The following is a 57,671-nucleotide window of genomic DNA, read 5'->3' as shown; positions in this document are numbered from 1 at the left end:
CCGCATTCATCTTGACCAGATCATCCGTGGTCAATGCAGCGGAGACGGCATCCAATGTCTTGGTCACGACGAGACTCACCTTTGCGGCCGCGATGATCGGCACGACATTCTGTGCCGGAAACAGCGATTTCGGATCGCTTAGCGCGACAAGATGATCCGCTGACATCGACGGATCGGTCGAATAAACGTCTGCCGCTTGAATCTGGCCGTTGACCAGTGCTGAAAGTGTCAATGGGCCCGCCTCGTCCAAATCTTTGAAGGATTTAAAAGTCACTCCGTAGATTTTGGTAAGACCGACAGCACCCTCCTCACGCGTCTGCCATTCCGGCGCTCCGCCCGATACCATTTCATCGGCGACTGGATTCAAATCGGCGATCGACTTCAGATGGTACTTCGCAGCTGTCGCCGCCGTCACCGTTACCGTATCGGCGTCCTGGGCAGCAGATGGCGTCAGCATTGAAACACCCTTGGGCAGCGCGGCTTTCAGCGCGGATACGACATCGGATGGTGAGCTCGCTGTCGCATTTTTATCGAGATATGTCAGCATGCTGCCGGAATATTCGGGCAGCAAGTCGATGGAACCATCCTCCAACGCGGGGATATAAACCTCTCGGCTGCCGATATTCATATGCGTCTGTACCGAAAGACCAGCGTCCTTCAGGGCCTTGGCATAGATCGTGGCGATCAACTGGCTTTCCGGAAAGTTGGCAGAGCCCACGATGATGGTACTCTTCGAATGGCGCTTCGGCACGGGCGAGCCGAAGGGATCGGCCGCAAGCGCAGGCAATGTCGTCACTGACAGGGCGGCGCAGGCGTAGATTGCCCGGCGCAGGATGGTCATGGTCATCTCAGCGATCCTGATGAGGTTTTAGGAAAAGACAGAAACTTCGCATCAGCGGACCAGCCCCCGGGACAGGGCCAAGCGGGATGCAAGAGCAATGGCAAGGTCGACGGCAAGCGTGAGAAGACCGACCAAAATCGCGCCAGCGACCATTTCGTAATAGTCGCGCTGCGCTAGGCCATCGATAATAAGTCGGCCAAGGCCACCCAGCGACACATAGGCCGCGATTGTTGCCGTCGAGATGACCTGGAGGGCTGCGCTTCTGATGCCTGAGAAAATAAGCGGCAGCGCGCACGGCAATTCCACATGTAGCAGAACACCCAACGGCGAATATCCCATACCGCGCGCAGCATCGACGGATGCCGGGTCTACGGCCGCAATACCAGCATAAGTATTTGTCATAATCGGAGGGACAGCCAACAACACCAGCACGATGAGACAAGGAACCAAGTAGGCGAGATCCGACTTGAAAACCGGCCCAAACAAGATGACCAACATGACAATCAGGCCGAGGCTAGGCAGCGACCGCAACGCGTTTGCGGTGCCTGCAACTATCACCACGCCACGCCGCGTATGCCCCACGTAAAGTCCAATGGGAAAGCCGATCAGCAGGGCAATAGCCAATGCCGCCGCGCTATAGATCAGGTGTTGTCCGATCAGCAGCCCGATCGCATCCGATCCGTTCCAATGCTGGGGATCGGTGAACCAAGGGATCACGATCTCATGTCCGCGGCTGCCAGCCCGTCAACTGACGCGTGATGATGAGAACAAGACTGTCGAGCAGAACCGCCAAGGCGACGCACAGAATAATTCCCGTAAAAATCGGTGTCAGGAAGTGCAGTTCCAGCCCTTCGGTGAAAAGCGATCCGAGCTGCGGCGTGCCGATCAGCGCTGCAATCGAGACGATGCTGACGTTCGAGACGACTGCCACACGCAGCCCGGCGCCGATGACCGGAACAGCCAGCGGCAGCTCAACACGGAAAAAGCGGGCAATGCGCCGGTACCCCATGGCGTTTGCGGCTTGCAAGACATCAGAAGACACCGCTTCCAGCCCGTCACAGACGGTCCGCACCAGCAAAGCCAGCGTGTAGACGGTCAGCGCTACTACAACATTAAGCGGATCCAGGATCTGCGTGCCGAGCACAAGCGGCAAAAGCACAAAGAGCGCCAGCGATGGGATCGTATAAAGAAGCCCGACTGTGCCCAGAAGCGCGGGCCGCAAAAAACCCGATTGCTTGACAAGCCAGCCGATTGGCACTGCGAGCACGAGTGCCACTAAAACGGGAATGACGGACAGGGCGACATGCCATGCAAAAAAATTGCCGATATCGTCGACTTCACCGGCGAGCCAATCGAAATTCACGGCCGCCCTCCCCATCCAGCGGCTTTCGCGCTCTGGATAGCCGCCACGACGTCCGAGAGACGCACCGAGCCGGCTAGCACGCGGCCCGCATCCACGATCACGCCGCGGCCGGACGGCGCGCTGAGCGCTGCATCGAGCACCTGCCGCAGGCTATGGTCCTGAGATGCCAGCGTACCGCTAAGATTGAGATCGCTTTCCCGTAGGGGACCGCTCTGACGGTCAAGATCAACCCAGCCAAGCGGTTGGGCCGCAGCATTGACAACCAGTATCCACTGGTCCTTCGCGACAATGCGGGCCGCCGCCGCCTCAGTTCCAAGCGCGACTACGGGCTCAATCATCACGGCCAGGGACGAAGCGGCATCGACAAAGCTCAGATAGCGATATCCGCGATCACGCCCCACGAAATCAGCTACGAAAGAGTCGGCAGGATTGGACAGCAGTTCCTTGGGGGACGCGACTTGGGCTAGGACGCCGCCGGTGCGCAACACAGCGACCTGGTCGCCCAACTTCAGCGCCTCATCGATGTCATGCGTCACCATGATGATCGTTTTGCCGATATCGCGCTGCAGCCGCAGAAACTCTTCCTGTAGCTGGTGGCGCACGACTGGATCGACTGCGCTGAACGGCTCGTCCATGAGCATGAACTCAGGATCGGACGCCAGCGCGCGCGCCACACCCACGCGCTGCTGCTGCCCACCAGAGAGCTGCCAGGGATAGCGGTTGCCGAAAGAAAGATCCAGTCCCACACGCTCCAGCAATTCCGAGGCGATGAGCAAAGCCTGCTTTTTGGCGATGCCTTTCAGCCGGGCGGTCGTCGCGATATTTTGCACCACATTAAGATGCGGAAAGAGCCCGGCGTGCTGGATAACATAGCCGATCTTTCGCCGCAGCTGCGCGAGGTTCATCGCCTCCGTCGGCTGGCCGTCCAGCAGGATTGAACCCGAGGTTGGGGCGATAAGCCGATTGATCATGCGCAGAGACGTGGTCTTGCCGCAGCCGGACGGGCCAACGAAAATCGTAATCCGCCCTTTCGGTGCCTCCAGCGACAGATCATCGACTGCAATCGTGCCGTTGTCATACCGCTTCGTGACGTTCTTGAAGACGATCATATAACTGAAACCAGAAGAGAGGCCGAGATCGAAAGCATGACTATCCCGGCGCTAAAGCAACGGCTGCAATACGCCGAAGCGACGACCAAGACTCGCCTAGAGGTTTGGACTGACGCAAGGTTGGGCGAGCGCATAAGACGCGATCCAGCGGGGCACGATTTCAGCAAAGCAGTCCTCGCGGCGGGCGCCAGCTCGAATGAAGATGGGATTCTACATCGTTAACAAACGCCCACCCGTCAATACCTTTTTTCGGCAGTGCATTTAATTTAAGTTTTGCACAATTTTTGAGCGCGCCTTCTTTTTGGGCAGATCTTTCGGGCTGAGCCGTATGTCACGCTGTATCGAACATTGCGACGCGGAATTGGAAGATTAGCGTTAAATTCTGAAGCCAAGATGCAATGACGCAAAGCGTTTAGATTGAGAATGAGCAAAATGAGCTGCTGCCAATTTGAGACTGCGTGACATGCAACGTCACAGGCACACTCGGCGTCCGCAAACAGAGCTTTTAGCAAGCTGCCCATGGAACAGTGTGGCTGACCTGCACGGATTCCTTAGCCTATTGGGCAACGGTCACGCCGGCGCTTAGTCTGATATTTGCTGTTAGATTAAGACTGAAACACTATGTATTCTCATATAATGCGTAGCTCATTTTGAGAACGTCGATGATTCCCAGAAAATCATGCAGTACAACACCAGGGTCAAGACATGAATGCACTGACCGCCCCGTGCCGCAGTTTGAGGAACAGGATTGGTCACCGTCCCGACAAAACAAGGCAAGGCGTCGCTTTCTGCCCTTAGAGCCCACGTCGATCCCTTATGGCAAGCCGACGCCCTTGGTTCCCGCCCGACGTTGCTGGATAACGACAGCGACGACGAGAAGTGCACCCTGTGCAATATCCTGCCAAAAACTGTTGACATTCAGGATGATCAAACCGTTCTCCAGCACACCGAGCAAGATGACCGCGAGAATCGTGCCGACGATCGTGCCACGCCCGCCCTGCAAGGCGACACCACCGAGCGCCGCCGCGGTAATGGATTGCAGCTCCAGACCTTGGCTGCCAGATGTTGGCTGCCCTGACCCGGTGCGGGCCGTCAGCAGAATGCCCGCCAGCGCGGCGACGAGCCCCACCAGCATGTAGCATCCAACGATATACCGGTTCAGCGGAATGCCGGCCAGACGAGCCGCTATGGCATTGCCACCAACGGCGTAGATATTGCGACCAATATCCGTAAAATGCAGCATCAATTGCACCAATAATGCCACGACAAGCAGAATCCAGATCAGCACGGGGACGCCCACAATATCGCCGCGCGCCAGAAAGACAAAAAGATGGTTCATTCCTGTATAGCCCTGCGCGCGGCCATCCGAGATGAGATTTGCAGCCCCGCGAAACGCCGCAAATGTCGCTAGCGTTGCGATGACGGCATTCACGCGTCCGTAGATGATCACAATACCGTTAAGCAGTCCGAGGCAAAGACCGAGGACGAGGGCTGCTGCAATTCCTGCCAACGCGCTGCCAGTCGACATGAAAACCATTGCCGAAACGACGGAGGTCAGCCCCGCCTGGCTGCCAACTGATATATCGAGTCCGCCTAACAGCATTACGACGGTTTGCACCACCGCCAACACACCGACGATGGCGATGGTCGTGCCAATCGTCGCGATATTGCTCGCATAAAAAAAATTGCTGTTTTGCACGCCGATAAAAATTACCAGCAGGACCAGCGCCAGTATGAGGCTCATATTCTGCACGCCGACAACCGCAAGGATACGTCGTGCCAATATAAAGTTGGCTCCACGTGCTGCCTTGACGGGGGTTTGTGCGGAAGTTGTCACGCTGCATTCTCCAATATAGCGAGGCTGAGTATCTTTTCTTCTGTCGCCTCAGCTCGACTTATCTCCCCGCGGATACGGCCACCTTGCATGACAAGGATGCGGTCGGCCAAACCCAGCACCTCCGGCAATTCAGAAGATATCACCAAGATGGCGCTTCCCTGGGCCGCGAGCTTGTCGATGATGGCATAAATATCGGCCTTGGCGCCGACATCCACGCCGCGTGTTGGCTCGTCCAGGATGAGCAATTTCGCTTCCCGCGCAAGCCATCGTGCGAGGACCGTTTTCTGCTGGTTGCCACCGGACAACGTGGCAACTTCTTGATCGATCGTCGGTGTGCGTACGCGGAGTTCCTGAACATAGCGGCGCGCAATACGCCCTTCTTCTGTTCGGCTGACGACCCGCCAGCGCTGGAGACGGCCAAGAATGGCGAGGCAGATATTGTCCCGCACCGAGCGCTTCATCAGCAGGGCTTGCTGCTTGCGCTCTTCCGGCGCCAGCGCCAGGCCCGCCTTCACCGCGTCCCGCGGGGAGCGAAGCGTCAGCTGCCTGCCTTCAACCTCAATATGACCAGACGCAATGGGTGTATCGCCGATAATGGCATGCGCGAGTTCAGTGCGGCCTGCCCCAACCAGCCCGGCGAGCGCCACGATTTCTCCTGCGCGCACATTAAAACTCACACTCGTCACATCCTCAGTGGTGATATTGTGGAGGCTCAACACGGGAGCCCCCACGCTGCGGGGACTGCGTGGAAAAAGTGCAGAGAGATCACGCCCTACCATCATCCGCACCAGTTCAGGCTCATCCGTCTCTGCTGCCTGCCGTTCTCCCACCGAGGCGCCGTCACGAAGAACAAGGATGCGGTCGGCTATACGGAAAATCTCCTTCATGCGATGCGAGACATAGATGACGGCAATGTCCTCGGCCTTCAGTTGCGCAATGAGGCGGAATAGGCTTTCGACCTCATGATCTGAGAGTGAGGACGTCGGCTCGTCGAAAGCGATAACGCGCGCGCCACCGGTGAGTGCACGGAGAATTTCGATGACTTGCCTTTGCGCTGGCGATAGGCTTCGTCCGAGCTGTGCGGGGTCCAGCACGCCGGTAAAACCGTAACGGGCCAAATCCTGCTCCAATTGCGCGCGCAGCCCGGCACGGTCGAAAATGCACCCGCGCCGCGGAAGCGCCCCGGCATAGACATTCTCGGCGACCGAAACATCGGGGATAATCTCCGGCTCCTGCGCCACTACACGCACCCCGGCCGCACGCGCCGCCTGAGGCGTCGCGAAGACTACGCGCTGTCCGTCCACGGTAATATTGCCGCCGTCTGGCTGATGCACGCCGCTCATCAAGCGAAGCAAAGTAGACTTGCCCGCGCCGTTCTCTCCCATCAGGGCCAGAACCTCTCCAGCGCGGGCATTGAGTGACACGCCGCGAAGCGCCTGAACTGGGCCGAAGCGCTTGGCAACGTCATCCATGTGCAGGAGCACAGCACCTGTCATTGCTGAGGTTCTTTCATTATCGGAGATAAGGAAAACGGGAAGTCGCGCGTAGAGCACGCCTCTCCGATTCAGACCTAGCTGCAGCCGCCCATGACGCCCTTCCAATTAGCGGGTGTCACGATCGTCGTATTGGCAATCGTTTTTGCTGGGAGCGGCGTGTGATTACGGATACTTTCTACCAGAACTTTGATGGCAGCACTTCCGACATCGTGACCACTGATAAAAAGCGCAGCCTTGTTGCCTGACGTCTGGCCCGCCTGCCAATCCTTGCAAGTGAGATAAGCACCAAGCCCGACGCCGATGATGTTGTCCGCAGGCAGGCCCGCATTGGCGAGCGCCGTTACAGCACCTGTCTCGTTCTCATCGTTACAGCCCCAGACCACCCAGTGCTTGATTTGCGGATTAGCCGTGACAACGGCACCGGTTCGGTTCTGGGCATCAACCACGGAATTATCCGTGCCGATCTTGACGATCGTTGGCACATCCCCGCCGGCGGCCTTGAATCCATCTTCTTCGCCGTGCTCGCGGTCCTGGCAGACTGAAAGCTGTTCTTCGAAGGCGGCCGCCACACGGGTTGTCGATGCCGTCCAGCCAGCTTTCTTATATAACGCGCCCGCTGCTTGCCCAACCTTATAGCCCATCTGATAACCATCGAAGCCGACAAAAGGAGCAAGCGACCCGGTGCCGCTTTTAATCGGGTCATCAGAGGAGACAAGCGGAATCTTGGCCTGAGTCGCCATGTCGATTACCTGCGGGCCTATCTGCTGATCCGGCACCACGATGGCGATCCCGCTCACCTTCTGCCCGACCATGACATTCATCGCGCTGATGGCGGCATTTGCGTCCATCTGAACGTTGACAACATTCACTTTGACATGGCCGAGCGCTTTGGCCTCATCCTTTGCCCCCTGCGCCTCATCGACAAAATACTGCTGGTCGCCTTGCTTTTGGATATAGGCGATCGTCAATGACGGATCCTGGGCGAAGGCGGCATGCGCCCCTGCCCCGCCAAGCCCCGCTGCCACGGCAAGCGACGCTGCAAGTCGCCAAATGCGATCAGACATAAGCCACTCCTTCTGGACGTTTCTTATCATTGTTGTTTTGCCGGCAGTGACTTTCGCCGGCGCTCATATCAGGAAGCTGCCGCAGACAAACATCCGACCATTAAATGTGTCAAGTGTGGTTATTTGTCTTGCGTTGTAACAATCGTTCGCTCCACTTAAGACGCCTTTTGAACCGCACCCTCCGCTACGTGCAGGTCTTTTGCAGCAACTGTCAGGAGACGCCGCATCGCACGGTCGGCTCTGGGCGCGTTCCTGAGGCGGATCGCATCCAGAACTTCCGCATGAACGTCGAAAGCCTCGTCATCCGATGGCGCGGTCTCGGTCGAAATGCGGAATGCGGCGAGCAAAATTGACGAAATAGTGCCTCCCCATTGCTCCAAAAATATATTGCCGCTCGCAGATAAGACCGAGACGTGAAAATCCAAATCTGCTTGCAGGCGCTCAGCAAGTGAGGTCGCCGCCTTCATTCTTAAGAAAGCGTTTTCTATCATCGCGAGCTGACCGGCATTCGCATTGGCTGCTGCCATCGCTGCTGCCCCTGGCTCAATCAACTGCCGGCATTTGAGCAGGCTTTCCAGAAGGTGATGATCGAAGTCGAGCCCGCACCAGGACAGAAGCTCCGGGTCCATCAGGTTCCAGCCAGATCTGGGCCGGACACGCGTGCCAATCCGCGGCCGTACCTCAACCATGCCTTTCGCACTCAGAACTTTGATTGCCTCCCGCAGAGCAGAACGGCTGACGCTCAACTCATCAGCCAGGTCCTGCATGCTGGCCAGAATGCCTCCAGATGGGATCTCTCCCGACAATATCCTGCGCGCTAGCTCCGCGACGACATTCTGATGAACCCGAGGACGTGTTTGATTTCCGACTTGCATTCTTCATTCATCCGACTAGTCTTTAAATTAAATCATACCGCATCCTGGATCAAGGGAAACAAAAAATGCGGATCAGGGAGGGGGATAATATGCGTTTTCTTGGCTTTTTCGCCGCAGCGATCGGCAGCTTTGTAATCGTTATCGGCAGCATTGCGGCACACGCGGCGCCCCAGGTTGGCATCGGCGCAATCTATCTCGACTCGCAGGGCTATTATGCCGGCGTGCGAAAAGGCGTGCAGGACGGTGCCGCTGGCATGCATCGCTCCATCCGGCTTGTCGAGACGACAGCTCAGGATGATCCGTCAAAAGAGAGCGCTTTCATCGATACGCTGATTTCAGCGAATGTGAAGGCCATTCTGTTGTCGGCTGTGTCCGCGGATGGCTCTGTCCATGCTATCCGCCGCGCGCATCAAGCCGGTATTCCTGTCGTCTGCTATAATACCTGCGTCAACGACGTGGCCATGAAGAAATATGTCTATGCCTATGTTGTAGGCGATCCTGTGGCTTTCGGGGCCAAGCTGGGCGACGCCGCTGCTGACTATTTCATCAAGGCCGGCGTCAAGTCTCCGAAAATCGGCGTCGTTAACTGTGAATTCGTCGAGGTCTGCATCAACCGCCGCAAGGGGTTCCAAGCCGCGCTCCTCAAGCGCGTGCCGGATGCAACCCTTGTCGACAACCAGCAGGGCACGACAGTCGATGCTTCTCTTGCGGTATCGGAGAAGATCCTGACCGCGCACCCCGATCTTAACGCTTTCTTCGGTGAGTCTGGGGGCGCCACACTGGGAGCGACGCGCGCCGTTCAGCAAAGCGGCAAAAGCGTCGTGGTTTTTGGTAGCGATATGACAACCGACATCGCCCATTCCCTGGCTGAGCACAAGGTGCTGAAGGCTGTCGTCGATATATCCGGCAAGGCGGTCGGCCATCTTGCAATTCAGGAAGCGATAGATGCCGTCGATGGCAAAACCCCGGCGAATCCGATCGTGCCGGCGGCGATCGGTCTTTACACCACACCTGACGCAGCAAACGCTTGGCTCTCGGCCCATAGCGACGGTCTGCCCTGAGGCAGTGGACCTAAACGCGATGAGCCAGACGATTCCCCCCATTGCTGAACTGCGCCGCGCCACTCGTCGCTATCCCGGTGTGCTTGCGCTCGATGGCGTGGCCTTCTCAGTTCAGCCCGGCGAGGTGCGTGCCATTCTAGGCAAAAACGGCGCCGGCAAGTCAACGCTTATCCGGCTGCTGACCGGTGCGGAAACTCCAGATGAGGGTGTGGTGCTGCTGAATGGCAAGCCGCTCGCGATACAAGGGGCAGGCCGTACGCGGGAAGCTGCGGGGCGCGGCCTGCGCGCTGTCTATCAAGAACTGAGCCTGGTACCCAGCATGAGCATCGCCGAGAATATGTTCCTCGGTGCCTGGCCCCGTGCCCATGGTATTCTTGACCATCGCAGCATGGCAGAGGCGACTCGCCATGCGCTGTTAAGGCTCGGTCTTAAACTCGATCCTTTCCTGCTCATTTCGGCACTCAGCCCCGCCGCGCAGCAAATGGTGGAAATCGCACGCGCGTTTCAGGGCTCGCCACGCCTTGTTATTCTCGATGAGCCGACAAGCTCGCTTGCCGCGGCAGAAGTTGATCAGGTCTGCGCCGCCGTGCGCGAGGTCGCGGCCCAGGGCGTCGCAGTTCTTTATGTCAGCCATCGCATGAACGAAATCCGGCGTCTTGCCGATACTGCGACAGTCCTGCGCGACGGCCGCATCATCTCTACCTTGCCGGTCGCGGAAGCGCGCACTGAAGATATTGTGCAGATGATGCTCGGGCGCAGCGAGCAAACCCGGACCATCATACCCCAATCGGGTGGTGAGACCGTGCTGGAAGTTCGGAATCTTGCCGTGCCGCCGAAGCTCAATGGCGTTACTTTCGCCCTGCGGCGTGGCGAAGTCCTGGGGATTGCCGGTCTGCTCGGCTCCGGCCGCACCGAACTGTTTGAAAGCATTATGGGGCTAAGCAAGCCGCTCTCCGGTCAAGTTCTGGTGGCCGGTGCGCCGGCTCCACGTCGTTACACTGACATGATTCAGTTGGGCTTCGGCTATACGCCGGAAAGTCGAAAGGAAGACGGCATCATCCCGATGCTGGGCGTGGACGAGAATACGGTTGCCACCGACTTTCGGCAGGTCGACCGCGCCGGCATTCTTTCCAACAAGGTCATCGCCGAAGCAACGCGCGCCATCATCAGCAGGCTGCACGTCAAAACCGCTGCAACAACAACGCCAATTGCCACCTTGTCCGGTGGCAACCAGCAGAAGGTGGTCATCGGCCGCTGGATTCATGCCGGCTCCCGCATCCTACTGCTGGATGAACCAACGCGTGGCGTCGATGTCGAAGCCAAGAACCAGATCTATGACATCATCCGCAGCCTGGCGCGCGAAGGGAAATCCATTCTTTTCGTTTCCAGCGAGATAGAAGAACTCGATCACGTTTGCGATCGCGTCCTTGTTCTGCGTAACGGCCAGATTGCCGAGGAACACGCCGCCCCAAAAATCGATGCTGAGCGGCTGCTGGCCGCCTGCATCGGCTGAGGATCAGACCCATGACTGCATCAGCGATCGCACCCCCGACGGCACGCCAAAAAACCAATAGGTTATCTGGCCATGTCAATGAATTCGGTCTCATAGCCATCATCGTCGTTCTTTATGTAATTTTCGGCATTATCTCACCCGGATTTCTCAGCGCAAATAACCAGGTAAATATCTTACGCGATGGCTCGACCATTGGCATTGCGGCCTGGGCTCAAACGCTTGTGATTGTGGCTGGCGAGATCGACATTAGCGTCGGCCCGATGGTCGCATTCATTTCAGTGGTCATGGCCTTTCTCCTCAAATGGCATGAGCCGTTGGCCATTTCGCTTGGTGCAGGGCTCGTCCTCGGCGCCGCGCTCGGCAGTGTCGCCGGCGCCCTTCGGGGCGTCTTCAATGTGCCCTCCTTCGTAGCGACTCTCGGTCTCTGGAGCGCATTGCGTGGTCTCGCCTTGTTTATGACCAATGCACTGCCGGTGAGTTTCGATGACAATGACACGCTGGATTGGATGGGAGACAATGTCTTCGGCCTTCCAGTCTCAGCCGTTGTCATGATTATTCTGTTTGGGCTCTTCGTTTTTGTTTCCCGCAAGACTGCCTTCGGGCGTTCAGTCTACGCAGTCGGTGGCAACGCCAGTGCAGCTCGGCTTTGCGGTATCAATGTCACACGGATTCGTATTCTGGTCTTCACTTTGTCTGGCCTCATGGCGGCCATCACTGCCGTCATGCTGCTCGCGCGCCTCGGCACAGGTAACGCGGGTGCGGCGGAAGGCCTAGAGTTCGACGTTATCGCGGGCGTTGTCGTGGGGGGAACGGCTTTGTCCGGCGGCCGCGGCTCCATGCTCGGCACGCTACTCGGCGTACTCGCCATTACCGTCATCGGCGACGGTCTTGTACTCTACGGCATCAATTCATTCGTGCAGGACATGGTGCGTGGCGTCATCATTGTCGCCGCCGTTCTGCTCAATGTCGCCGCTCTGCGCCGGTCTGGCCGCGGCAGACACTAAAACTCAGGAACCGCACCATGACGAAAATGATAGCTGCTTTTCTTCCTGGCGACGATCGCGTCGATCTCCGAGAGATTAACATTCCAGAACCCGGAATCGGTCAAGTTCGGCTGCGCATGAAGGCTTCCGGCCTCTGCGGTAGCGATATTCACTACATCTACCACAAGCACATCGGAGAAGGCGGGGCTAAATATCTGGGCGTGATTGCCGGACATGAGCCAAGTGGCCAGGTCGAAACACTCGGCCCGGGATGCCGCCATTTCAAGCCGGGTGACCGCGTTGCAGTCTATCACATCTCAGGCTGTGGCTTCTGCCGGAGCTGCCGCAAGGGCTATCAGATCAGCTGCACCGATCCCCTACGTGCAGCTTACGGCTGGCAGCGCGACGGCGGCCACGCCGAATATCTCATCGCCGATGAGAAGGATCTCGTAAAACTGCCGGACAGCCTCACCTACGAGGATGGCTGCTTCATTTCCTGCGGCGTCGGCACTGCCTATGAGGGCATCCTGCGCGGCGAAGTCTCCGGCAGCGATAGCGTTATGGTCGTAGGTCTCGGCCCTGTCGGCCTCGCCGCCCTCATGCTGGCGCAGGGGCGCGGCGCCAAAATGACCATCGGCGTGGACACTCAGCAGGAGCGTGTCGATGTAGCCAGGCGCCTCGGACTGGTCACCCACGGCTTTCTCGCCAATACGGAAACCCTCTCGGCCGTGCGGGAAGTGACGCGCGGCGGAGCCAATGTCACGCTTGATTGCTCGGGTAATCCTCGGGGACGCCTGCTGGCGTTACAGGGTACCCATAGCTGGGGCCGATGCGTCTATATCGGTGAAACCGGTGAGGTTACTTTCAAGGTCAGTGATGACCTTATGCACCAGCAGCGACGGATCATCGGTTCCTGGGTCACCAGCTTGCACAATATGGACCAGTGCGCAGAGGATTTGGCCGATTGGAAACGCTATCCACGTGACATCATCACTGACCGCTTTTCCTTGGTCGAAGCCCCTGCTGCTTATGCTCTCGCAGCCAGCGGTCGCGCAGGCAAAGTCATTATTCGGCTTGAAGATTGATGGCACCCTTCGCCATCAGGCTGCAGCGCGGCCCGCTCACGCTCGACGTCGACCGGCGCGGCGCCGTTGTCACCGGCTTCACTTGGAACCAACCTGGTGGATTGTCGTTCCCGCTGATGCGTTCAGCTGAGAACTATGCAGGCAATCCGCTGACGGCAAGTTGCTTCCCACTTGTGCCATTCGGCAACCGAGTCGCTGGCAACCACTTCAGCATCGCGGACCGAACTTACGATTTCACACCCAATCAACCATGGGATCGGCATTACCTGCATGGCGACGGCTGGTTAAGCGAATGGTCGGTCACGCTAGCGACTGACACACAGATAAATCTCGCGCTCAGCCATAAGGCGGCAACCGGCCGGCCTTATGGTTATGACGCTCGGATCATCTATGAATTAACCCGGGACGGCGCACTGGCTGTCGGAATAGAAGTTCGTAATTGCGGAACCGCCCCCCTTCCCTTCGGCCTCGGCTTGCATCCCTATTTTCCCTTGACGCCGCAAACAGAACTGAGAGCACCAGCCGAGGCGTTCTTTGCTGAGGAAGCAGATTTTTTGCCTGGCTTGCGCAGCGCCGTGCCATTGGATCTTGATTTCGTGCAATCGCGTGCTTTGCCCCGCCGGTGGATTAATAATGGCTTTACTGGCTGGACTGGCGACGCGCGTATCGCTTGGCCCGATCGAGGTTTGGCCCTCAGCATCGCGGCAGACACGGCTTTTCGTGACTATTTTGTCTTCATGTCCGACAAGACATTTGAGCCCGATTTTGCAGGCGATTACTTCTGTTTTGAACCTATGACCCATCAGGCCAATGGCCACCACTTGGCTAATTTGGGTGGTCTCATGCTGTTGGCTCCTGGCGATGCACTGCAAAGCCGCGTCCTGTTCACACCCGAGGAAACACTGACATGAAGATCACGGGTATTCGTACCGTTGTCGTCAACGCCGAGATGCGTAACTGGATCTTCGTGCGAGTCGACACTGACCAACCCGGCCTCTATGGCTGGGGCGAAGCGACGCTGGAGTGGAAAACGCGCGCAGTAACAGGCGCTGTCGACGACATTGCTCCACTCATCATTGGAAAGGATCCTCGCGATATCGAAAATCTGGTGCGGACCATGCACAAGCATGGGTTCTGGCGCATCGGTGTCATCGGTAGCAGCGCCATTGCCGGAATCGAAGTGGCACTTTGGGACATCTTTGGCAAAAGCGTGGGCCTCCCCGTCTGGCGTCTTCTCGGCGGAAAGATGCGTGATCGTGTGCCCGTCTACACCCATCTGGGCCTGGGACAGATCGACGCCGTCTATAACAGCATGTCTGCAGGCCCTTTGATCGAGCGAGCCCATGAAGTGCTGGAGCGTGGCTACCGCGCCATGAAGGTCGTCTTTATCCCCTACACCCATTATACGGCACCAAACCGCGCCATCGACGATGTCGCCCGTATGATGCAGGATTTGCGCGCCGCCGTCGGGAATGACGTAGAGCTTATGGTCGATTTTCATGGCCGCTGCGCCTCGGCCGGTGCAGCACTCCACTATATCGATGCGCTGGCGCCTGGCCGCCCACTTTTCGTGGAAGAGCCGCTCCCGCCGCATGATATCGCTGGACTAAAATCGATCGCTCAGCGCACGCATGTGCCAATTGCCGCCGGTGAGCGTCTGGTCGACCGGTGGGAATTTGAGCCCTTCTTCCAGGCGCGCATTCTCGACATCGCGCAACCTGATCTCTGCCATGTGGGCGGCTTTACCGAGGCGCGGAAGATCGCTGCCATGGCTGAACTCGCAGGCGCAGGCATCGCGCCGCATAATCCGCTTGGGCCCTTGGCCGGCGTCGCCGCCTTACATTTCGATATTGCGACGCCAAACTTCGTGATTCAAGAAGAAATGGTTGGGGCCGTGCCTTGGTATGGAGACGTTCTGCAAGGTCCCATCCGCATGGTAGACGGCCATTGGCAAATCCCCGAAGCTCCGGGCCTGGGAATTGAGATAGACGAAGCTGTTGCGGCAAAGCACCCTTTCAAGCAGGAAATTATGACGGCAACCGAGGCGGTTATGCCTGACGGAACAGTGGTGGATTGGTGAGTGCAATGAGCGGTCGTTTACAAGACAAGATCGCGATTGTCACCGGTTCAGGACGCGGCATCGGGGCCGCCATCGCCCAAGCCTTTGCACGCGAAGGTGCCGCTGTGGTCATCGCTGAGCGGGACGCGGAAACTGGCGCCTCTATGGCATCGGCCTTGGCGGCCCAGGGTGGCAGAAGCCTCTTTGTGCGAACCGATGTAGCGGACCCAATCGCTGCGGCTGATAGCGTGCGACAGACGCTTGCTGCTTTCGGGAAGCTGGATATCCTCGTCAATAACGCAGGGATCAATGTCTTTCATGAGCCGCTGGCAACGACCGACGAAGAATGGCGACGCTGCTTCGCGGTTGACCTCGATGGCGTCTGGCATATGTGCAAAGCCGCACTGCCCGCGATGCTCGCGGGGGGCGCCGGCAGCATCGTCAATATTGCATCCAGTCATTCCACGACCATCATCCCGGATACATTCCCGTATCCAGTCGCAAAACACGGGCTTCTTGGCCTTACCCGTTCTCTCGGCATTCAATATGCAGCGAAAGGCGTGCGTGTTAATGCAATCGCTCCGGGCTATATCGAGACTGATATTGCGCGCGACTATTGGGCAACCTTCCCTGACCCGGAAGCTGAGCGCCGTAAAGCTTATGATCTCCACCCGCCCAAGCGCATCGGCCGGCCAGACGAAGTCGCCATGACGGCGCTTTTCCTTGCCTCCGACGAAGCGCCCTTTATCAACGCCGCCAGCATTGCAATCGATGGCGGCCGTTCCGTGCTCTATCACGAATGACGGGCCGCCCGTGCCTGCACGCCCTCTTCAAGGAAGCTCTGCGATGAACCTGCGCATTATGGCGGCGCGCAATAGTTGGGTTATACTGGCTCTGACCTGGCTTCTTTGGGCAATGAATGCGCTCTGCAGAGAGATCATGTTCCGCTTGCGATCAAACTCATCGGGCTCATTGTTGCGATATCCGCGACTCATCCTCTCCGGACATTCGCGAGCATATCAAATTACTCTAAGCAAGACGTTGCTTGGCACTTAGCCATCCATCTCGGATCTGTTGTGTCCGGTGTGCTTTTCCCTGCGATGGATCGGCTGGAGGCCGCTAGCAATCCGAAGCACTGAATCGACCTGCCGCCTACGTTCCCGATCAACCTTTCTCACGGCTGGTTGGGAGCTTTCACAAGACAATCATGAAACCGCATAGGCTGCTAACACCACGTCGGGTCGTAAAAAAACGCACCTTTTGAAAGATGCCTAGCTGGAGATTTTTGTCATGCGCAGGCTCGTGATGCGATCTCATGGCATCACGCGACAGGGAAGGCGATGGGCGGTTATATCGCCACCCTCCGTCCAGAACGAGAATGCTTTTGGTTCGAGAGTGCTCGGATCGCAGCGATGGCCCTAGACAGCTTACCATTGAGGGGAATCTGGGTTTCTGCAACGAGACACACGTGACAGCTAGGCAGGCAGACGGTATTCAAATCGTCAACGCTAGATAAAAAGGAAGAAATACATGAGCATAGATGAAATCGCAGGGAGTTTCGCGGCCGCTTTGCGCGACAAACACGTTGTGGTCTCCGGAGGCACCAGCGGCATCGGCCTAGCCATGGCGGAAGGTTTTGCCGCCGCAGGGGCGATCGTGCTCGCTACCGGCAGCTCTGAGACAAAGATTGCCGCGCTAACCGCAGCCCCTGCCCGTCCTGGCGTTACCTTCGCTCGGCTAGACGTGCAGGACAGTGCCGCTATCGACACCTTTTTCCGCGGTCTTTCACAGTTGGACGTTCTAGTGAATTGCCAGGGCGTCGCCAAACCGGGTGCTGAGTGGGAGGAAGCCGATTTCCTCACAGTGATCGACATCAACCTTAACAGCGCCATGCGCCTCTCCCGCAGCGCCCTGCCGCTGCTTCTAAAAAGTCAAGGCAATATCATTAACGTCGCGTCGATGCTGAGCTATCTGGCCGATGAGGCGGTGCCCGCCTACACCGCAAGCAAGACTGGCATCGTTGGGCTGACCCGCGCTATGGCCCATCGCTATGGCCCAAGCGGCGTTCGGGTAAACGCCATCGCGCCCGGCTATCACAAGACCGATATGACGCGCGCGCTCTGGGAAAATTCGCCGTCCAAAGAAAAGATCGCCGAGCGCGCCGCGCTGAAACGCTGGGGTCTCGCCGAAGACCTGATCGGTCCGACCCTGTTCCTGGCCTCACCCGCCGCGGCGTTCGTGACCGGCATTATTCTGCCGGTCGACGGTGGCTATCACAGCGGCTGAAATTCAACAATTTGCGCAGGCGTTGCAACAGCGGCTCCCGCGCAAATTGCTCCATAGAGAGGTTACGGCGCTTTTTCAGGGCCGCCTCACTATCGGGAATGGCGAACTAATTCGCTCTTGGCTCAAGAGGCGCTAAAAAAGGCCGCGTAATGTGATACATCAAAGCCGAATTCAGATAATTTTTAGCTAGTTTAGTACATTTAGCTCAGATTTTCGGACCAAAGCCAAAACGCGACTACGGTCCATTTCCCCTGTTTTACTACAATCGAGAATACTTGACGGCCCCGTCCAGTAATTTCCATCATATCTGATCGACACGCTTCAATCAAATGAAAGACTTACCCTAGCCTTCGACTATAACGAACTCTTCATGCCCTCGGTGGCAATGGTTGTGCCAATACGGCTAGCAGCACCGGCCAAGTGATCCTTCATCGCATTTCGTGCCGCGGCCTCATCCTGCATCTCGATTGCGGCGAGAATGGAGCGATGCTCCCGCTCCGTCGCCTGAGCCATATTTTCCGAATGGCTCTGCCCTCCCGCTGAAAGGATACTTTCTCGGACCTTTTCTGCGACGAACGCAAGGACCTGAACGAAATATGTGTTGTGGGTCGCCGATGCAATCGCGTGATGAAAAGCAAGATCTCCGTTGAGCCATAGAATGCTGCCATATGGTGCGGCCGCCATGGCCTCTACAGCCTCACGTATCCGGTCTAGATCATCCGGCGTTCTCAACTGGGCCGCCAAAGCCGCGCCCTGCACTTCCAAAATACCGCGAAATTGAAATAGCGCAGCAAAGACATCTTCGGGCTGCGCATCGTCATGTTCAATGGTGAGAAGATTTGTCTGCGGGGTGGCAGAAACAAACGCCCCGCGCCCCTGGCGAGACCACACCCGCCCCTCCACTCTCAGTCGCGCGATAGCTTCTCGCACGACGTTACGGCTGACACCGAATGTCTCCGCCAAGGATTGCTCCGTCGGCAACTGGTCCCCCGGTTTCAGTCGTCCCTGTGCGATTTCCCGCGTGATCGAACTGGCGACCAGCGTCGGCAAATGTGGACCCCGATCTAAACGCCCGAGTGTCAGCGCCATAACTTGCCTATGCCTATTCGTCTGCCCTAACAACGCGCTGCATCATCATCTTATTTGATGATCGCTATTTTGCTGCGATCAATAGTGACGAAGACGGCAAAAACGAGTGCAGTGCCGAAGACAATTTGCTGGGCGAAAATATCCACGCCAAGGAATGTCATGCCGATCCGCACGATCGATACAATCAGTGTGCCAACAACCGTCAAGCCGATATTCCCGATTCCACCGGTAATGGCGGTTCCGCCGACCACCACCGCGGCGATCGTCGGCAGCAGCAACTGGTTCGCGAGATCGGGAGAGCCACTGCCCAGCTTTGCGGCCAGCAGCACACCGCCAAAGGCTGCACATGCCCCTGAAAGGCCAAAGGCCATAATCTTGTAACGGGCGACCGAAATGCCCGCCGCCCGTGCCGCCGGCTCCCCAGCACCAATGGCCGCGCTGAAGCGACCGAAGCGGGTATAGCGCTGCAAAAAAAGGCCGCCGAGCGCAACCACACAAGCGATCGGGATGACGTTGGGAATGCCCAGGATCAGATTGCCGGTAATCCAAACGCATTGATATCGTCCCGCCTGCTGCAAGGATACGGACTGCCCCGCCTCCATCAGGAGAGACAGCCCCGTCATGATACCGCCAGTCGCAAGGGTCGCGATGAAGGACGGAATCCGTAACCGAACATGCACGAAACCGCTGCTTAATCCGGCGACGAGCCCGATAAGGATCGTGATCGGAAAGGCCAGATAACCGACACTCGGCAGAAGTTCCGCCACAACCATACTGGCGAAGGACGCCCCGGCCTGCACCGAAAGGTCGATGCCGCCGAGCATGATGACGAATGTCATTCCGGCAGCTAATTCGAACAGTACAGCCGCGTCCGACAGAATGACCGACAGATCCTTGGGACGCAGGAAATCCGGCTGCGCAATACCTATGCCCAGGAGCAGCAAGATGAGCAGTAGCACCGGCGTGTAGGGACGCACGCGGTCGAAAAGGAGGCCTGGCGACATCCGGTCTATTCCTGCATTGGCCATAAATGGCTCCTCAAACCATTTGTTCCAGCAGCGCCACCTGACTCGGCTTGGCGCCCGCTGGCGCGTCGAATCTGCCGGTGATCGAACCATCCCGCATGACCAGGATGGTGTGACAGAGCCCGATGGTTTCTTCGAGCGTGTCGGACGTCAGAATGATGCTGGCGCCATCCTCCGATAGCGCACGGATCAAGTCGTAGACCTCGCCTTTGGCGCCGACATCCAAGCCCCGCGTCGGGTGATCGAGTATCAGGATGCGTGATTTCGCCGTCATCCATCGGGCAAGCACGATTTTTTGCTGATTGCCGCCACTGAGGTTGCGGCAGACCTGATTGGCATTGGGCGTCCGGATATGCAGCCGCTCTATCCAATCCTTCGCGATCGCCCGCTCCCGCGTCCGATCAATGATATTGCGGCTCATGGCGACATCCAGATTGGCAAGCGTCATGTTGACAGCGACCGATAGGTCCATCACGAGCCCCTCCAGTCGGCGCTCCCGCGGGATATAGCCGATACCGGCCGCCACGGCCTCGGTTGGCGAACGCAGCACAAGATCGCGGCCATTGACCGTCAAAGTTCCCGCAGTCTGGGGCAGAAAACCGAACAGTGTTCGCATGAGTTCTTCGCGACCGGACCCGATAACGCCAGCAACGCCCAGCACCTCACCACGCCGCAGCGCAAAATCCACGCCCTGGAAGACGCCGCGCACCGTCAAACCGCGCGCTTCCAGCGCCGGTTCTCCCTCCTGTGGCAAGCCCTGCCGATCCTCTCTGTAGTACCCGGCATGCAGTTCCTGCCCCACCATCATCTCGTGCAATTCGGACACGGTGACCGCATCTGCTGGCCGTTCGGCCACCACCGCGCCGTCTTTCATCACATAGACGCGATCGCTGATCTGCAGCACCTCGTCCAATCGGTGCGAGACGAAGATGAAACTCGCCCGAGACTTCAGAGACCGCATGCGGTCGAACAGAATCCCGATGTCACGCGTTTCCAAGACGGATGTCGGTTCATCGAGAAATATGGTCAGCGGCGCCGTCGTCCGCTCTTCAAGCGCCAGAGCCTTGGCAAGTTCCACCATCTGCCGTGCAGCGAATGTGAGTTCGCCCACTTGCGTGCGGGGATCGACATCAAGCCCCACACGACTGAGGTGAGCCCGTGCGGCAGCGTTCATACGCCGCTTCTGAAGCAAGCCCATCCGCGTGAACTCACCCTCCTGTGTGAGATGGAGGTTTTCGGCGACGGTCATGTTGAGAAGCAGCGACTGCTCCTGAAAGACCATCGCTATTCCGCAGGCTTTGGCGTGGCGGCTGTCCCGCAATGTGACGGCTGTGCCGTTGACCCGAATGACACCCTGGTCCGGCTGCACCGTCCCCGCCAGAATACGCATGAGGGTGGACTTGCCGGCCCCGTTTTCACCGATCAACCCTACGACCTCATGCGGCCTCACGTCGATCGAGACATCCCGCAACGCTTGCACGGGACCATAACGTTTGCTGATGTGTTCGACCGTTAACATCGCTGGCCTTACTTGATCACGAGTTGAGCGCCGCGACGGACAGACAGCGCGACGGCCGCGATAATCATCAGCCCTTGCACCGTCTCATGCACATAGGGCGAGATACCCAGCAGCACCATGCCATTAGCCAGTACCACAACCGTCAGCGTGCCGACCAGGGAATTGACCACACTGCCGTAACCGCCGGTCAACGCGGTGCCCCCAACGACGACCGCTGTGATGGTCATGAACAGCCGCCCGTCGGCGATGGTTGTATTGGCCTGACCAAGTTGCGCGCTCGCAAGCAGGGAGGCGATGCCGGTGAAAAAACCCGCCAGCGTGAAGGCCAGAATGCGCGTCCGGGCGACGGGAACGCCAGAGAGTTTCGCGATGTCCTCTCCGCCGCCGATGGCAAAAACGTATCGACCAAAGCGTGTACATCGTTCAATCAACAGCGCCAGCAGAAAAGCCGCGATCGCGATCCAGACGGCCATTGGCACGTCCAGGATGCGTGTAAATGCAATGCCGCGTATATGGGGGTCGAGCACCCGAACCGCGGTCCCGCCTAGAATGACGGTGCCGATGCCAAGTCCGACGAACCACAGGCCGAGAGTTGCCATGAAGGACGGAATGCGCAGTCCGACATGCACAAGGCCATTAAGCAGTCCCAACGCCGTGCAAGCCAACAAAGCCAATAGCGGACCCCACCAGCCGAAATGATGGCTGTTCGCGTCATTCGTGCAAAGCAGCGCCACGATCATGGCGCCCACGCAGAGCACGCCTTCGATCGAGAGATCAATGCTGCCCATAATGATGATAAACGTAGCGCCCATCGATAGAATGAGGGGAATCGCGGCCTGATTGGCGACACCCCAGATAAGATTGCGAAGACTGAAGAACGATGGATTGAGCAGGCCCAGCAGCAGGCAAAGCGCCCCGAGCACGAGAAGCGGCGCAAAGCGCCCCAGACGTTTCTTTAAGAAGGAGGAACGAGCGGATGCGCGCGCCTCTGTCCCTGCAATCTCCTTGGTTGTTTCAACCACAGACACCCTGGCGTCCATCACGCTCTCGCCGGCCTATCTCAGCTATAGGTAATCGGACTTGCCACGCGATCCCACAAATTGGTCCAATCGATCTGCGGATGGGTGTCGACCTGCGTCTTGATGTAAGCATCGACATTAGCGCTCGTGATCTTGACGGTCGAAGCATTGAATTCACGATGTAGTTTCGGCTCCTTCGACGGATCAAACTTGCCCTGCGCCGCTTCGAGCCCCATCGATAGGCCGATGCCACCCTGCCAATAGGGATCGGAGGACACCGTGCAGGCAAATTCACCGGCTTTCACCGCCTCGACCGCTGCTTTGATCCCATCGATACCGACAACCGGAATCTGCCCGGCCAGGCCCTGAGACCGCAGGGCTTCCAGCGCGCCGGTGCCCATGTCGTCATTCGCGGCCCAGATGCCTTTGATCTTCGGGCCGAAGCGTGTCAGCCAGGAACTCGTGATATCGAAAGCCTTTTGAGACTGCCATTCACCCGTCTGCCAGTCCAGCAGCGTGATTTTTGGATTTTTTTTCAGCGCCGCCAACATGCCGCGACGCCTGTCTATGGATGCGGAGTCAGAGATGATGCCGCCGATCGCGACAAAACCGCCTGTGCCCCCCATCGCCTTGAAAAGTTCCTCGGCGATATAGGCACCGCTGCTCGTGCCATCGAATTCGATGTGGGAAATATAGTGCGGATTGAAGTCCCAGGGATGCAGGTCCGCGGGCTTGTTCCACCATGTCACCACAAAGACCCCCGCCTTGGCACAGGCTTCCACAATCGGCCGGGCGTCAGGCGTATTATTGGGGTCGACGTTCAGCACCATATGGCCATTCGTCTTGGCGATCATGGCATTGATGTCGGAAATGCCTTTCTCGGAATTGCCTTCGGTCACAAGCGTCACGTGCTCAAGACCCATCTGCTTCGCGAAAGCATCCGCACCCACCTTCCATACGGCATGATAGGGATTGGATAGCGAACGGATTGAGGTTACCAGCAGCGGCGGAGAATCCGCGCGCGCAAGCCGCGGTATGCCCATCGTCAGTACGCCGGCGCCCAAAGCAGCACTTCCAGCCAAAAACCGCCGACGATCGACCGCGGCCCGAAACAGTGTGTGATCATACGCCATTCTGCGCATCCCCCGAAGACGACCTTTTGGTCGTTCTTATATTTGGTCGGATCTTATTGCCTTACATCGCTGCCCGACGGCAGCGAACTTGTAGGGCAACCCTTCGACTGAACAAGTCTAGCCATTGCTTGGAACTTGGGCAAGCCTGACCAATCGGTCGGTGTCTTAAAACGTCAAATGTCAGACGGAACCTCTGTAGATCGGCGCTCTCCGCGTGAACAAAATAAGGATTGCACAAAGTCACACAGCCATTCGTTAACCGAGCGGTTCGACCGCCACGGGCGCGTCCGGCGGTAGGCAGGACTGAGATTTGAGTTCCGCCCAAAGCTCAGCTGGAATGTCCATCTTGCTCCAGCGCGAGTTTTCCATGGCCTGATCAGGCTGATCCATTCCAACAAGGATCGCGGAAATACTCGGATGTGCCGTCGGAAATTGCAATGCGACAGCTTGAACCGGCACGTGGTGCTTTGCGCAAATGGCTCTGATCGTCCCAACCCGGTCGGCAATCTCGCTCGATGCCGGCTTATAGTCATAGGTTGCCTTTTGGCTGCCCTCGGCCGCCAGGATGCCGGAGTTAAAGACCCCACCGGCGACCACTTCGACGCCACGACGTTCGGCTTCTGGCAGGAAATCGATCATCGCCGCCTGATCCAGAAGGGTATAGCGGCCTGCAATCAAGGCCACATCAAACTCACCCGCGCGCAGAAACCGGGCGGCGACATCGCTTTCATTAATCCCGACCCCGATGGCACGAACATGGCCCGCAGCCCTGAGTTCGCTCAAAGCCCGATAGCATCCGTCCATCGCCTCTGCGAAGCGCCGCTCATACTGCTCACCATGCGTGAAGCGATCAACGTCATGGATATAAAGAATATCGACATCGGAGAAGCCAAGCCGGCTGGCGGACTGCTCAAAAGCGCGCATGGTGCCGTCATAGCTATAGTCGAAGACCGGACGCAGATGCAGCGGACGTGCCCAGCTTCCATAATCCAGCGGCTTGCCGAGCGGAGGCGTCAGATAACGACCGACCTTGGTCGAGAGGGTAAAACTGTCTCTCGGCACAGTGCGCAGAAAGCGGCCGAGGCGTAGTTCGCTCAAGCCGTAGCCGTAAAACGGTGCCGTATCGAAATAGCGCAACCCGCTATCATAGGCGGCGATCAAAATGTCTTCCGCCTGCCTTTCTGACACGTCCCGATACAGCGTGCCGAGACCGCTGCCGCCCAGGCCCAGGCGGGATTTGAAGCCGATGCGGGATCCGGCCGTCATGCACCGAACTCCGGCAACCGATAGACTTCGACGGCGGAACGGCCGAATATCTGTGCGCACTCATCCTCGGTCCGGGCCTCCAGACAGATCAGAAGCGCCTCCCGCATCCGCTCGTAACTTCCCGCGACCAGGCAGACCGGCCAATCACTCCCGAACAGGCACCGATCCGCGCCGAAAATGGACAGCACTTCATCGACATAGGGTTTGAGGTGCGATGCCTGCCAGCTTGGCCAATCGGCCTCCGTAATCATGCCGGAAAGCTTGCACCAGACATGGCCGCGATGCGGTGTGAATTGGCGCATCCTCTCCCGCCAGGGTTCCATCACGGCCCCCGCGATCTCGGGTTTGGCGATATGGTCCAGCACGAAGCGCAGCTGCGGAAAGTCCGCGACGGTCTTCAGCATTGCCGGCAGGTGATGCGTTTTGCCGACGAGGTCATAGACCAGTCCGGCCTCCGCGACCTTGCCCAGGCCCCGGCGAACATCATCCCGCAGCAGCCAATCGGGGTCGGGCTCCTCATGCAGCAGATGGCGGATACCGACCAGCCAGCGCCCGTGCGGACTGGCCGTGAGCGTCGACAGAACCTTATCAACGGCGGGATCTGTGAGATCTACCCACGCGACAACACCGGCGACAAAAGGCGTTGCCGCAGCGATCGCCAGATATTCCCAGCTTTCCGCAAGACTATGCCAGGTCTGCACCAGTACTGTGCCATCAATACCGGAGGCTTCGAGCGACGGCGCCAGATCGGCCGGCACGAACGACCGGCGGATCGGCTGGAACGGACCGCTCAACCAGCCGTAGTCACCGCGATCAGGGTCCCAGAAATGCTGATGCGCGTCGATGACCGGAGCTTTCATGCGCATCACCAGCGGGCATGAACGTATGGACGAATATCCTCGTCATAGATCGCCTTCAGCGTGTCCATATCCTGATCCGACAGCGCGGGCAGTGCTGAGGCGGCGGCGTTCGATTGCGCCTGTTCGGGATTGCGCGCGCCGGGAATAACCACCGACACAGCGTCGAACATCAAAATCCAGCGCAAGGCCAGGCGCGCCATCGTCGTGTCTCCGGCGACGAGAGGGCGGATTTTCGCGACGGCCGCAAGCCCGACCTCATAGGGCACGCCCGAGAAGGTTTCGCCCACGTCGAAGGCTTCCCCCTTCCGGTTGAATTTCCGATGGTCAGTGTCTTCGAATTGCGAGTCGGCCGTAAACTTGCCGGACAAAAGTCCACTTGCCAGCGGCACCCGCGCCACGATGGCAACATCGTGCTTCTTTACCTGATCAAACAGCAAGTCGATCGGGCGGCGGCGGAAAATGTTGAAGATGATCTGGATGCTGACGACGCCCGGATAATCCAGCGTTTTCAGCGCTTCCTCCACCCGCTCAACGCTTACGCCATAGTCGCGGATCTTGCCCGCGGCCTTAATCTCTTCCAACGTGTCGAAGACCTCTGGCTGATAATAAAGATCGGTCGGCGGACAATGCAGCTGCACGAGGTCGAGCGTATCGACGTCGAGGTTCTTTCGGCTGCGGTCGATCCAAGCCAAAATATTAGCCCGGCTGTACCCCTCGACCGTCTGCTGCGCCAGCCTGCGGCCCGCCTTTGTGGCAATATAGGGACGATCCCCACCCCTCTCCTTCAACACGCCGGCAATCAACCGTTCTGAGTGGCCGTCACCATAGACATCAGCGGTGTCGATGAAGGTGACACCTGAATCGAGCGCCGCATGAAGGGCTTTGCGCGACGCCCCATCATCGACATCGCCCCAGCTCGCACCAATGGCCCAAGCGCCAAAGCCGACCTCGCTAATGGTTCTGCCGGTCTTGCCGAAGGTTCTGGTTTTCATGTCATCTCTCACATTTCAAAAAACGTATAATCGACGCGCCTGTTGCTCATGCGACTTTTTGTGCAGCACCAAGATAAAGATCACGCATCATCTGATCGTCGCGTAAGTTCTCTATAGGGCCGGACGCGACAAATCGGCCATGATGCAGCAAATAGCCTCGTGCGGCGACACTCATGGCCAGCCCAGCATTTTGCTCCACCAGCAGTACGGCCGCGTTGAACGTTGCCTTCACATCCAAAATGACGCCCCGCAGATCCTTGACCAGTTTCGGCGACAGACCGAGCGATGGTTCATCCAACAAAAGAATGCGGGGCCGCGCCATAAGGCCACGCGCGATGGCCAGCATCTGTTGCTGCCCGCCGCTCAACTCTCCGCCTTTTTGCTGGCGCTTCTGCGCAAGAATTTCGAAATACGCCTCCATACGGCGAAGGTCCGCCTCCACCTTGTCGCGGTCGCGGCGGCCATAGGCGCCGAGGCGCAGATTTTCCTGGACCGTCATATCCACGAAAATACGCCGCCCTTCCGGCACCATCACGATGCCACGGCTTACCGCCCGGTCGGCAGGCAGATTGGTGACATCTTCACCATCGAAGCTAATACGTCCGGCGCGCGGCTTTAAAAGGCCGGAAATGGCGCGCAGCAAGGTCGATTTGCCGGCGCCGTTCGGACCAAGCACGGTCACAATCTCAGCCGCGTCCACCGTGATTGAAACATCCCGGTTGACGGTGACAGGGCCATAGCCGGTGCGCAGGTTTTCGACGGTCAGGAGGTTCATGCGTCCTCTCCCAAATAGACTTCAAGGACCTTGCGATCCTGCAACACGTCCGCCGGCGTGCCATCTGCGATCTTGGTGCCGAAATTGAGCACGATGAAGCGGCTGCAAACGGCGCCCATCAGCGCCATGTCATGATCGATCAGGCAGACGCCCATGCCCATGCCGGGGAATTGCAGGATCAGATCCCGCAGCGCCAGCGCTTCATGGTCGTTCAGGCCCGCCCCAGGTTCATCCAGCAGCAGCATCCGGGGCTGGGCGGCCAGCGCCACCGCAATACCCAACCGACGCAGATTGCCGAAGGACAAGGACCCGGCAATCTCGTCACCGCGCCCGTCCAACCCGACGAAGCCCAGAAGGCTCTCAGGCGATGTCCAACGGCGCGGCGCCGCGCGATCGCAGCCATGCTCAAACCCGATTGAGACATTGTCGAGCACCGAGATGCCCGGAAAGGACATTGCCTGTTGGTAGGTTCGAACCAGGCCTGTAGCCGCGATGCGATAAGCCGGCCAGCCTGTAATATCCCGCCCGTCCCAAATCACTTGGCCGGCGGTCGGCTTGTGGACGCCCATAATCGTATTGAACAGCGTGGTCTTGCCTGACCCGTTCGGACCGATCACGCCGGTAATGCCGTCGCCGTCGATCGCTATGTCGATCCCATTGAGCGCCTGCACGCCGCCGAAGCGCTTCGCGAGGCCGCGAATTTCGAGTTGCGTCATGACAGGCCTCTACCCTTCTCCAGCCGGTGGCGAGTTTTGGTGCCTCTGCGGTAGAGCGACAGCAGGCCGCCGCTGACCCCGCCCGGCAGCAGCAAAATTACCAGCAACAGGCCGACGCCATAGGCGATGCGGCTGTCGATGGGGTCCAGGCCACCCAGTTCCGGCAGGAAGTTGACGATGATCGAGCCGATGAGAGGCCCGTAGAGCGGGCGCGCACCGCCCAGCATGATCATGAGAGCGAGGTAGAGGCTCGGGAAAGCACCATAGAGTTCCGGTGAGATATGTCGCAGGTAGTAAGTCTGCAGGATGCCGCCCAATCCTGCGAAAGCGCCGGAAATTGCAAAGACGCCGATCTTATGCAGATTGGTATTGATACCGACCGCGCGGGCCAGCGGCTCATTCTCGCGGATGGACCACAGCGTGCGGCCATAGGGCGAATGCACGATTGCGAAGGTCACCGCGATTGAGATCGTCAGCGCGGCGAGGCAAAGAAAATACATATTGTCGAGCTTGGCGAAGCGGATGCCGAAGACCCCAGGGATCGGCCCGACATCAAGGCCTGTAGCAGCCCCTGTAAAGGTTCCGCCATTCGTCAAGGCAATCACCAGAAGCGCGCAAAAGCAGAAGGTGATGATAATATAATGCTGTCCGCCGACGCGCAGCGACGGCAGCCCGACCACCGCCGCCGCCAGCGCCGACAGCAGCATCGCCAAAGGCAAGGATTCCCAAAAGCCCAGGCCGAGCTGATTGGCGAGAATAGCCGCCGTATAGCCCCCTACACCCATGATGCCCGCATGTCCGACAGACATGATGCCGGCCTGGCCGAATTGGAGAGAGAGGCCGTAAAGCGCAATCGCCGTGAAGATCGTCGAGACCGCGAGTGACAGGAACCGGTATCCCGGGTCGAAGAAGGGAAAAGCAATCAACCCGGCCAGAATGAGAATGCCCAGACACCATTCCTCGCGCGTCGGCTCCTTGATGCCGCGCATATAGCGCGGCTTTGCTTCCGGCAAGGACACGCGGGCAGTCACCGGCTGTGTCGGGCTCTGCATGTTGTGATTGGTCATGTGGCGCGCGGCCCCATTGTGCCGCCCAGCAATCCCTGTGGACGCAGGATCAGAATGACGATCATAACGATCAGAGAATAGGCGTCCGTCCATTGCGGAAAGCCGTATTGTGCGGCCAAAGCATCGACCAGACCCAGGATCAGACCACCGACGACGGCCCCCCCGACATTGCCAAGCCCGCCGATGAGGGAGACCGCGAAGCCACGAATGATGATGACACTGCCCGTGAACGGCGTAATGGGGAAAAGCGCGATCATCAGCGCGCCGCCCAGCCCGGCGAGCACGCTGCCATAGACGAAAACACCGGTGACATAGCGTTTCACTGGAATGCCCATCAGGGCGGCCGTATCTTGATCCGCGACGCTTGCGCGGAGCGCCACGCCGTAGCGGCTGCGAGAGATGCCGAAATAGGTGACCGCGACGACGACCGCCGTGATCGCCACCACGATGGCCCGCATGGCGATGATATCCACCCCGCCGACGGTCCAAACCGCCGTGACGGGCGGGGTGATGCTTTTCTGCACTTCGTTCAACGTGCGGATTACGACATTTTGCAAAATCACGCTCAGTCCGATGGACATGATGAAACCGTTCATCGGTCGCGTCAGCGTGAATCGAAACAACGTGCGCTCAGCCGTGAGCCCCAGCAGACCCACGGCCAGCATGGCGACGACCATGGCCACGAAGAAATTCACGCCGGCCATGACCAAAGCCCAGGTGATCATTCCGCCCACCATCAGGAACTCGCCCTGAGCAAAGTTGACGATGCCAGCGAGTCCGAAAATCAGCGTAATGCCCATGCCGATCAGGATGGTGACGCTCGCGACCGAGAGGCTGTTAATAAGTTGCTGAAGGAAGATTTCCATAGGTGGCGAAATCCGTTGTTAGTGTCACGGCCATGCGCTGCCCGTACCTTGCCGGTCCGGGCAGCGGTCAGACCCAATCAGCCGCCCGGATCACCGGCCGGCGGTGCGGCCGGCGGCTGCTCGGTCGTGCAGGTAAAATCGTCGGAGGTATTGGGTTTCACGACACAAACCTCGGTCGCGAAGGTGACCTGATGATTGCTGTTGAAGGTCAGCGGCACGGGAGAGACGACCCCCTGATAGCTCATCTTCAGCAGGTTGTTCACAACCGCATCAGGATCATCGACCTTTCCGGCCTCCGCCAGAGCTTTGGCATACATAAAGAAATAATCGTAATACAAAAGAGAAACGGAGGATTGTGGACCTTTCGAGGCACCCGATCCGAAGTATTTAGCGAAATATTGGTCCACATCCGGCCGTTTTGGGCCGCCCCAGCATTCAGGCACGCAGCTCATGGTCACCGGCACGGATGCCGTCAAATGCCGCTGCTCATAAATGCCCGGGTCGACGCCGAACAGGAAATAGGCCGGTGCAACATGAATTTGCTCGGCCTGCGGAAAAGCGGTGAGCGTTGAATCGCCATTGTACCAAAAATGCACGATATCGGGATGCATGCCTTTGATACGCGTCAGGATCGGCAGGAAATCCGTCGTATCCGGTGGATATTTAACCAGATCAACCTGCTGGCCGTCACCCTCCAAAGCCTTCACGTAGTGGGAGGACAGATATTGCCCGGTAGCGTCATTGCCCACGAGCACGACGGAGTGCACGGGTTTCGTCTTCATCAGCGGCGTCAGCAGCGCCAATACACCGCGCGCCGTGCTGCCACTGCGCTGCCATTCCTGTGGCTCCGTCTGGAAGGCATAATGCAACCAGCCGTCGGGTGCGACAGATGTCGTATTGAGGGCGCTGCCCAGAGAACTATTGCCGGAGAATTGCAGGACCTTCGCAGGACCGGTGATTTTGGCCATAGCGATCGAGAAGTCATGGGTCTCGGTCCCCCAGATGGCGCTAACGCCGATATCGTTGACCAGTTCTTGCGCGGCCGCGATGGTAACGTTCACATCCGTTCGATTGTCGCGGATATAAAGCTTTATCTTGTACGTTTTGTCACCGACCTTGATGCCACCGTCATCATTGATCTTGGCAGCGGCAAGCTTCGCGGCGGCAGCGATCGTATTGCCGGCCGATACAAAAGATCCGGATTCAGCTGCGACGACCCCGATTTTGAGCTCTTGGTCCTCCGCCTTCGCCTTCCCCGCCGTCAGCGCGGCCAGGCCCATCATGGCCAGGCCCACGCCCATATGTGCTAGTTTCATGTTAACATCGTCCCTTTGGTTCCCGACCTTTGGCTTCTTCTTATTGTCAGTCTCAGGCTCGCTGTTTCCGTCAGAACAAATCTTTCGGTGGAAGACCCTCCCGTGTGTAATCAACCGTTACGAAGCGGCCGCCCTGCAACCCTTCTGCAATGGCGTCATGCGTCACGACCGCGTCTAAGCGCTCGATATAGCCGTCGGAACTATCCTCGGGCTGCCAGCCGATGCGGGCGCGCCCATCGTCCCGCCAAAAACTCCGGCTATTATTGGATGCGCCCCATATGACGGTAAACGCCAAGCGCTCCGCTTCCGCGCTGCATCGTACAAGAGCGATGAAATCGTCATAGGAAAGCCAGGTCGACAAAAAGCGCCGATCGGTTGGCTCGGAAAGTGTGGAGCCGATCCGAACGATCAAGCTTTCAACCTCGTGCTTCTCCCAATACATCCGTGCAAGCATTTCGCCGTAGGCTTTAGATAGGCCGTAATACCCATCCGGCCTCAGCACACAATCCTGATCGAGCTTGTCACCGCGTTCATAAAGCCCGACAACATGGACTGATGATGGGAACACAACCCGCGCGCGGTGATACCGAGCGGCTTCGTAGATATGAAAAGAACCGCGATAATTGGGGCCAATGATATCCTCGAAAGACTGCTCCGTTGATATCCCGCCAAAATGGAGGATGAGATCACATCCAGCAGCCGCATCCTGCACGGCGCGCTTATCCTCCAGATCAACCGTGAGGAAGGTCGCACCATCTGGCAAAGGCCCCTCGAATGGTTTGATATCGGTCAGGCGCATATGCCAGCCGCAGGCAGCCAGGCGGCGTGCCAACACACCACCCAAATGCCCGGCCGCTCCGGTTAACAAGGCCGTTGGCCGACGCTCAAACGACATGCACATTCCCCGCGACCTGTGAGGCTAGCCGACCGGCATGCCGCATTGTTCCATCAGCTGCCTCAAGGATCTCTCCTCTTGTACCGTCAGATCAAGCAAAGGGGTCCGCACTGCGCCGCATTGGCTGCCCCCAATGCGAACGCCGGCCTTGACGATGGAGACCGCATAACCCGCACGCCGGTTGCGGATAGCCAGGTACGGGAGAAAGAAACGCCGCATCTGCTCATCGACGATGCTGTGTTCGCCAGCGCGCCATGCCTCAAAAAAGGCAAGTGCTGCTTCCGGTGCGAAATTGTAGATGGCTGAGGAGTAAGTCGAAATGCCCGCGTTCGGTGTGGCACTGGCATAGACTTCCGCCGTTGGCATGCCACCGATAAAAATGAAGCGATCTTCGAGACGATAGCGAAGATTAACGAGCATCTCCGTCGTGCCCACGCCGTCTTTGACGCCGATCAGATTAGGGCAGCGCTCTGCGACCGCCAGAAGCGTCTCGGCGGAATAGACGGCGTTGTCACGATTATAGGCGATGACGCCAATCCCCACGCCCCGGCAAACGGCTTCCAGATGCCGGCGCAGCCCTTCCTGTTCGGAATTGACGAGATAAGGCGGCAGCACCAGAATTCCGTCGGCACCTGCCGCTTCAGCGGCCTTAGCCATATCGACCGCCATGGCTGTGCCGTAGCCGACGCCGGCCAATAACGGCATGCGCTCAGGCACTTCCTCAGCCGCCGCACGCACGACGCGCTTATACTCATCGGCTGTGAGGGAGAAGAATTCACCGGTTCCGCCAGCCGCGAACAAGGCTACCGCTCCCGAAACACCCTGGCGCGCAACATGATCGCGATAGCCGGCCTCGTTAAATGCACCTGACTCGTCGAAATAGGTCACCGGAAACGACAGGAGCCCGCTTGTCACGCATGTTGCCAACTCGGTCGGAGAAAAGGTCACAGATCCGAACTCCATGTGTCTGCCGTTTTGCAGACTGTTGTCGAGACGCCGGAATGATTGTCGAACGCAGAGGCGTTCATGGCGTGGCCGCCATCGGGACCGCTCGTTCCTCCGGGCGCAGAAGCCGGCCGAGGCCGGATTTGACAGTCCGCGTCAATTCCTCCTCGGTGATATCCGAGGTCGCTGCGTCCAAGACAATCTCACCCGAATGCAGGAAGTTGATGCGGTCGCACACTTCGAAGATTTGGCTGTAGTTGTGGACGATAAGGATGATCGAAACCTCTCTCTCGCGCCTTAGCTTTTGAACCAGCCCGAGTACATGGGCGCTTTCGCGCACGCCGAGGGCGGCCAGCGGCTCATCCAGAATAAGCACACTCGGCGATGAATAGATCGACCGCGCCACCGCGACGCATTGGCGCTGACCGCCCGAGAGGCGATCAACCGTGCTGTTGACGTTGGGAATATTGATGCCGAGGGTGCTCAGGTATTCTTCCGCCATACCGCGCATTCTGTCATTGTCGAGCATCCGCATCCCAAGGACACGCTTGTGATATTCGCGGCCGATGAACATATTGTGGTAGATGCTCAGATCTCCGATCAATGCCAGATCCTGATAGACCGTCTCAATTCCTTCGGCCCTTGCATCACGCGGCGATTGGAAACGAACAGGCCTGCCTTTGGACGTAATCGTTCCGGCATCAGGCTTGTGGTATCCGGACAGTACTTTGATGAGGGTCGATTTTCCGGCCCCATTGTCACCCACCAGCGCCAGCACCTCGCCCTTGCGAAGCTTGACGCTGACGTCGACCAACGCCGTCACCGCGCCAAAGCTTTTGCTGACATGCGACATTTCAAGCACGACCGGCGCATCATTGCTCAGCGGCGGTGAAATGGTGTTGTGCAGCATTAGATCCGCCTCCGCGCGCGTAGCCGGTTGACTTGAACATTGAGGATCATCGCCCCCAGGATCGCGGCACCGAGATAGATATCGGAGACCGTTGCCTGAGCGCCCACCATGACAAGACCGTTATTGAGCGTTGCCACGACAAAGGCGCCGATGAGCGCGCCGACAACAGTGCCCGAGCCGCCAAGCAGGGATGTGCCGCCGATAACCGCCGCCGCGATCGCTTGCAGGGTCAGAAACGGGCTTCCTGCTTGGGGGTCAGCTGATGAAAACTGAACTGTGTTGATGATGCCGGCGAAAGCCGCAAGTCCGCCTGCGAGCATGAAGTTGTAGATTTTGATGCGGTCAGTTCTGACGCCAATTTCTCTGGCGCCCACGATATTGCTGCCAGTCGCAATGGTATGCAGGCCGAATGTGGTCCTGTTCAAAACCAGGGCAATGATGACGACAGCGGCCAAAGTCCAGAGAAAGGGCGTGAAGGCCGTCACGCTATGCCAGGACAATAGTGAGTCGTTCGGCTGAAACAGATTCTGCCCAAAAAACGCGTTAAACGGCTCTTGAATGGGCGCCACAATCGGCTGGCTATCGTTGATCCAAACCACAAGTCCCTGAAACAAAAACAGTGTTCCAACCGTCGTGATAAGGGATGGAACGCGAAACCGCACCGTAACCACACCATTGAGAACACCCACCAACACGCCCATGACGAGGCTGATGATAGCCGCCAGGACCAGTGGTACACCGAGCGAATTGGCCATTAGCACCATGGCATAAGGGGCGAAGGAAAATACGCTGCTGACCGACAGATCAATCTCGCCCGTAATCATCAACATCACTTCGGCGATCGCAATCAGGCCAAGTCGTCCGGTATCACGGAGAACAACACTCAAAAACTGTGATGTCAGAAATTGACCGTCGCTTCCGATCTGGAAATAGATAACGAGAAGAATGGCCACTACGAGAATGCTGGCCTCCCGGTATCGGGATAGTAATGCCAGAATCTTCTCGACAGGCGTCGTCGGCGTATGAAAACCGACGCTACGCTTACCATTCCCACTCATCAAGCGGCCGGGATTATTTTTTATATTCGACACTATGCCCACGGTCCTCGTTTCCTAATCATCACCGTGATTTCTTTTGATCGAGCGACCGTCCGGCCCCGCCTCGACTAAATTTCCGGCAGAGCAAAAGACGTCAGGCCCGATTTCAGACGGGTTCCGCGCGCGCCGTCCCTTCGAAGCGCGACTTGCCCAAATACTGATCGATATTGTCTTTGGTCACATAGGCTTCGCTGGTATTGGTGTCGGCGGTGCCCACTAATCCCTGCGACAGCTTCCACATGTACATTTGTTGCACCGGCAGGAATCCCTGCAGATAGGATTGCTGATCGGTCGTGAAGGTCATGTCCCCGGATTTGATATAGCCGAGGGTTTGTGGGAACAGATCAAAGCCTGCAACAATCACACCTTTCTTGGCCAGGCCATATTGCGCTGAAACGAAGCCGGCAGCGTAGGTGTCAGAGCCGCCCGTGGTGAAGATGCCGGCGACGTTCTTGTGGCTCAGCACATAGCTTCCGATACGCGAGATTTCGGTTGCGGCGTCGACGCCAGTATTGATGACATCGTAAGTAACTGGATTGCCGTTGTCCTTGATGCACTGGATATAACCGTCAAGTCGCGGCTGCTCGTTCAATGAACCGGGCATCCCAATGGACAGCATCACGTGACTGCCCTTGGGCACCATTTTCAGCCACTTCTGTGCGATATTATACCCAGCAGCAAAAAGAGGCTGGCCGATATAGGACAGGCGCTTATTGGGGCTTCCTCTAGGCACGTCGGCATTGAACGCGACGACCGGAATACCGGCCGCAACCGCGCGTGCTGTCGCGGCGTCAAACGCTGTCGGGTCAACGAGGCATACCGCGATTCCGTCAGCCTTTTCGTCGATGGCCGTTTCCATCGCATTGACCATCTCAGAGACGACATTGTTCTGAGAACCCGTCCATTGATAACGGCACCCAAAGGCCGCGCAAGCGTCCTGAATGCCATATTGGGCGGGAACAAAGAACTGATCCAACGTTACATGACATACAAAGACGAATTTGAAGGGCTTCTTGGGCAGACCAGGATAAGGCCCCGACTGCGCGAGCGCCTTATCGGCGGCGCCAGCGACACCGATCGCGCCCACGCCCGCCGCCGCCAAGATGCGTGCAGCCGATCGCCGGCCCATATCCCTCATCATTGCCTGGCCGATGCCAAGATCATCGTCTCGATCCATCCGAGCCTCCCGTTTCTTTTTTTCTTTGGAGTCAGAATTGGCGCTGACGACGCCACCCGCCCCTGTAATCCGGTCATATTGTAATATGACAAATTTTATGTCAATGTTGATTTAGATGACGGCTGGCAAGGCCGCGAGGGACGAAAGAAGAAAAAATGAGCGAACGCTTTGCTACCCGTGCGGTCGGGAAGACAGATCTCCATGTGACTGAACTTGGGTTGGGTGGCACCCCTTTCGGCAACATGTATCGCCCCATGGACCCAAAGGACGTTACGGCGACTGTTCGCACGGCCATCGATGTCGGCGTACGCTACTTCGACACTGCGCCCGTTTATGGTTTCGGCCTAAGCGAAACGCGCCTTGGAGAAGGCATTCATGACCTGCAACGCTCTGAAATTGTTGTCTCATCCAAGGTCGGATACAGTCTGGTGCCCATTCCGCAGGCTGAACTCAAGCCGCAACTTTGGGCCGAACCGCCGGCCATGCGCGCCGATTTTGACTACACGCGCGACGCCGTACTGCGTGGCATCGAAAAAAGCCTCAATCGGCTAAAAACCTCTTATATCGATATGCTTGCGATCCATGACCCTGATGAAGCCGTCGATGTTAGCGCTGGCATCGATCCATTTAGCAAAAGCCATTTCAAGGCGGCGATGGATGGTGCGTTTCCGACACTTGCTGAGCTCCGCTCGCAAGGCGTTATTAAGGCAATAGGCGTCGGCATCAATCAATGGCAAATGCTATGCGATTTCGCTGAAGCCGGAGACTTCGATTACTTTCTTCTGGCAGGCCGATATACCTTGCTCGATCAAGATTCGATGGATCGGCTTCTGCCGCTTTGTGAAAAGAATGGCATTAGCCTGATCGTCGGCGGCCCTTACAATTCCGGGATTCTTGCAACTGGCGCTACCCCTGACTCGACATATGATTATCGGCCTGCGAGCGAGGCGATCAAACGGAAGGTCGCGGCCATCGAAGCTGTCTGCCACCGCTATCGCATTCCGCTTCAGGCCGCCGCCTTACAGTTTCCGCTTCTGAATCCGGTAGTGGCCAGTATCATTCCGGGTGCCCGGTCCGTGGAAGAATTGTCGGCGAATGCGCGTTATGTGCGCCATCCCGTGCCTTTAGATTTCTGGCTGGAACTCAAGTCGGAAGGTTTGATCGACGTCAGGGTGCCGGTTGGCGCATAAATATTGACAATTCCTGGTCTAATCGGAAGACAAGGGTTACCTCTAGGAACGGACTATGCCTGAATTACCGGTTCAAGACCTTCGGATCCCTCCCTCCCCCACCCGCACCGCGCAACTTGCCGAGCGGATTGGGAAGGACATCCGTGGCGGACGTTTGCAGCCAGGCCAAAAACTTCCGACGGAGCAAGAACTGATCGCGCAGTATCGCGTAAGCCGCACCGTTGTCAGGGAAGCTATGGCAACGCTCCGCACAGAAGGTCTTATCGTAAGCCGCCAGGGCGCGGGTGTTTTTGTGGCAGATCACACTGCGGCACGCCCGTTCCGTATCGTGACCGAAGAAGTGCAGTCGCTCGTTGAAATTGAGAATGTCCTTCAACTACGCTTGGCAGTCGAAGTCGAAGCCGCCGGGCTCGCGGCCGAGCGACGCACCGATAACGATCTCTGTGAGATTAACCGGACCTTGGAGAAAATCGACGAGGCGATAGCGAAAGGGGTATCTGCCGTCAAAGAAGATCTCGACTTTCATTGCGCGATATCGGCAGCGACTGGGAATCCCTATTTTAAACGGTTCATACAGTTTCTTGGACCCGTCATCATTCCGCGGCAGACCATTCGATTTGGCCTTGAAACTCCAGATGAGCGGCGCTTCTATGTCAGTCAGGTCCAGAAAGAGCATCGACTTCTCTTTGAATCGGTAAGAAAAGGCGACGTTGAGTCTGCCCGTCGCTGTGTACGGGAACATCTTCTGGCAAGCCGCGACCGCTATCGAAAACTGGCGTCGATGCATCCCCGCTGACACGGAACAAGACGCCACCGATCCAAAGGCGTCGGCACACGCCTAAAGTTACTAGACGATAGTAGTTCAAGTTAGCATAGTCGATCCAAGGCGTCCCTGTTCCAATGGATCGTCGGTTAAAAAAGATCCGTTCGTAAAGGATCAAGAAGGGGAGATACCAAAGTGAACCAGACGGAATATGCGGCTGAGATTGTGCGGCGGCTCGTTGATGCCGTTCCTGTTCCCTATCGCCCTGTTTCGTTGAACTATTGGAAGCCCCATCGCAATGACCCGCATGGCAACGTCGATATGTGGGTTATTGCGCATCCAGGATCCACTGCCGTGCGAGGTTGGCTCGTCGATAAAGCACTCTCACTGACCGCATATTCGGTTGTTCGCGATCAGCTGGGATTTTTATTCGATATAACGCCCATATCCAACGATATTTCGTCTCGAAAGTTCGTCGAGCACGGGAGTGATGATTCTCGCTTTCACGACCTCCGCTACGCTCTCAACCAGACAATCTACTGGGACAGCATTGGGCCTGACGAGCTCGATACAGACCTAGAAACACTATGAAATTTTTTAACGACACAACAACCGTTGAATTCAGACGTCGAGTTTTTTAACGTTCTATTGTATTTCTCTAATAACTTATAGTAATAATTCTTCTCGTGTCCCTGATTAATTGTGATATATTTACAGATTCCGAAAAAGAAAACGTTATGGCTACGGGAATGTCTTGCATTCAATCATGAGACCATCTGCAGACATCACCATCGTCACTTAAACTGCTTAAGATTACGCGAACGGCTTTCTGGCTTTCCAAAATCCGTTCGGCACTGTTGTTTCCTGCTACTGACCCCTCGATCGTAAAACAGTGGCAACAGCATCGTCGATGTCAATTCCCTTTCCGACGCAGTGATGGCGCTTGTTCCAGTGGGCATCGTCTCTTGGAAGAAGGAAGCGGATGCCAAAGCCACCTTCCTACCATGGCCGCCAAGGGATCGCTCGCGTCGAAGGCTGCCATGGCAGGCACCGTATAAGCGTAGGCGCGCGTCCGGCCTGCAAACATCAGCTTGAAAGGTTCAAAATCTTGATCGCTGCCGCGGCTGCCCCGAACCCATTGTCGATGTTGACCGCCAACACCCCCGGTGCACAACTCGCCAAGGCAGAATGAAGGGCTGCCTGTCCATTCGCCGCCACGCCATAACCGACAGACGAAGGCAGGGCGATGACTGGTGCCTCCACCAGTCCCGCGAGCACGCTAAACAGGGCACCCTCCATGCCAGCGATGGCAATCACCACTCGGGCGGTCCGGATCTCCTCTAGTCGCGCCATCAGCCGCCACAGGCCTGCCACCCCGACATCGGCGATGACCGGCGCCGCATAGCCGTGAAAGCTGAGCGTCCTTGCCGCTTCGCTCGCGACCGCCAAATCGGAGGTGCCGGCCGCGACGATCACCGCTCCTGTCTTCGGCTCCCTACCCGGCCTCGGCGCACCGAGGATAGCGGTACGCGATGACGGATCAAAATCGAGACCAGAGCGGCAGGAATGGGGCAGCGCGTGAAACTGATCCGGGCGCAATCGGGTTAACAACAGGCGGCGTCGGTCGGCAATCGCCTGATCCAGAATGGCTGCGATCTGTTCAGGCAGCTTGCTGTCGCACAATACGGCCTCCGCCACGCCCGTGCGGCCAGTACGCTCCCAGTCTAGAACGAAACTCATGTCACCTCATGCAAAAAAGCGGCGCCACGCCTATAGGGACGCAAGCCCCCGTAGGAACGCCCCTCGTCCAGGCATAGTGCCTTCGCTACCGCTTCATCAAGACCTGGATCGCCTTCGATCACCACGCCGGCGTGGGTGATCCGACAGCGAATATTTGCCGTCTTGGGCGACGTCGCCGCCAGCAGGCGTTCCATCCGATCGATGAAGGCCAGATCCTCGGCACGGATCGCGAGGCCCGTTTCCACGCGACTGGAAAGGCAAGGTTGAGCTGGAAGTTCAGCGATCTCAGCCAAGTCATAGCTGCGTGCGAATGCCCGCACGGCGACCTTGTTCATGCCAGCCAGAACATAGGGATGCACAACCCCATGCTCGGCGGCAGCCGTCAGGCCCGGCCGATAGTCGGAGAGATCGTCAAGATTGGCGCCTGAGGCGATCGTCTTATCCGTTACCTGGGCGATCCGCGCATAAAGGTTGGTCTTGCAGAAGTAGCAGCGGTTAACCGGATTCAGGCGATAGCGCGGATCGCCGAACTCCCCCGCACCGGTCACGATCAGGTTCCAGCCTTCCCGTGCCGCATGCGCGCGCACCCTGGCGGTCGCATGATCCGGTACCGCCGGCGAGACAGCATGGACCATGATGACATCGGCCAAGCGCCGATGCGCCACATGGGCCAGCGTCATGCTGTCAACGCCGCCGCTGACGGCGACGGCAAGGCCTTCATATTGGTCAAGCACAGCCTCCAGCATCAGCCCTCCTCCGCCCGACGCTTCGCGGCCCGCCGTTCTTCCAAAGTTGTTCCGCTGGCGAGATCGTCGCTCTCGGCCTTGCGGCTCACCCCGTCGCCACGCGTCACGGCCTTGACCCTCACCCCATCCACATTGACCGCATGACGCGGCAGCGTCTTGCGCCGCTCCACATGCCAGCGCAGACCGATGGTGGAGGTCTCGGAGAAACAGGCTGCTGCCACAACCGCCTGATCCTCGGCCAGAAGCATCAGGCGGAAGACATTCACCAAGCGCCCTTTCTTGCCAATGGCGGTGCTGATGACGAGATCCCGCACCCCGGCCGAGGCGCGCAGACGGTCTGCGGCAATCCCGATCTCCTCACCGGTCATGTCGTCGATATCGAAGCTGAGGACGAGAATCTCTTCCCCATGACCCGGCGCAACCGTATCCAACACCATTGCCCGCAAGATGTTCGGCATATCCGGCAATGTGCGCGTGCCGGCACCGGTTCCGCTGGCCTGCAACTGGCCCGCGACCGCGGGCACGGACACCAAATGGCGCAAGATCGCGGCTCCTGTCGGCGTGACGCGCTCCCCGCTGACACCGTCGTCGCGCCAAGCAAAGCCGGTCAGCAGCCGCGCGGTCGCGGGTGCCGGCACTGGCAGCAGTCCATGCGCCGTGCGCACCAGCCCACCGCCACGTGGCAGATCGGACACGGCCCAGTCCGCCCCGGGTAGCGCGGCCGCAATGCTGCCGGCGGCCACCACGTCCATCAGGGAATCCCAGTCGCCGATTTCATGGAAATGCACAGCCTCCACCGGAACGCCATGAATGGCCGCCTCCGTCTCCGCCAGCAGGCGCAGGATGGCAATCGCCTCGGCACCCGTGCCGACAGAAAGGGGCGCAGCCTCGATCCGCGCCACCATATCGGTGAAATGCGATGCGTGGCGGTCATGGTGGTAGTGCCCTGTTTCCGTCAGACCAAAGCGCAGGCAAGACAAGCCGCTGCTCATCCCCGCTTCCAGCCTTGGCACGCCTACGCCTGCCGGCAGGACGGCCAAGGCATCCGCCATAACCCGATCGCGAAGGGCCGGCAGCGCATCCAGCATTGCGGCAACGAACATGTCGCCGGCGACACCGCCGACCGCATCGAGCATGATCGCCGTTTTGCTCAAGCCGCAAGATCTCCGGCCGTCGGCACATAGACTGGAACAACGTAAGGACCTTCGGGAATGAAGGCGACATGTGGATCTTCGTGCCGGGCCATGCTGGCCAGAATGGAGGCATGGATATCGGCCGACAGAGTCACACAGGTGATTCGCCTTTCCTCATCGGTCAGGCCTTCGGTATAAAGCTCAACCTGGCCAAGGCGGGTCGCCTTCAGCTGCATTTCCGTCTGCCATTCATCGATCTCGGCGAGGGATTTGGCGGTCAGCGTCGCCAGGAAGCGCTCGGGCCCCAATTCCGTCAGGCGCTCCTGCGCCTCACGGAATTCCGGTGACCCGAAACCTTCCGAGCACTGCGAGGCGATGATCAGCGTACCGCCGGGCGCCAGAATGTCCAGCGGCGTCACCATGCCCTTGATCGTCTGATAATAGGTCTTGTCGAGCGGATAGCCGGCCGAGGATGTGACGACCGTTTTAAAGCGGCGCGGCACCGCGATCCGGGTGACGCCCGCAATGAAATCCACCGCCGCCAGATGGCTGGCGATGATCTCCCCAAACGTCACGTGAACCAGATCCCGATCTTCGTCGATAACCGTATTCAGGGCGTAAACGTCCCCCAAGCGGCGAATGATCTCAAGTTGTTCCTCGTGCAAGGGGTTGCCGGTCAGATTGCATTGCACCGCCAGGGGATCTTCCATGAACCGCGCGGAATGAAACGTGCGGATGGTGGTGTGATGCGCGACGCCAGGCGCCACAACCTTCCGACCGCCCGACCAGCCGGCCATGAAATGCGGCTCCACCAGACCGGTCGCGATCCTCAGATCGGCTTCGGCAAAGCGGCGATCGATACCGATTGGAGTGCCGCGCGTGGCCGTCGTCCCAAGGTCTATATGGGCTGCGTCATCCCGCGCAAAATGATTTTCAACGCTCACATGATCAAGAACCCAACGGTCGCCAACCAATTCCTGCAGTTCAGCGCCTTCGTTCGGACGATGCAGCCCGGTCGCGACGAGAACGGTGATCGCGGAGAGCGGAACGCCCGCAGCGACCATGGTCTCAATCATCGGCCGCAAAAACAGCCCGTTGGGAACCGGGCGCGTAATATCGCAAATCAGGATGCAGGCGCTTGTTTTTCCTCTCGAAAGGTCAGAGAGCTTGGTCGAACCGATGGGCGCATCGAAGGCCCGACGGATGGCAGCGGCACCGTCAGCCAGTTTGGTCATCGCCGCTTTACGGATGATCGTGGGCAGGCAGCCGCTTGGCGGCGTGATCTCAAGCGGCGTCCGTCCAAAGGACAGTGCGATCTTATCTTGCGGCAATGGCCTGCTCCCTTGATGGCGGAACCACGACGCTATTGCTGCCGCGTCCTGTGTGCACCGCCATTTCCCCCAAGCATGATAGACACAGGATGCACGACAAGGGAAACCCGGTCGCTGCGGGAGTAGCGCCGACGGAATAAAAGGCCCTTGCCTATTGCCGGCTTGACACGACAAGATCTTCGACATGTGATCCTTAATGGAAACGTGATCTGCACAGGCTGAGCGCAATCAAGAGGATAAGTGCCGAACAGATGCGCGATTGCCGTTGACCCTGTAACGCCGCCCGCGAAGCGGATTGTAGAGCAATTGCAACGGCGTGATTTAGTTTCTTGAACAAATGTCCGCCGGGCAGATGCGACAAGGCAATTTTGACGCCGGCACAGGATGGATACATGACTTATACGATCGGCAAACACATCCAGCGCGTCCGGACTGCCGTCAATTCCGATGAGGCTACGCGGTCGTCCATCGTCGCTTCCTGGCGCCGCTGCACCTTCAACTATGGTCTTGATCCGAGCGGAAAGGTTCCGCGCCGCATCTTGTCTGGCCCTGAAATGAAAGACTCCGCCGAGCGCCTGGAACCGATGCTGTTTGCAGCCACGGCGACGCTTGACCGTCTGCAATCGGTCGTGTCCGGCATGGGCTGCTGCATCCTTCTCGCCGGCCTCGATGGCGTTCCGGCCCATTGGCGGGGGCGCGATGCCGATGTCGAGGATCTGCGTCATCTCGGCCTATGGCCCGGCGTCGACTGGAGCGAGCAGCACGAAGGTACCAACGGAATCGGCACCTGCCTGATCGAAAAGCGTGAACTGGCGATTCAGCGCGAAGATCATTTTCACGCTCGCGATGTCGAACTCAGCTGTGTCGTCGCGCCGATTTTCGATCATCGCGGCCAATTGGCGGCAGCGCTGGACGTCGCCTATTACGGTGGCGCGCCGTCGGAGGGGTTGATCGGCCTGCTGACCTTTGCCGTGCGCGAAGCCGCCTGGCAGATCGAGACTGCACATTTCCGACAGGCTTTCCCGAATATGCGCCTGATCTCCGTGCCCGATGCAACAAGAGCCTGCGTTGGACTTATCGCGGTGGACGAAGACGACATGGTTCTGGGCGCGACACGCGGAGCCAGACAGATCCTGGGCGTCTCCGACAACGCCTTGCGTGATGGTATTCCTGCGGCAGATCTTCAGAGTGCCGTCATGGTTGGCTACGATACAATTGCAAAGGCGGAGCGCGGAACCTTTAGACGCGCCATGGCGCGCAGCAAAGGCAATATTTCCGCATCTGCGAAGTCTCTCGAAATCAGCCGCGCGACGATGAAGCGCAAGGTCAAACAATACGACCTACGCCGTCCCGTCTGACGGCATCACTTCAGGCGCTTCCGCAACACCAGCCGCCCCGATGTGGCTCATAATTGACCCACTCCAGAGTTCCACCCTTGCGCCACCTGATGACGCTTGAGGCGGGACGAGGCAAGGTCATCCCAAGGCATAAAACGGACAAGTGCAGTCCGGCCAAGGGAGACGGTTGATGAGTGCCAAAGCCGCGCCGGACTATTTACCTCAATATTATGCCGATAGCAGCCATGACTATCGGAACTTCGTTGGCGGACGCTTCATCGAAAATACCTCCGGCAAGATCGCGGTGACCAACCCGGCCACGGGCGCGCTGCTGGGCCATATTCCCGATAGCGACGCGGCGGCGGTCGCGGACGCCGTCAGCGCTGCACGCAAAGCCCAGTCCGACTGGGAAAAAACACCGGCTATCCAGCGTGCGAAGCATCTCAGAGCCATCGCCGCAAAGCTGCGCGAGCGCCGCACGGACCTCGCCGATCTCATCGTCCGCGAGCAAGGCAAGATTCGCAGCCTGGCGCAGATCGAAGTGGATTTCGCGGCCGATTACATTGACTACATGGCTGAATGGGCCCGCCGGATCGAAGGCGAGGTGCTGACCAGCGACCGGCCGGGCGAGACAGTATTGCTGCTCCGAAAGCCCATCGGCGTCGTCGCCGGCATATTGGCATGGAATTTTCCATTTTTCTTGATCGCGCGAAAACTGGCGCCTGCCTTGGTGACAGGCAATACCATCGTCATCAAGCCAAGCGAAGAGACGCCGCTCAACGCCTTTGCTTTTGCCGAATTGGTGGCCGAGACCGATCTTCCCCCCGGCGTGTTCAATCTCGTCGGCGGTCGCGGTGCGACCTGCGGTGAAGCGCTGATCAGCCATCCGGACGTTGATCTCATTACCTTCACCGGGAGCGTCAAGACCGGATCGCATATCATGCAGGTAGCCAGCCGCAATTTAACCCGTGTTAATCTGGAGCTCGGCGGCAAGGCACCGACGATCGTTCTGGCCGACGCGGATCTCGACCTGGCAGCCAAAGCCATTTACGACTCGCGCATCATCAACACGGGCCAGGTCTGCAACTGCACCGAGCGGGTCTATGTCGAGCACCCAGCGCATGACGCCTTGGTGGCAAGGCTTAAAGCTCTGTTCGAGGCGACGCGTTACGGCGACCCTTCGACGGAAAGCGACGTGGCCATGGGCCCTCTCATCAATCAGGCTGGGCTCGACAAGGTGAATGCGGCGGTTGAGCAAGCCAAGAAAGACGGTGCCACGATCGTCTGTGGTGGCAAAATCGCCGACCTGGGCCAAGGCTTTCACTTTGAGCCGACCATCATTACCGGCGGCCGTGCCGAGATGAACATCATGCGGCAGGAAATCTTCGGTCCCGTTTTGCCCATCCAGTCCGTCAACGACGTGGACGAAGCGATCGCACTGGCCAATGATTCCAACTATGGATTGACCTCGGCGATTTTCACTCGCGATATCAATGCTGCCCTTAAGGCAAGCCGTGAACTGAAATTCGGCGAGACCTATATCAACCGAGAAAGTTTCGAGGCGATGCAAGGCTTTCATGCCGGGCGTCGGCAGTCGGGAATCGGTGGCGCGGACGGCAAGCATGGGCTGTATGAGTTCATGGAAACCCATGTCGTCTATATGCAGGGACGATAGCACCCAGCCGAAGCGGAAGAGCGAAGCTGAACGACAATAAGGAGCGCAAGCCAAACGGTGTGCGCTCTCAAGAAGAACCATAAAGGAAACGAATCATGCCCCGCTTGCCTCGTTTTAGACTTGCCCTAGCTACGGCAACTGTCACGCTCGGCTTTTCCGCCGCTAGCATGGCTGCAACTCTACCCACGATCGGCGTCGTCGTCCCGACGCTGGACGCACAGTTCTGGAACAAAGATATCAGTTTCCTTAAGACTGGGGCGGCGCAGCTTGGCGTCAATCTGATTGTGCTCAATGCCGACAACAACCCCGACAAGATGATCCAAAATATTCAGGATCTCATTGCGCGCAAAGTTGATGGGATCATATCCGTGGGCTATTGGTCCACAGGCGCACCGACGATCGTTTATGCCAAGCGGAAGAACATTCCCGTTATTTTAACGGATAGCTATCCGAAGTTCTCACCACAAACGGGGAAATACACTAACTATATTGCGTTCGTCGGCCCCAGCGATGAGGATGCAGGATACCGCATGGGCAAAGCACTTTTGGCGCAAATGAAACCTGGCCCGAACGGCAAAAAGGTGATCGGCGTGGTCAACGGCACCGCCGGCACGTCTGTCGCCATCGACCGCCGCAAAGGTCTCGCAAAAGCTATCGCCGAAGACGGCAATGTTCAGATTGCCGGTGAAGTCGACGGCAACTTCGTGCGCGATCAATCCCAGACGGCTTTCGAGGCACTGTATCAGGGCCATCCCGAAATTACTGGCGTCTGGGCAGGCAATGACGCCGAAGCGATGGGCGTCATCGCCGCCTTGAAAAGCAAAGGCAAAGTTCCTGGCAAGGACGTCCTGATCTCTGCCATGGATCTCAACCCAGAAAACGTCGATGAAGTCAAAAGCGGCGAACAGCTTTACGATATCGGCGGCCATTGGGTCCAAGGTGGGATCGCGCTCGTGATCATGTATGACTATATTCACGGCATCAAACTTCCGGCCAGCGACGCGACCATCAAGCTGAAGCTGCTGCCGATGACGAAAGCGGATGTTGATCGCTATGTGAAAGACTATCCGGGCGGACAGCCTTCTTACGATTTCAAGGCGCACTCCAAAGTCTATAACAAGAACGCGCCCTCACCAGCCTACGAGTTGCACTACTCCAGCTAAAAATAAGCAAGGCCGCGTCGTCAGGCTCATCTCGCCCGGCGACGCGGCCAAATCGGCGGTTCGGTTCATGACTCTTTTGGCTAGTCATCTTTACAAGCAATTTGGACCAACACGAGCGGCCAGCGACGTGTCAATTACTCTTCGTGCGGGCACGGTTCACGCCATCGTCGGCGAAAACGGCGCCGGAAAGTCAACAACTTTACGGATGCTGGCGGGCGCTGTGCGGCCGGATAGCGGCCACATGACGCTGGACGACGCACCTTATGCACCGCAGTCGATCGTCGAGGCTGCCGCGCGCGGCGTCGCGCTCGTGCATCAGGAAATCACGATCAACCGGTCACTGAACATTGCCGAGAATGTCTTCATCGGGAATCTGCGTAGCCATGCCCGGGTTTTCGGGATCATGAAGCGCAGGCGGATGGCCGAGTTGGCCCAGGCCGTTCTCGATCGCATCGGCGTCAAAATCTCCGTCTCTACCAATATCGACCGGCTCAATCTCGGCGAGCTCAAATGCATCGAGATCGCCAGGGCAATCTCATCCAACCCCAAAACCCTGCTGCTTGATGAATCGACGGCCTATCTCGACCACCGCGAAGTCGATGCCGTACTGACCGTCATGCAGGAGTTGAAATCTCAGGGCATGACCATCGGTTTCGTTTCCCACCATCTTAGCGAAGTTCTGGCCGCCGCAGACGATCTGACGATCCTCAAGGACGGACAGTTTGTTGGCTCTTTTGCCGCCAGCGAAATCGAGGCGAACGAAATTCACCGTCTTATGGTCGGGCGCGATCTGTCACACGGCACCTATCCCCCGCACCCTCAGCGCGCCGATATCCAGGTCCCGATCGTTCTGCAGGCCAAGCAACTAGCGGTCGGCCGAGAGTTGAACGACATCAGCCTGACTGTGGGACGCGGCGAAATCCTTGGTCTCGCCGGGCTGAAAGGCGCGGGAGCGGAAGCACTATTCGCCGGCATCGTCGGCGACGAGCCCTTGCGTCAAGGGTCGCTCGACATGAACGACGCACCCTATCCCCCCAGCAACCCTCGCAGCGCTTGGCAGCGTGGCATCGCGCATCTGCCGGGTGATCGCGGCAATGAGGGGTTAATCGCCGGCTTTTCAGTGCTCGACAATCTGGTGATGGCGCGGCCACCCACACGCGGCCCATTCTTCGACCGATCGAGGGCACGGACAATATCCAACGATCTGATCAAGCAGATCGGCATCCGTACCGCCAGCGCCGACTCGCCTTGTCGCTCGCTGTCGGGAGGCAATATGCAGAAGGTGGTGCTCGGAAAATGCTTGGCCGTACAGCCCGCGCTACTGCTTCTGAACAATCCGACGCGCGGCGTGGATGTCGGCGCGCGGGTCGAAATCTACCGGCTCATCCGACAGAAAGCGGCCGAAGGTCTCGCCATCATTCTGTCGTCGGAGGACATGCCGGAATTGATCGGCATGTCGGACCGACTGATCGTTCTTCGCCAGGGCGTGGTCGCGCACGAATTCGCTTCGGTCAGCGGCATCGAAGAACATGACGTCGTTCAGTATATGACCTGAGGCAGCAAGATGAATGAAGTCAGCACCACGACCGCCGTAGGCGACAAGGTTCCCCAAAGTCCGTGGCACCGCAGAATCCAGGTGGATCAGCTTCGCCGTGGCTTTCCCCTCATCTTTTTGGTCATCCTGATCGCTATTTTCACGATCATGTCGCCGCGCTTCCTGTCTCTCGACAATCTCTCCACGGTGCTCGAACAAGGTATGGTTCTGCTCGTCGCCGCACTCGGCATGACTTTCATTATCATGGCCGGATCGATCGATATCTCGGTCGGGGCGATCGTCGCTGTCTCGGCCCTAGTTGCCGCACTGACAGCAGACACACTAGGCATCTGGGCGATCATTCCCGCCATCGCCGCCGGAGCGGTCTGCGGGCTTATCAATGGGCTTCTGCTGGCCGTCGGCAAAGTGCCCTCCTTCATCGCGACGATGGGCACCATGGTCGTCTATCGCGGCCTTGTCCTCTATTTCACGCGCGGCGCGCCGGTGTCGATCGACGATAACGGATTTCTCTGGACATATTCAGACTATTCGTGGGGCATCCCACATTCCGTCATGATCGGCCTCGCCTTGGCGGTGCTTGCCTGGTGCATCATCAACTACACGGTTTTTGGCCGCGAGGTTCGTGCCATTGGCGGCGGGGAACGCGTCTCGATCCTGACCGGTATAGCCGTCACACGCGTCAAAATAATGATGTTCGTCCTGCTAGGCACCTTGGCTGGAATGGCAGGCCTGCTGCAAGGGGCTCGGACAATGGCAGCCACCTCGCAGCTCGGGCTAGGCCTTGAACTGGATGTCATCGCTGCCGTCGTCGTCGGCGGAACGCCACTGACAGGCGGCCTTGGGAGCATCATCAATACCATGCTGGGCGTGTTGATCATCACATTGCTTTCAAGCGGAATGAATATGGCGGGTGTCGATCCCTACCTACAAAACATTATCAAAGGAGCTGTTTTGATCTGCGCTGTTTTCGTGACGATTGACCGCAAGAAAATTGGCATTATCAAGTGAACACGCCCATTGTCATATCGTCGTGAACACGATCCGCCGGTCTTCCTCATAGTGTGGGGGTCTGGCTCAAGGATGTGATGTTAAGTTGTATAAAGGGTAAGCATCCTCGCACGGAGCAACTTGACGCTAGCAAGACCATGCAATGCACGCTTGAGGGTTTTAGGCGGTCGATTTGCCCCTCTGTCTGACCGTTGCTCCAAGGATCCAGGATGGCGTCGCGGACGGCACCAATGTCTCGGCGAAACGTCGCTGCAAACTGTCGCATCGCATGAATGCCGAAGCAGGCTGCGTCCTGTAGCCAAGTATTCAACAATTCAATATTGCCGCGCGTCAGAAGCCCACGAAAACGCATGCTGAGGACCCGTATTGCGGCGAGCTTAGTCGAGATCTCCTTCAAGTCATCCACTTTTTCGCCTTGGGCTTTGGTCCGCAACCCGCGTGGTTTGATGCAAAGCGCTGAAGCGACAATCGGTGGCATGTGCATCCTTGGTTTGCCATCAGGCGACCTAGCCCGTTCTGGGGGTGAGGATGATCACCGCGGCGAAGGGGGGTACGGCGACAGCTATTGAGATCCGAAGCCGCAGGGCGTCGTCGATTTTGGTTCCAAGGTCGCCTGCGGCCGAAACGCATCCTGCTCATGTAGTGAGGCTTGTCTCACCTTGTCCGAGTGCAATTTCAGTAATGCGCAAACCAGTCCTGGTGGCACGCGAAGGAAGCACCGCGCCGACTTGCTCCTCATGCGGCGGCACCACGCGCCGATATTCGTCGCCTGCTGCATTAATCATTGCATCCTTTGCAAACAACAAGCTTTCCTATCTGACCATCGCGATTCCATAACCCAAATCGAGTAGTCAGCCATGGATGCTCTCTTGTTTTACCCAGTGATTGAAGCGCGAGTGGCGCAGAATGATTGGCCAAAGGCGACCATCTTGAAACCTGGCAGCGCACCTGCCGCAAGTTGCAGCTGCCGCAATCCCTCTCGCAAGAAGGTCAAAGCCGTCTCACTATGGCCTTCGTGAAGAGTGGCTGTCGCTACTTGACAAGCAGCCCCGAGTGCTTCCGTGCTGGCACGCAAATGGTGATAATAATGCAGCGCTCTGTGAGGTGTTCGCGCGGACTCAACTCGGTCAAAGGCAGCCGCTTGGTCAGCGCAGGCTGTCCCAAAAGCCGGATGGTCCTGAGCGCTGCGGCTGCCAGTCGCTGCCAACATCAGAAGTGCTGCGAGTTGACCTTGCTATCTCGAGACGGTGATCAAAGGCGGGCCACATTGCCAAAACGTAGGCCAGCGTTGGCTCATCTAAAAGATAGGCGCTGGCTTCCGTGATCGGCCGGTCAGATTCGCATAAATTTGGAATTTTCCGCCTTTATTGCTCAATGGCCAGAAGGACTGCCGGGTTATCGTTAAACCATCCCATGATATGACCTCAACCTCCCGGCACAAATCCACCACCGTCGACAACAACCGCCTGCCCTGTGATATATGATGCCGCATCAGAAGATAAAAACAGAACCAACTGCGCAATCTCTTTGGGATCGGCGATACGGCCCATGGGGATCAGATGCGTTACCTTGTCGCGTGCCGTCTGCTCCCCACCGAACATGCCACTTAGCAGCGGTGTCATGGTGGAGCCTGGCGCGATGGCATTGACGCGGATATTCGACTTGGCCACTTCAAGCGCGACGGAATTGGTCAAGCCGATAACACCCCATTTCGACGCGCAATAGGTCGCGGTCGTCGCATAGCCCATGACACCGAACAGGGAGGCCGTGTTGACAATAACCCCACCGCCCTGTGCCAGCATTTGCGGAACCTGATATTTCAACCCGAAGAAAATGCCCTTCAGATTTATATCAAGAATATAGTCAAAATCACTCTCTTCCAGATCCTGGATGGGCGCTGTCTTGCCTGGAACGCCAGCATTATTGAAAGCGACATCAATACCGCCGAATCGCGCAACCGCCCGTTCGACCAGGGCTTTGACCTGAGCCTCAACCCTGACATCGACTTCCGCAAATTCGATTTGCGCCTGGCTTGAGTTGGTAACCTCCGCGACCAAGCTCTCGCCCTGCGTGGCGCCGATGCCGGCAACCACAAGATTGGCCCCGGCTTTCGCGAAAGCCAAAGCCGTCGCGCGGCCAATGCCAGTCGTGCCGCCGATAATCAGCACCGTTTTACCGGTAAAATCATAAATGACGTTCATCTTACTCTCTACTGGCCCTTTCGGGCTTTTATTAGGTTCATTGTGAAGCGATTATTGCCCCAGGCCGCCGAGGGCGATGTATTTGATTTCGAGATAGTCCTCGATACCGTATTTACTGCCCTCGCGGCCGAGACCCGAAGACTTCACGCCGCCGAAAGGTGCGACTTCCGTGCTGATGATCCCTTCATTGACACCGACAATGCCGTATTCCAATGCCGCTGACACGCGAAAGATACGTCCGACATCGCGGGCGTAGAAGTAGGATGCCAAGCCAAACTCGGTATCATTGGCAAGTTGAATTGCCTCCGCCTCCGTGCTGAAACGGAACAGGGGCGCCACCGGACCGAAAGTCTCCTCACCAAAGATTTTTGCCGCGCGCGGCACATCAGCCAGCACCGTGGGTTCGAAGAAATTGCCGCCAAGCGCATGCGGCTTACCACCTGTGACGATACGTGCGCCACGGCTGACAGCATCGGCGATATGCTCCGCCACCTTCTCGACCGCTGCTGGATTGATCAGCGGCCCCTGTGTCGCTCCCGGTTCCATGCCATTGGAGACTTTTAAAGCCTCGACTGCAACCTTCAGCTTCTCAGCAAATACCTCGAAAACGCTGTCCTGCACCAGAATACGATTGGCGCAGACGCAAGTCTGGCCGGTATTGCGAAATTTAGAGACCATCGCCCCCTGCACGGCGGCATCAAGATCAGCATCGTCAAAGACAATGAACGGCGCGTTACCACCCAGTTCCATGCTCGTTTTCTTGATCGTCGGCGCACATTGTGCCAGCAATTGTGCCCCTACCTCTGTGCTACCCGTGAAGGACAGCTTTCTGACCTTCGGATTGCCCGTCAGTTCAGCCCCCATTACACGCCCCGGGCCGGTCAGGATATTGCAGACACCGGCCGGCAGGCCTGCGCGTTCCGCGAGCACGCCCAGAGCCAGCGCCGAGAAGGGGGTCTCGGTGGCTGGACGAATGACACCGGCGCAGCCTGCGGCCCAGGCCGGACCTGCCTTTCGGGTAATCATCGCAGCCGGAAAATTCCAGGGCGTGATGGCCGCAAAGACGCCGATCGGCTCTTTCGTCACCAATATGCGGCGGTTCGGCGCTGGTTCAGGAATGATATCGCCGTAGACACGCTTAGCTTCCTCGGCAAACCATTCTATGAAGCTCGCCGCATAGGCGATCTCGCCCTTCGATTCCCCAAGCGGCTTGCCTTGCTCTGCCGTCATGATGATGGCGAGGTCATCCTGGTTTTCCATCATCAAGGTAAAGAGCTTTCGCAGGACGGCGCTGCGGTCTTTGGCCAGCATTGCACCCCAGACTTTTTGCGCACGATAGGCCGCATCGATGGCCCGTTTCGTCTCTGCGGTCTCCATCGCAGGAATAAGACCGATCACCTCGGCCGTTGCCGGATTGGTAACACGAATCGTTTTGCCGCTATCGGCCTGCACCCAGGCCCCATCCAGCAGATTGGCCTGCCGCAGAAGCGACGAATCCTTCAGCGGCAGCTTGGTCACCGTTTCAAGCATATCTCATTTCCTCAATCTCTTGCGTCAAACTGGCTCGATTTGTCGCTCAGACGGTTGGAGTCAGAAATCCACATCCCTGGTTTCTGGCCCCATTAGGGCACCGACCATGCCGATCAAACCACCGATGCAAAGCAGAAAGACTGGCGTCAGGTGGAACGGCATGAGTGCGCTCAGCCAGTTCATGTAGAAGGCGTAAAAGGACGGAATAATGACGGAAAGGCTGAAACCGACCCCAAATCCGGTCGCGCGCACGTCTGTGACAAATCTTTCATTGATATAGGTGACAATCACGCCCCAGGGCGATGTCACGATGACAGACAATGCGCAAACCAGCAGCATGATCACCGGCAGACTCAACCCGTCTGTGCTCACCAACACATAGAGGATCCCAGCCCCGACTGTCGCGATAACAGGGCCCATTACCACAAAGAAGCGGCGGCGGCCGATGCGCTGCCCGATCAGGCCCGACCCGATATAGCTGAAGAAAAGTACCGCATAGGACATCAACAGCGTCGAGGTCAGCTGCAAATGGGACAGATGTAGAAAGCGGCTCAGCAATGTTGTCGGCACAAAAATCGTGATGATATTCTGGGTCAGCCAGAATCCGCTCATCAGAATGAGGACCTGCGCAAGGTTGCGTGCACTTTTGCCACGCAGCAGATCCATAAACGGCAACTTCTCCGGCCGCTCGCCGATCTCGGCTTTCCAGATCTCGGATTCGGAGACCTTAAAAATATAGTAAAAAGCCAGGAAGCCGGCGAGGATCGCGCCGATCACGAAGGGAATGCGCCAGCCCCATCGAGCGTAGGGCGAGTCCAAACCATGCAAAGGAAAAAGCGCGAACATGAGCATGGCAATAAGGTTGATCGTCACATAAGCCGCCGGGAAGCCGGCAATGATCAGACCACCGACAAAGCCGCGCTGATCTTTGCGTGAATACTCGATGGCCAGCGGCATCGCACCCGTATAACCGCCACCAAGGCAGATGCCGTCGAGAAAGCGAAGGGCCACAAGAAGAAAGTAGGAACTGATACCGATGCTATTATATCCAGGGAGGAGCGCGATCAGAAAAGTTATGATTCCAAAACCGGATACAGAGTAGATCGACGCCATGCGGCGACCGATGCGGTCGGCGATCATTCCGAAGAGCAGCGCACCCACAGGACGGCCAAGCAGCGTCGTAATAAAAACTAGAGAGGCGAGGATCGCTTCCACTCCCGGCGAGAGATGCCTCGGCTGAAAGAAGAACAGAACCGGCGACAGCACCACAACAGGAAGGTAGATGTCGAACATATCGATGAATTCCGAGAAAAAGGCGCCTTTGACAGCGCTTCTTCTTTTTTCGTCCATCGTCTGGTCGGCTGCCCCGACCGCTAAAGTCTGGGAGTATGACACCGGACTATTTCCTTGCTTTTCTTTTTTTACTTATTTGACGGGCGGGACATCTAGTCGCGCAATAATCCCGGCGAGATCGGGCCGCGGAGGCGGATACATATCCATCACCAGAGGATCATGGCCCGGAATGATGTGATCACGGCTCGGCGCCTGGCGGCGGACAAGGTCAAAGGCTTCTGCGGCATCGCCAATATTGAAGACGGTCGTGAAGGGCCGACCGCTATCCATATTCTCAAAATAATGCAGCACATCGGAGGCCAGTACGACCCAGCCACGTTGCGTATGGATGCGCAGAAACTGGAGGCCGCCGGAATGCCCGCCCGCCAGATGTAGGGTAATCCCCGGCGCGAGTTCTTCATTGCCTCTGTAGAAGGTCACCCGTCCGCCATAGTTCAGCCGAACAATGCCAACGACATCTTCAACTTCAAAGGAGTGATTGATGCAATGATGGCGCATATAGCGACCGGTCGCGAAGTGAATTTCAGGCTCCTGAAGGTGAAACTGCGCCACAGGAAATTTCGCGAAATTGCCGACATGATCATAATGGAGATGGGTCAGAACGACATCCTTGGTTGATGCCGCAGACAAACCGAGCAATTCAAGGGCTTCAACCGGGCAGCGCAAAAATTCACGCTTTCGCTTGACCGCCATCTCCGCGGTGAAACCAGAATCGATGACAAAACTTCGCTCGGGGCCGATGGCGACCCACATGAAGTAATCCATCCGCATCGGTCCGTCATGCGGATCGCCACCGATAAAACTGTCAGCGCGCCGGCCTTCGCGGGTTGCATATCGAATGGCGTAAAGCTCGTATTTTGGCAATTCATTGGGCATCGTCAGCACGCCTCATGATAGATGGGCGGCCAGAACTCCGGTCATGCCGAAGCTCTGGCCGAGGCAGGTTATTCGGCAGCCTTGGCGACGTCGGCAAAGGCTTCTCGTGCGATGCGAAAGGAATCCACGCCGGCCGGAATGCCGCAGTAGATCGCGACCTGCAGGAGGATTTCCCGAATCTCGTCCTTTGTGACACCGTTCTTGAGTGCACCCTTCAGATGCATCTTCAACTCATGCGGACGGTTGAGAGCGCTCAGCATGGCAATATTGAGCATGCTGCGGGTTTTCCGGGAAAGCCCTTCGCGTCCCCATACAGTGCCCCAGCAATATTCCGTCGTCAGTTCCTGCATCGGCATATTGAAATCGTCAGCCGTCTTGAGGGAATTTTCAACAAACTCCGCCCCGAGTACAGACTTGCGGATCTCAAGGCCCTTTTCGAACATGTCCTTGTTCATCATACTCTCCATGATCTAGCTTTGTGTCATTGTGCCAAGGATACTGACATCCTCGAGCGTCTCCAGGCGTGCGACCGCGTCTTCCAGTTTGGATGCCCGACCAACACCAAGAATTGTCGTCGCGGCCTCGCGAAAGCGGCCATACACGCCTTCCGGCGTAGCAGGCACGACATCCGCCAGACTGCGCTTGCGCGTGCTGCCGTCCTTCAGCGTGACTTCGACGGATGCCCCCTGCTGTGCCGGATAGGCGGCGTTAAACTCCGCCCCCTCCTCCACCGTCAGACATTGTGCCAAACGCATGATCGCCGGGTCATCAAGCACACGATAATTCTGTTCTGTGACACCGCCATGAACCAAGGCCGCAGCCACACCAAAATGAATGCTCATCTTGGCTTGCAGGATGCGACCGAATGGGCCCGCATAGTCACAGCCAGGATAAAGTTTCATCGCCCTCGTGCCTCGCACAAGGATTTCTGTCACGTCATCCGGCCGCACGCCGTCTTGCCGTGCCAAAGCGAGCATCGCCTGGCATGGCGTCTGGGCATAATTGCAGGCAGGAACCGGCTTGTTATAGACCGTCAGCAGCTCTGGCGTGCCATCGCTGAAAAATGCAATCTCTGGCAGTGGCAGGCCAGGGCGATAGGCTGCGAACAGACCGGCCGCCCCATCCAGCGCGCGCTCGGACGAGCGGGCACCGAGCGCCGCTAGCTCCACCGCTGTCACGGCATTGCGCGCGGCGAAGCCCGGATGAAAGAACATCTCATCACTGCCCGTTGCCGGCCATTCATTCAGCCCGCTCATAGTATTCACGGCAAGAGATAGGGCACTTGTTATTTCGTCTTCACTCAATCCCATCAGGCTGCCACCGGCAATGGCGCCGGCTACCGGCCCTGCAAATCCGGTGGGACGGAAGAAACGCGCGAAATCGGCATTGATGAGCGCGCGCCCGAATCTCCCCCCTGCCTCATAGCCTAAAATGGCGGCGCGAATGAAATCGCGCCCCTTAATGGGTCGACGTGCCGCCAAGGCCAGCAAGGTCGGCATGATGACGACGCCCATGTGGCTGACGCTGCCGGTATGCATATCCTCCCGAACCAGGCCATGACCCATGACCGCATTGGCGAAGGCCGCCTGGGGCACTGGCACGCGATGATCGGTAAATAGAACCGGTGCCGATCCCTGCTCCATCGCCGCGAAGCGGATCGCCTGGCCGGAAATCGGCAGGTCGCGTGACTCCAGCGCACAGGTCAGAAAATCCAGCAGACAGATGCGAAGCTTCTCGGCAGCTTCGGCTTCTCGTGGAATATTGGCCGACAAGGCTGCGCGCGCCATGCTGCGGCACAGGGGCAGGTCCGCCGGTGGCTTCGGGATCCCGT

General features: G+C 57.9%; 54 protein-coding genes (1 of these 54 running past the window's edge). 16 read left to right on the top strand and 38 right to left on the bottom strand.

Annotation, left to right across the window (positions count from 1 at the left end):
• The 9 genes from ASILVAE211_RS21545 to ASILVAE211_RS26405 form a co-directional block, all read right to left on the bottom strand.
• Nucleotides 1-847, bottom strand: the 5' portion of a protein-coding gene (locus ASILVAE211_RS21545) for an ABC transporter substrate-binding protein (protein WP_227323433.1). It extends 68 nt beyond the left edge of the window; the window shows 847 of its 915 coding nt (coding positions 1-847); its start codon is at nt 845-847; the stop codon falls past the left edge of the window.
• Between the two features lie 45 nt (nt 848-892).
• Complete coding sequence (locus ASILVAE211_RS21540; protein ID WP_227323432.1) at nt 893-1,558, bottom strand: ABC transporter permease; 666 nt, start codon at nt 1,556-1,558, stop codon at nt 893-895.
• A gap of 4 nt (nt 1,559-1,562) precedes the next feature.
• Nucleotides 1,563-2,204 (bottom strand): ABC transporter permease, encoded by a 642-nt coding sequence (locus ASILVAE211_RS21535; RefSeq protein WP_227323431.1) that lies wholly within the window; start codon nt 2,202-2,204, stop codon nt 1,563-1,565.
• Nucleotides 2,201-3,313 carry an ABC transporter ATP-binding protein gene (locus tag ASILVAE211_RS21530; protein WP_227323430.1) on the bottom strand — a complete coding sequence of 371 codons (1,113 nt, stop codon included), beginning with the start codon at nt 3,311-3,313 and terminating at the stop codon, nt 2,201-2,203. Before ASILVAE211_RS21530 ends, ASILVAE211_RS21535 begins: the two co-directional genes overlap by 4 nt.
• A gap of 814 nt (nt 3,314-4,127) precedes the next feature.
• Nucleotides 4,128-5,150: an ABC transporter permease gene (locus ASILVAE211_RS21525; RefSeq protein ID WP_227323429.1), complete on the bottom strand. Its 1,023-nt coding sequence runs from the start codon at nt 5,148-5,150 to the stop codon at nt 4,128-4,130.
• Nucleotides 5,147-6,646: a sugar ABC transporter ATP-binding protein gene (locus ASILVAE211_RS21520; protein WP_227323428.1), complete on the bottom strand. Its 1,500-nt coding sequence runs from the start codon at nt 6,644-6,646 to the stop codon at nt 5,147-5,149. Before ASILVAE211_RS21520 ends, ASILVAE211_RS21525 begins: the two co-directional genes overlap by 4 nt.
• 74 nt (nt 6,647-6,720) lie before the next feature.
• Nucleotides 6,721-7,710, bottom strand: a complete 990-nt coding sequence (locus ASILVAE211_RS21515) for a substrate-binding domain-containing protein (RefSeq protein WP_227323427.1) — start codon at nt 7,708-7,710, stop codon at nt 6,721-6,723.
• A gap of 155 nt (nt 7,711-7,865) precedes the next feature.
• Nucleotides 7,866-8,585 carry a FadR/GntR family transcriptional regulator gene (locus ASILVAE211_RS21510; RefSeq protein ID WP_227323426.1) on the bottom strand — a complete coding sequence of 240 codons (720 nt, stop codon included), beginning with the start codon at nt 8,583-8,585 and terminating at the stop codon, nt 7,866-7,868.
• A 32-nt stretch (nt 8,586-8,617) separates the two neighbouring features.
• Nucleotides 8,618-8,845: a hypothetical protein gene (locus tag ASILVAE211_RS26405; protein ID WP_227323447.1), complete on the bottom strand. Its 228-nt coding sequence runs from the start codon at nt 8,843-8,845 to the stop codon at nt 8,618-8,620.
• Between ASILVAE211_RS26405 and ASILVAE211_RS21500 the strand changes: the two genes are divergently transcribed.
• The 8 genes from ASILVAE211_RS21500 (at nt 8,819) to ASILVAE211_RS21465 (ending at nt 17,572) form a co-directional block, all read left to right on the top strand.
• Complete coding sequence (locus ASILVAE211_RS21500) at nt 8,819-9,646, top strand: substrate-binding domain-containing protein (protein WP_319799614.1); 828 nt, start codon at nt 8,819-8,821, stop codon at nt 9,644-9,646. The genes ASILVAE211_RS26405 and ASILVAE211_RS21500 overlap by 27 nt on opposite strands.
• Before the next feature lie 19 nt (nt 9,647-9,665).
• Nucleotides 9,666-11,159, top strand: coding sequence for a sugar ABC transporter ATP-binding protein (locus ASILVAE211_RS21495; protein ID WP_227323425.1), 1,494 nt, complete (start codon nt 9,666-9,668; stop codon nt 11,157-11,159).
• Nucleotides 11,160-11,170: 11 nt separating this feature from the next.
• Complete coding sequence (locus ASILVAE211_RS21490) at nt 11,171-12,163, top strand: ABC transporter permease (protein WP_227323424.1); 993 nt, start codon at nt 11,171-11,173, stop codon at nt 12,161-12,163.
• A 17-nt stretch (nt 12,164-12,180) separates the two neighbouring features.
• Complete coding sequence (locus ASILVAE211_RS21485) at nt 12,181-13,227, top strand: zinc-dependent alcohol dehydrogenase family protein (RefSeq protein WP_227323423.1); 1,047 nt, start codon at nt 12,181-12,183, stop codon at nt 13,225-13,227.
• Nucleotides 13,227-14,138 (top strand): aldose 1-epimerase, encoded by a 912-nt coding sequence (locus ASILVAE211_RS21480; RefSeq protein WP_227323422.1) that lies wholly within the window; start codon nt 13,227-13,229, stop codon nt 14,136-14,138. Before ASILVAE211_RS21485 ends, ASILVAE211_RS21480 begins: the two co-directional genes overlap by 1 nt.
• Nucleotides 14,135-15,307: a galactonate dehydratase gene (gene dgoD, locus ASILVAE211_RS21475; RefSeq protein WP_227323421.1), complete on the top strand. Its 1,173-nt coding sequence runs from the start codon at nt 14,135-14,137 to the stop codon at nt 15,305-15,307. Before ASILVAE211_RS21480 ends, dgoD begins: the two co-directional genes overlap by 4 nt.
• 5 nt (nt 15,308-15,312) lie before the next feature.
• Entirely contained in the window at nt 15,313-16,089 is a 777-nt protein-coding gene (locus ASILVAE211_RS21470) for an SDR family oxidoreductase (protein ID WP_227323420.1), read from the top strand.
• Nucleotides 16,090-16,816: 727 nt separating this feature from the next.
• Nucleotides 16,817-17,572 (top strand): SDR family NAD(P)-dependent oxidoreductase, encoded by a 756-nt coding sequence (locus ASILVAE211_RS21465; RefSeq protein WP_227323419.1) that lies wholly within the window; start codon nt 16,817-16,819, stop codon nt 17,570-17,572.
• A 354-nt stretch (nt 17,573-17,926) separates the two neighbouring features.
• Here ASILVAE211_RS21465 and ASILVAE211_RS21460 read toward each other — a convergent pair whose 3' ends face one another.
• The 18 genes from ASILVAE211_RS21460 to ASILVAE211_RS21375 all read right to left on the bottom strand — a co-directional run bounded on the left by ASILVAE211_RS21460 (nt 17,927) and on the right by ASILVAE211_RS21375 (nt 36,239).
• Nucleotides 17,927-18,661 (bottom strand): FadR/GntR family transcriptional regulator, encoded by a 735-nt coding sequence (locus ASILVAE211_RS21460; RefSeq protein WP_227323418.1) that lies wholly within the window; start codon nt 18,659-18,661, stop codon nt 17,927-17,929.
• 50 nt (nt 18,662-18,711) lie between these two features.
• A complete protein-coding gene (locus tag ASILVAE211_RS21455) occupies nt 18,712-19,689 on the bottom strand; it encodes an ABC transporter permease (protein ID WP_227323417.1) in 978 nt (325 codons plus the stop codon).
• A 10-nt stretch (nt 19,690-19,699) separates the two neighbouring features.
• On the bottom strand, nt 19,700-21,205 hold the full coding sequence (locus ASILVAE211_RS21450) for a sugar ABC transporter ATP-binding protein (RefSeq protein WP_227323416.1): 1,506 nt from the start codon (nt 21,203-21,205) through the stop codon (nt 19,700-19,702).
• An 8-nt stretch (nt 21,206-21,213) separates the two neighbouring features.
• Entirely contained in the window at nt 21,214-22,233 is a 1,020-nt protein-coding gene (locus ASILVAE211_RS21445) for an ABC transporter permease (RefSeq protein WP_227323415.1), read from the bottom strand.
• 32 nt (nt 22,234-22,265) lie between these two features.
• Nucleotides 22,266-23,357: a sugar ABC transporter substrate-binding protein gene (locus tag ASILVAE211_RS21440; protein ID WP_227323414.1), complete on the bottom strand. Its 1,092-nt coding sequence runs from the start codon at nt 23,355-23,357 to the stop codon at nt 22,266-22,268.
• A gap of 255 nt (nt 23,358-23,612) precedes the next feature.
• Complete coding sequence (locus tag ASILVAE211_RS21435) at nt 23,613-24,623, bottom strand: aldo/keto reductase (protein WP_227323413.1); 1,011 nt, start codon at nt 24,621-24,623, stop codon at nt 23,613-23,615.
• Nucleotides 24,620-25,483 (bottom strand): amidohydrolase family protein, encoded by an 864-nt coding sequence (locus ASILVAE211_RS21430; RefSeq protein ID WP_227323412.1) that lies wholly within the window; start codon nt 25,481-25,483, stop codon nt 24,620-24,622. The genes ASILVAE211_RS21435 and ASILVAE211_RS21430 overlap by 4 nt, the downstream gene beginning before the upstream one ends.
• A gap of 5 nt (nt 25,484-25,488) precedes the next feature.
• Nucleotides 25,489-26,475: an aldo/keto reductase gene (locus ASILVAE211_RS21425; protein ID WP_227323411.1), complete on the bottom strand. Its 987-nt coding sequence runs from the start codon at nt 26,473-26,475 to the stop codon at nt 25,489-25,491.
• A gap of 46 nt (nt 26,476-26,521) precedes the next feature.
• The gene (locus ASILVAE211_RS21420) at nt 26,522-27,250 is read right to left on the bottom strand and encodes an ABC transporter ATP-binding protein (RefSeq protein ID WP_227323410.1); all 729 of its coding nucleotides are present in this window, start codon (nt 27,248-27,250) and stop codon (nt 26,522-26,524) included.
• A complete protein-coding gene (locus ASILVAE211_RS21415) occupies nt 27,247-27,966 on the bottom strand; it encodes an ABC transporter ATP-binding protein (protein ID WP_227323409.1) in 720 nt (239 codons plus the stop codon). The genes ASILVAE211_RS21420 and ASILVAE211_RS21415 overlap by 4 nt, the downstream gene beginning before the upstream one ends.
• Nucleotides 27,963-29,033 (bottom strand): branched-chain amino acid ABC transporter permease, encoded by a 1,071-nt coding sequence (locus ASILVAE211_RS21410; protein ID WP_227323408.1) that lies wholly within the window; start codon nt 29,031-29,033, stop codon nt 27,963-27,965. The genes ASILVAE211_RS21415 and ASILVAE211_RS21410 overlap by 4 nt, the downstream gene beginning before the upstream one ends.
• On the bottom strand, nt 29,030-29,899 hold the full coding sequence (locus tag ASILVAE211_RS21405) for a branched-chain amino acid ABC transporter permease (protein WP_227323407.1): 870 nt from the start codon (nt 29,897-29,899) through the stop codon (nt 29,030-29,032). The genes ASILVAE211_RS21410 and ASILVAE211_RS21405 overlap by 4 nt, the downstream gene beginning before the upstream one ends.
• Before the next feature lie 77 nt (nt 29,900-29,976).
• Nucleotides 29,977-31,215, bottom strand: a complete 1,239-nt coding sequence (locus tag ASILVAE211_RS21400) for an ABC transporter substrate-binding protein (protein WP_227323406.1) — start codon at nt 31,213-31,215, stop codon at nt 29,977-29,979.
• Nucleotides 31,216-31,285: 70 nt separating this feature from the next.
• Entirely contained in the window at nt 31,286-32,110 is an 825-nt protein-coding gene (locus tag ASILVAE211_RS21395; RefSeq protein ID WP_227323405.1) for an NAD-dependent epimerase/dehydratase family protein, read from the bottom strand.
• A gap of 24 nt (nt 32,111-32,134) precedes the next feature.
• Complete coding sequence (kdgD, locus tag ASILVAE211_RS21390) at nt 32,135-33,058, bottom strand: 5-dehydro-4-deoxyglucarate dehydratase (protein WP_227323404.1); 924 nt, start codon at nt 33,056-33,058, stop codon at nt 32,135-32,137.
• Between the two features lie 76 nt (nt 33,059-33,134).
• On the bottom strand, nt 33,135-33,965 hold the full coding sequence (locus ASILVAE211_RS21385) for an ATP-binding cassette domain-containing protein (RefSeq protein ID WP_227323403.1): 831 nt from the start codon (nt 33,963-33,965) through the stop codon (nt 33,135-33,137).
• Complete coding sequence (locus ASILVAE211_RS21380) at nt 33,965-35,065, bottom strand: ABC transporter permease (protein ID WP_227323402.1); 1,101 nt, start codon at nt 35,063-35,065, stop codon at nt 33,965-33,967. Before ASILVAE211_RS21380 ends, ASILVAE211_RS21385 begins: the two co-directional genes overlap by 1 nt.
• Nucleotides 35,066-35,168: 103 nt before the next feature.
• Nucleotides 35,169-36,239 carry a sugar ABC transporter substrate-binding protein gene (locus ASILVAE211_RS21375; RefSeq protein ID WP_227323401.1) on the bottom strand — a complete coding sequence of 357 codons (1,071 nt, stop codon included), beginning with the start codon at nt 36,237-36,239 and terminating at the stop codon, nt 35,169-35,171.
• Between the two features lie 155 nt (nt 36,240-36,394).
• On the opposite strand from ASILVAE211_RS21375, the gene ASILVAE211_RS21370 reads away from it, so the two are divergent.
• From ASILVAE211_RS21370 to ASILVAE211_RS21360, 3 genes are all read left to right on the top strand, one after another.
• Nucleotides 36,395-37,429 (top strand): aldo/keto reductase, encoded by a 1,035-nt coding sequence (locus ASILVAE211_RS21370; protein WP_227323400.1) that lies wholly within the window; start codon nt 36,395-36,397, stop codon nt 37,427-37,429.
• A gap of 55 nt (nt 37,430-37,484) precedes the next feature.
• Nucleotides 37,485-38,225 (top strand): FadR/GntR family transcriptional regulator, encoded by a 741-nt coding sequence (locus ASILVAE211_RS21365; RefSeq protein ID WP_227323399.1) that lies wholly within the window; start codon nt 37,485-37,487, stop codon nt 38,223-38,225.
• Nucleotides 38,226-38,387: 162 nt separating this feature from the next.
• Nucleotides 38,388-38,783 carry a hypothetical protein gene (locus ASILVAE211_RS21360; RefSeq protein WP_227323398.1) on the top strand — a complete coding sequence of 132 codons (396 nt, stop codon included), beginning with the start codon at nt 38,388-38,390 and terminating at the stop codon, nt 38,781-38,783.
• A 495-nt stretch (nt 38,784-39,278) separates the two neighbouring features.
• Here ASILVAE211_RS21360 and larB read toward each other — a convergent pair whose 3' ends face one another.
• Genes larB through ASILVAE211_RS21340 form a run of 4 tightly spaced genes read right to left on the bottom strand, consistent with a single transcriptional unit; the run spans nt 39,279 to nt 43,142 of the window.
• On the bottom strand, nt 39,279-39,932 hold the full coding sequence (gene larB / locus ASILVAE211_RS21355) for a nickel pincer cofactor biosynthesis protein LarB (protein ID WP_227323397.1): 654 nt from the start codon (nt 39,930-39,932) through the stop codon (nt 39,279-39,281).
• The gene (locus ASILVAE211_RS21350) at nt 39,929-40,678 is read right to left on the bottom strand and encodes an adenine nucleotide alpha-hydrolase family protein (RefSeq protein ID WP_227323396.1); all 750 of its coding nucleotides are present in this window, start codon (nt 40,676-40,678) and stop codon (nt 39,929-39,931) included. The genes larB and ASILVAE211_RS21350 overlap by 4 nt, the downstream gene beginning before the upstream one ends.
• Nucleotides 40,678-41,832: a nickel pincer cofactor biosynthesis protein LarC gene (gene larC / locus ASILVAE211_RS21345; protein ID WP_227323395.1), complete on the bottom strand. Its 1,155-nt coding sequence runs from the start codon at nt 41,830-41,832 to the stop codon at nt 40,678-40,680. The genes ASILVAE211_RS21350 and larC overlap by 1 nt, the downstream gene beginning before the upstream one ends.
• The gene (locus tag ASILVAE211_RS21340; protein ID WP_227323394.1) at nt 41,829-43,142 is read right to left on the bottom strand and encodes a nickel-dependent lactate racemase family protein; all 1,314 of its coding nucleotides are present in this window, start codon (nt 43,140-43,142) and stop codon (nt 41,829-41,831) included. The genes larC and ASILVAE211_RS21340 overlap by 4 nt, the downstream gene beginning before the upstream one ends.
• Before the next feature lie 392 nt (nt 43,143-43,534).
• Here ASILVAE211_RS21340 and ASILVAE211_RS21335 point away from each other — a divergent pair, with 392 nt between their 5' ends.
• The 5 genes from ASILVAE211_RS21335 (at nt 43,535) to ASILVAE211_RS21315 (ending at nt 49,880) form a co-directional block, all read left to right on the top strand.
• Complete coding sequence (locus ASILVAE211_RS21335) at nt 43,535-44,500, top strand: GAF domain-containing protein (protein WP_227323393.1); 966 nt, start codon at nt 43,535-43,537, stop codon at nt 44,498-44,500.
• A 169-nt stretch (nt 44,501-44,669) separates the two neighbouring features.
• Nucleotides 44,670-46,154, top strand: a complete 1,485-nt coding sequence (aldA, locus tag ASILVAE211_RS21330) for an aldehyde dehydrogenase (protein WP_227323392.1) — start codon at nt 44,670-44,672, stop codon at nt 46,152-46,154.
• A 95-nt stretch (nt 46,155-46,249) separates the two neighbouring features.
• Nucleotides 46,250-47,317 (top strand): ABC transporter substrate-binding protein, encoded by a 1,068-nt coding sequence (locus ASILVAE211_RS21325; protein WP_227323391.1) that lies wholly within the window; start codon nt 46,250-46,252, stop codon nt 47,315-47,317.
• 67 nt (nt 47,318-47,384) lie between these two features.
• Nucleotides 47,385-48,872, top strand: coding sequence for a sugar ABC transporter ATP-binding protein (locus ASILVAE211_RS21320; RefSeq protein WP_227323390.1), 1,488 nt, complete (start codon nt 47,385-47,387; stop codon nt 48,870-48,872).
• Nucleotides 48,873-48,881: 9 nt separating this feature from the next.
• On the top strand, nt 48,882-49,880 hold the full coding sequence (locus ASILVAE211_RS21315) for an ABC transporter permease (RefSeq protein WP_227323389.1): 999 nt from the start codon (nt 48,882-48,884) through the stop codon (nt 49,878-49,880).
• A 46-nt stretch (nt 49,881-49,926) separates the two neighbouring features.
• On the opposite strand, the gene ASILVAE211_RS26525 is transcribed toward ASILVAE211_RS21315, so the two are convergent.
• The 7 genes from ASILVAE211_RS26525 to ASILVAE211_RS21280 form a co-directional block, all read right to left on the bottom strand.
• A complete protein-coding gene (locus ASILVAE211_RS26525) occupies nt 49,927-50,358 on the bottom strand; it encodes a transposase (RefSeq protein WP_227323388.1) in 432 nt (143 codons plus the stop codon).
• A gap of 946 nt (nt 50,359-51,304) precedes the next feature.
• A complete protein-coding gene (locus ASILVAE211_RS21305) occupies nt 51,305-52,081 on the bottom strand; it encodes an SDR family NAD(P)-dependent oxidoreductase (RefSeq protein WP_227323387.1) in 777 nt (258 codons plus the stop codon).
• A gap of 51 nt (nt 52,082-52,132) precedes the next feature.
• Complete coding sequence (locus ASILVAE211_RS21300) at nt 52,133-53,611, bottom strand: NAD-dependent succinate-semialdehyde dehydrogenase (RefSeq protein WP_227323386.1); 1,479 nt, start codon at nt 53,609-53,611, stop codon at nt 52,133-52,135.
• 60 nt (nt 53,612-53,671) lie between these two features.
• Nucleotides 53,672-55,006, bottom strand: coding sequence for an MFS transporter (locus ASILVAE211_RS21295; protein ID WP_227323385.1), 1,335 nt, complete (start codon nt 55,004-55,006; stop codon nt 53,672-53,674).
• Between the two features lie 30 nt (nt 55,007-55,036).
• Nucleotides 55,037-55,840 (bottom strand): N-acyl homoserine lactonase family protein, encoded by an 804-nt coding sequence (locus ASILVAE211_RS21290; RefSeq protein WP_227323384.1) that lies wholly within the window; start codon nt 55,838-55,840, stop codon nt 55,037-55,039.
• Between the two features lie 68 nt (nt 55,841-55,908).
• Entirely contained in the window at nt 55,909-56,295 is a 387-nt protein-coding gene (locus ASILVAE211_RS21285) for a carboxymuconolactone decarboxylase family protein (protein ID WP_227323383.1), read from the bottom strand.
• A gap of 15 nt (nt 56,296-56,310) precedes the next feature.
• The coding region (locus tag ASILVAE211_RS21280; protein WP_227323382.1) for an MmgE/PrpD family protein at nt 56,311-57,671 on the bottom strand (1,361 nt) is incomplete at its 5' end.

Origin of the sequence: Acidisoma silvae, from assembly GCF_020618775.1 — a bacterium.
Classification (GTDB): domain Bacteria; phylum Pseudomonadota; class Alphaproteobacteria; order Acetobacterales; family Acetobacteraceae; genus Acidisoma; species Acidisoma silvae.
This window is presented reverse-complemented; position numbering and strand designations above follow the sequence as displayed.

What these genes read in the sequence shown, in the direction of transcription:
- ASILVAE211_RS21465 (WP_227323419.1), top strand. Translation starts at nt 16,817, where the DNA reads ATGAGCATAGATGAAATCGCAGGGAGTTTCGCGGCCGCTTTGCGCGAC.
- ASILVAE211_RS21320 (WP_227323390.1), top strand. Translation starts at nt 47,385, where the DNA reads ATGACTCTTTTGGCTAGTCATCTTTACAAGCAATTTGGACCAACACGA.
- ASILVAE211_RS21285 (WP_227323383.1), bottom strand. Translation starts at nt 56,295, where the DNA reads ATGAACAAGGACATGTTCGAAAAGGGCCTTGAGATCCGCAAGTCTGTA.
- ASILVAE211_RS21440 (WP_227323414.1), bottom strand. Translation starts at nt 23,357, where the DNA reads ATGGCGTATGATCACACACTGTTTCGGGCCGCGGTCGATCGTCGGCGG.
- ASILVAE211_RS21410 (WP_227323408.1), bottom strand. Translation starts at nt 29,033, where the DNA reads ATGACCAATCACAACATGCAGAGCCCGACACAGCCGGTGACTGCCCGC.
- ASILVAE211_RS21425 (WP_227323411.1), bottom strand. Translation starts at nt 26,475, where the DNA reads ATGAAAACCAGAACCTTCGGCAAGACCGGCAGAACCATTAGCGAGGTC.
- ASILVAE211_RS26525 (WP_227323388.1), bottom strand. Translation starts at nt 50,358, where the DNA reads ATGCCACCGATTGTCGCTTCAGCGCTTTGCATCAAACCACGCGGGTTG.
- ASILVAE211_RS21370 (WP_227323400.1), top strand. Translation starts at nt 36,395, where the DNA reads ATGAGCGAACGCTTTGCTACCCGTGCGGTCGGGAAGACAGATCTCCAT.
- ASILVAE211_RS26405 (WP_227323447.1), bottom strand. Translation starts at nt 8,845, where the DNA reads ATGCATGCCAGCGGCACCGTCCTGCACGCCTTTTCGCACGCCGGCATA.
- ASILVAE211_RS21490 (WP_227323424.1), top strand. Translation starts at nt 11,171, where the DNA reads ATGACTGCATCAGCGATCGCACCCCCGACGGCACGCCAAAAAACCAAT.
- ASILVAE211_RS21290 (WP_227323384.1), bottom strand. Translation starts at nt 55,840, where the DNA reads ATGCCCAATGAATTGCCAAAATACGAGCTTTACGCCATTCGATATGCA.
- ASILVAE211_RS21395 (WP_227323405.1), bottom strand. Translation starts at nt 32,110, where the DNA reads ATGTCGTTTGAGCGTCGGCCAACGGCCTTGTTAACCGGAGCGGCCGGG.
- ASILVAE211_RS21400 (WP_227323406.1), bottom strand. Translation starts at nt 31,215, where the DNA reads ATGAAACTAGCACATATGGGCGTGGGCCTGGCCATGATGGGCCTGGCC.
- ASILVAE211_RS21430 (WP_227323412.1), bottom strand. Translation starts at nt 25,483, where the DNA reads ATGAAAGCTCCGGTCATCGACGCGCATCAGCATTTCTGGGACCCTGAT.
- dgoD (WP_227323421.1), top strand. Translation starts at nt 14,135, where the DNA reads ATGAAGATCACGGGTATTCGTACCGTTGTCGTCAACGCCGAGATGCGT.
- ASILVAE211_RS21350 (WP_227323396.1), bottom strand. Translation starts at nt 40,678, where the DNA reads ATGCTGGAGGCTGTGCTTGACCAATATGAAGGCCTTGCCGTCGCCGTC.
- larB (WP_227323397.1), bottom strand. Translation starts at nt 39,932, where the DNA reads ATGAGTTTCGTTCTAGACTGGGAGCGTACTGGCCGCACGGGCGTGGCG.
- ASILVAE211_RS21365 (WP_227323399.1), top strand. Translation starts at nt 37,485, where the DNA reads ATGCCTGAATTACCGGTTCAAGACCTTCGGATCCCTCCCTCCCCCACC.
- ASILVAE211_RS21450 (WP_227323416.1), bottom strand. Translation starts at nt 21,205, where the DNA reads ATGTTAACGGTCGAACACATCAGCAAACGTTATGGTCCCGTGCAAGCG.
- ASILVAE211_RS21300 (WP_227323386.1), bottom strand. Translation starts at nt 53,611, where the DNA reads ATGCTTGAAACGGTGACCAAGCTGCCGCTGAAGGATTCGTCGCTTCTG.
- ASILVAE211_RS21435 (WP_227323413.1), bottom strand. Translation starts at nt 24,623, where the DNA reads ATGACGGCCGGATCCCGCATCGGCTTCAAATCCCGCCTGGGCCTGGGC.
- ASILVAE211_RS21415 (WP_227323409.1), bottom strand. Translation starts at nt 27,966, where the DNA reads ATGACGCAACTCGAAATTCGCGGCCTCGCGAAGCGCTTCGGCGGCGTG.
- ASILVAE211_RS21325 (WP_227323391.1), top strand. Translation starts at nt 46,250, where the DNA reads ATGCCCCGCTTGCCTCGTTTTAGACTTGCCCTAGCTACGGCAACTGTC.
- ASILVAE211_RS21335 (WP_227323393.1), top strand. Translation starts at nt 43,535, where the DNA reads ATGACTTATACGATCGGCAAACACATCCAGCGCGTCCGGACTGCCGTC.
- ASILVAE211_RS21470 (WP_227323420.1), top strand. Translation starts at nt 15,313, where the DNA reads ATGAGCGGTCGTTTACAAGACAAGATCGCGATTGTCACCGGTTCAGGA.
- ASILVAE211_RS21515 (WP_227323427.1), bottom strand. Translation starts at nt 7,710, where the DNA reads ATGTCTGATCGCATTTGGCGACTTGCAGCGTCGCTTGCCGTGGCAGCG.
- ASILVAE211_RS21305 (WP_227323387.1), bottom strand. Translation starts at nt 52,081, where the DNA reads ATGAACGTCATTTATGATTTTACCGGTAAAACGGTGCTGATTATCGGC.
- ASILVAE211_RS21375 (WP_227323401.1), bottom strand. Translation starts at nt 36,239, where the DNA reads ATGGATCGAGACGATGATCTTGGCATCGGCCAGGCAATGATGAGGGAT.
- ASILVAE211_RS21510 (WP_227323426.1), bottom strand. Translation starts at nt 8,585, where the DNA reads ATGCAAGTCGGAAATCAAACACGTCCTCGGGTTCATCAGAATGTCGTC.
- aldA (WP_227323392.1), top strand. Translation starts at nt 44,670, where the DNA reads ATGAGTGCCAAAGCCGCGCCGGACTATTTACCTCAATATTATGCCGAT.
- ASILVAE211_RS21530 (WP_227323430.1), bottom strand. Translation starts at nt 3,313, where the DNA reads ATGATCGTCTTCAAGAACGTCACGAAGCGGTATGACAACGGCACGATT.
- ASILVAE211_RS21385 (WP_227323403.1), bottom strand. Translation starts at nt 33,965, where the DNA reads ATGCTGCACAACACCATTTCACCGCCGCTGAGCAATGATGCGCCGGTC.
- ASILVAE211_RS21405 (WP_227323407.1), bottom strand. Translation starts at nt 29,899, where the DNA reads ATGGAAATCTTCCTTCAGCAACTTATTAACAGCCTCTCGGTCGCGAGC.
- ASILVAE211_RS21520 (WP_227323428.1), bottom strand. Translation starts at nt 6,646, where the DNA reads ATGACAGGTGCTGTGCTCCTGCACATGGATGACGTTGCCAAGCGCTTC.
- ASILVAE211_RS21315 (WP_227323389.1), top strand. Translation starts at nt 48,882, where the DNA reads ATGAATGAAGTCAGCACCACGACCGCCGTAGGCGACAAGGTTCCCCAA.
- ASILVAE211_RS21485 (WP_227323423.1), top strand. Translation starts at nt 12,181, where the DNA reads ATGACGAAAATGATAGCTGCTTTTCTTCCTGGCGACGATCGCGTCGAT.
- ASILVAE211_RS21420 (WP_227323410.1), bottom strand. Translation starts at nt 27,250, where the DNA reads ATGAACCTCCTGACCGTCGAAAACCTGCGCACCGGCTATGGCCCTGTC.
- ASILVAE211_RS21495 (WP_227323425.1), top strand. Translation starts at nt 9,666, where the DNA reads ATGAGCCAGACGATTCCCCCCATTGCTGAACTGCGCCGCGCCACTCGT.
- ASILVAE211_RS21460 (WP_227323418.1), bottom strand. Translation starts at nt 18,661, where the DNA reads ATGGCGCTGACACTCGGGCGTTTAGATCGGGGTCCACATTTGCCGACG.
- ASILVAE211_RS21455 (WP_227323417.1), bottom strand. Translation starts at nt 19,689, where the DNA reads ATGGCCAATGCAGGAATAGACCGGATGTCGCCAGGCCTCCTTTTCGAC.
- ASILVAE211_RS21480 (WP_227323422.1), top strand. Translation starts at nt 13,227, where the DNA reads ATGGCACCCTTCGCCATCAGGCTGCAGCGCGGCCCGCTCACGCTCGAC.